Annotated in this window: 41 protein-coding genes and 2 pseudogenes (2 of these 43 cut by a window edge); 30 read left to right on the top strand and 13 right to left on the bottom strand. The window is 71.5% G+C overall.

The window, feature by feature from the left end; all coding sequences use genetic code 11:
• Positions 1-153 carry the 3' portion of a hypothetical protein gene (locus tag WMF27_RS16555; RefSeq protein ID WP_437767914.1) on the top strand. 1,368 nt of this gene lie to the left of the window's left edge, so 153 of the gene's 1,521 nt are visible here — the last part of the coding sequence; its start codon lies beyond the left edge, outside the window; its stop codon occupies positions 151-153.
• 85 nt (positions 154-238) lie between these two features.
• Here the strand turns inward: WMF27_RS16555 and WMF27_RS16550 are convergent, their stop codons facing one another.
• From WMF27_RS16550 to WMF27_RS16540, 3 genes and pseudogenes are all read right to left on the bottom strand, one after another.
• Positions 239-1,102 (bottom strand): hypothetical protein, encoded by an 864-nt coding sequence (locus WMF27_RS16550; RefSeq protein ID WP_437767915.1) that lies wholly within the window; start codon positions 1,100-1,102, stop codon positions 239-241.
• Positions 1,103-1,251: 149 nt separating this feature from the next.
• Positions 1,252-1,883, bottom strand: a pseudogene (locus WMF27_RS16545) (flavin-containing monooxygenase); the annotation flags it as partial.
• Positions 1,884-2,041: 158 nt separating this feature from the next.
• The gene (locus tag WMF27_RS16540; protein ID WP_437767916.1) at positions 2,042-4,360 is read right to left on the bottom strand and encodes a nitric-oxide reductase large subunit; all 2,319 of its coding nucleotides are present in this window, start codon (positions 4,358-4,360) and stop codon (positions 2,042-2,044) included.
• Positions 4,361-4,566: 206 nt separating this feature from the next.
• Between WMF27_RS16540 and norR the strand changes: the two genes are divergently transcribed.
• The 3 genes and pseudogenes from norR to WMF27_RS16525 all read left to right on the top strand — a co-directional run bounded on the left by norR (position 4,567) and on the right by WMF27_RS16525 (position 7,779).
• The gene (gene norR, locus WMF27_RS16535; protein WP_437767917.1) at positions 4,567-6,123 is read left to right on the top strand and encodes a nitric oxide reductase transcriptional regulator NorR; all 1,557 of its coding nucleotides are present in this window, start codon (positions 4,567-4,569) and stop codon (positions 6,121-6,123) included.
• Between the two features lie 108 nt (positions 6,124-6,231).
• The gene (locus tag WMF27_RS16530; RefSeq protein ID WP_437553290.1) at positions 6,232-6,642 is read left to right on the top strand and encodes a VOC family protein; all 411 of its coding nucleotides are present in this window, start codon (positions 6,232-6,234) and stop codon (positions 6,640-6,642) included.
• A 190-nt stretch (positions 6,643-6,832) separates the two neighbouring features.
• Positions 6,833-7,779 (top strand): annotated as a pseudogene (locus WMF27_RS16525) (PQQ-dependent sugar dehydrogenase).
• 21 nt (positions 7,780-7,800) lie between these two features.
• Here the strand turns inward: WMF27_RS16525 and WMF27_RS16520 are convergent.
• From WMF27_RS16520 to WMF27_RS16505, 4 genes are all read right to left on the bottom strand, one after another.
• Positions 7,801-9,165, bottom strand: coding sequence for an extracellular catalytic domain type 1 short-chain-length polyhydroxyalkanoate depolymerase (locus WMF27_RS16520; RefSeq protein ID WP_437767918.1), 1,365 nt, complete (start codon positions 9,163-9,165; stop codon positions 7,801-7,803).
• 65 nt (positions 9,166-9,230) lie between these two features.
• On the bottom strand, positions 9,231-10,286 hold the full coding sequence (locus WMF27_RS16515) for an alpha/beta hydrolase family esterase (protein WP_437767919.1): 1,056 nt from the start codon (positions 10,284-10,286) through the stop codon (positions 9,231-9,233).
• Positions 10,287-10,711: 425 nt separating this feature from the next.
• On the bottom strand, positions 10,712-11,767 hold the full coding sequence (locus WMF27_RS16510) for a glycoside hydrolase family protein (RefSeq protein ID WP_437767920.1): 1,056 nt from the start codon (positions 11,765-11,767) through the stop codon (positions 10,712-10,714).
• Between the two features lie 23 nt (positions 11,768-11,790).
• Entirely contained in the window at positions 11,791-13,119 is a 1,329-nt protein-coding gene (locus WMF27_RS16505; RefSeq protein ID WP_437767921.1) for a DUF2403 domain-containing lipoprotein, read from the bottom strand.
• Positions 13,120-13,428: 309 nt separating this feature from the next.
• Between WMF27_RS16505 and nhaA the strand changes: the two genes are divergently transcribed.
• Positions 13,429-14,838, top strand: coding sequence for a Na+/H+ antiporter NhaA (gene nhaA, locus WMF27_RS16500; protein ID WP_437767922.1), 1,410 nt, complete (start codon positions 13,429-13,431; stop codon positions 14,836-14,838).
• Between the two features lie 58 nt (positions 14,839-14,896).
• On the opposite strand, the gene WMF27_RS16495 is transcribed toward nhaA, so the two are convergent.
• On the bottom strand, positions 14,897-17,086 hold the full coding sequence (locus WMF27_RS16495) for a bifunctional alpha,alpha-trehalose-phosphate synthase (UDP-forming)/trehalose-phosphatase (protein ID WP_437767923.1): 2,190 nt from the start codon (positions 17,084-17,086) through the stop codon (positions 14,897-14,899).
• 549 nt (positions 17,087-17,635) lie between these two features.
• Here WMF27_RS16495 and WMF27_RS16490 point away from each other — a divergent pair.
• The 14 genes from WMF27_RS16490 (at position 17,636) to mnhG (ending at position 33,591) form a co-directional block, all read left to right on the top strand.
• Entirely contained in the window at positions 17,636-19,021 is a 1,386-nt protein-coding gene (locus WMF27_RS16490) for an NfeD family protein (RefSeq protein WP_437767924.1), read from the top strand.
• Positions 19,022-19,026: 5 nt separating this feature from the next.
• On the top strand, positions 19,027-20,019 hold the full coding sequence (floA, locus tag WMF27_RS16485; protein ID WP_437767925.1) for a flotillin-like protein FloA: 993 nt from the start codon (positions 19,027-19,029) through the stop codon (positions 20,017-20,019).
• Positions 20,016-20,411 (top strand): hypothetical protein, encoded by a 396-nt coding sequence (locus WMF27_RS16480; protein WP_437767926.1) that lies wholly within the window; start codon positions 20,016-20,018, stop codon positions 20,409-20,411. The genes floA and WMF27_RS16480 overlap by 4 nt, the downstream gene beginning before the upstream one ends.
• 375 nt (positions 20,412-20,786) lie before the next feature.
• Positions 20,787-23,588 carry a cation-translocating P-type ATPase gene (locus tag WMF27_RS16475; protein WP_437767927.1) on the top strand — a complete coding sequence of 934 codons (2,802 nt, stop codon included), beginning with the start codon at positions 20,787-20,789 and terminating at the stop codon, positions 23,586-23,588.
• Between the two features lie 506 nt (positions 23,589-24,094).
• A complete protein-coding gene (locus WMF27_RS16470; protein WP_437767928.1) occupies positions 24,095-25,567 on the top strand; it encodes an ATP-binding protein in 1,473 nt (490 codons plus the stop codon).
• 416 nt (positions 25,568-25,983) lie between these two features.
• Positions 25,984-26,580 carry a hypothetical protein gene (locus WMF27_RS16465; RefSeq protein ID WP_437767929.1) on the top strand — a complete coding sequence of 199 codons (597 nt, stop codon included), beginning with the start codon at positions 25,984-25,986 and terminating at the stop codon, positions 26,578-26,580.
• 244 nt (positions 26,581-26,824) lie between these two features.
• On the top strand, positions 26,825-27,838 hold the full coding sequence (locus tag WMF27_RS16460) for a universal stress protein (protein ID WP_437767930.1): 1,014 nt from the start codon (positions 26,825-26,827) through the stop codon (positions 27,836-27,838).
• Positions 27,839-27,885: 47 nt separating this feature from the next.
• Complete coding sequence (mbhE, locus tag WMF27_RS16455; protein WP_437767931.1) at positions 27,886-30,204, top strand: hydrogen gas-evolving membrane-bound hydrogenase subunit E; 2,319 nt, start codon at positions 27,886-27,888, stop codon at positions 30,202-30,204.
• Positions 30,186-30,608: an MnhB domain-containing protein gene (locus tag WMF27_RS16450; protein ID WP_437767932.1), complete on the top strand. Its 423-nt coding sequence runs from the start codon at positions 30,186-30,188 to the stop codon at positions 30,606-30,608. Before mbhE ends, WMF27_RS16450 begins: the two co-directional genes overlap by 19 nt.
• Positions 30,605-30,955 carry a sodium:proton antiporter gene (locus WMF27_RS16445; protein ID WP_437767933.1) on the top strand — a complete coding sequence of 117 codons (351 nt, stop codon included), beginning with the start codon at positions 30,605-30,607 and terminating at the stop codon, positions 30,953-30,955. Before WMF27_RS16450 ends, WMF27_RS16445 begins: the two co-directional genes overlap by 4 nt.
• Positions 30,952-32,442, top strand: a complete 1,491-nt coding sequence (locus tag WMF27_RS16440) for a proton-conducting transporter transmembrane domain-containing protein (RefSeq protein ID WP_437767934.1) — start codon at positions 30,952-30,954, stop codon at positions 32,440-32,442. The genes WMF27_RS16445 and WMF27_RS16440 overlap by 4 nt, the downstream gene beginning before the upstream one ends.
• 4 nt (positions 32,443-32,446) lie before the next feature.
• The gene (locus WMF27_RS16435) at positions 32,447-32,944 is read left to right on the top strand and encodes a Na+/H+ antiporter subunit E (RefSeq protein ID WP_437767935.1); all 498 of its coding nucleotides are present in this window, start codon (positions 32,447-32,449) and stop codon (positions 32,942-32,944) included.
• A gap of 1 nt (position 32,945) precedes the next feature.
• Complete coding sequence (locus tag WMF27_RS16430; RefSeq protein ID WP_437767936.1) at positions 32,946-33,227, top strand: monovalent cation/H+ antiporter complex subunit F; 282 nt, start codon at positions 32,946-32,948, stop codon at positions 33,225-33,227.
• Complete coding sequence (gene mnhG, locus WMF27_RS16425; protein WP_437767937.1) at positions 33,217-33,591, top strand: monovalent cation/H(+) antiporter subunit G; 375 nt, start codon at positions 33,217-33,219, stop codon at positions 33,589-33,591. The genes WMF27_RS16430 and mnhG overlap by 11 nt, the downstream gene beginning before the upstream one ends.
• An 11-nt stretch (positions 33,592-33,602) precedes the next feature.
• On the opposite strand, the gene WMF27_RS16420 is transcribed toward mnhG, so the two are convergent.
• Entirely contained in the window at positions 33,603-34,886 is a 1,284-nt protein-coding gene (locus WMF27_RS16420; RefSeq protein ID WP_437944275.1) for a hypothetical protein, read from the bottom strand.
• 250 nt (positions 34,887-35,136) lie between these two features.
• Here WMF27_RS16420 and WMF27_RS16415 point away from each other — a divergent pair, with 250 nt between their 5' ends.
• From WMF27_RS16415 to WMF27_RS16370, 10 genes are all read left to right on the top strand, one after another.
• Positions 35,137-36,717, top strand: a complete 1,581-nt coding sequence (locus WMF27_RS16415; RefSeq protein WP_437944274.1) for a CotH kinase family protein — start codon at positions 35,137-35,139, stop codon at positions 36,715-36,717.
• Between the two features lie 85 nt (positions 36,718-36,802).
• Positions 36,803-38,761 carry a TrkH family potassium uptake protein gene (locus tag WMF27_RS16410; RefSeq protein ID WP_437944273.1) on the top strand — a complete coding sequence of 653 codons (1,959 nt, stop codon included), beginning with the start codon at positions 36,803-36,805 and terminating at the stop codon, positions 38,759-38,761.
• Between the two features lie 117 nt (positions 38,762-38,878).
• Positions 38,879-39,562, top strand: coding sequence for a potassium channel family protein (locus tag WMF27_RS16405; protein ID WP_437767941.1), 684 nt, complete (start codon positions 38,879-38,881; stop codon positions 39,560-39,562).
• A gap of 109 nt (positions 39,563-39,671) precedes the next feature.
• On the top strand, positions 39,672-42,428 hold the full coding sequence (locus WMF27_RS16400; RefSeq protein WP_437944272.1) for a TonB-dependent receptor domain-containing protein: 2,757 nt from the start codon (positions 39,672-39,674) through the stop codon (positions 42,426-42,428).
• Positions 42,428-43,756 carry a hypothetical protein gene (locus tag WMF27_RS16395; RefSeq protein ID WP_437944271.1) on the top strand — a complete coding sequence of 443 codons (1,329 nt, stop codon included), beginning with the start codon at positions 42,428-42,430 and terminating at the stop codon, positions 43,754-43,756. The genes WMF27_RS16400 and WMF27_RS16395 overlap by 1 nt, the downstream gene beginning before the upstream one ends.
• Positions 43,757-43,758: 2 nt before the next feature.
• On the top strand, positions 43,759-44,847 hold the full coding sequence (locus WMF27_RS16390; RefSeq protein WP_437767944.1) for a hypothetical protein: 1,089 nt from the start codon (positions 43,759-43,761) through the stop codon (positions 44,845-44,847).
• Between the two features lie 7 nt (positions 44,848-44,854).
• The gene (locus WMF27_RS16385; protein ID WP_437767945.1) at positions 44,855-45,577 is read left to right on the top strand and encodes a hypothetical protein; all 723 of its coding nucleotides are present in this window, start codon (positions 44,855-44,857) and stop codon (positions 45,575-45,577) included.
• Between the two features lie 114 nt (positions 45,578-45,691).
• Positions 45,692-46,552 carry an SDR family NAD(P)-dependent oxidoreductase gene (locus tag WMF27_RS16380; RefSeq protein WP_437767946.1) on the top strand — a complete coding sequence of 287 codons (861 nt, stop codon included), beginning with the start codon at positions 45,692-45,694 and terminating at the stop codon, positions 46,550-46,552.
• Positions 46,553-46,819: 267 nt separating this feature from the next.
• Positions 46,820-47,248, top strand: coding sequence for a hypothetical protein (locus tag WMF27_RS16375; RefSeq protein WP_437767947.1), 429 nt, complete (start codon positions 46,820-46,822; stop codon positions 47,246-47,248).
• A 355-nt stretch (positions 47,249-47,603) separates the two neighbouring features.
• Complete coding sequence (locus WMF27_RS16370) at positions 47,604-48,938, top strand: hypothetical protein (protein WP_437767948.1); 1,335 nt, start codon at positions 47,604-47,606, stop codon at positions 48,936-48,938.
• A gap of 29 nt (positions 48,939-48,967) precedes the next feature.
• Here WMF27_RS16370 and WMF27_RS16365 read toward each other — a convergent pair whose 3' ends face one another.
• A complete protein-coding gene (locus tag WMF27_RS16365) occupies positions 48,968-49,903 on the bottom strand; it encodes a LysR family transcriptional regulator (RefSeq protein WP_437767949.1) in 936 nt (311 codons plus the stop codon).
• A 104-nt stretch (positions 49,904-50,007) separates the two neighbouring features.
• Here WMF27_RS16365 and WMF27_RS16360 point away from each other — a divergent pair, with 104 nt between their 5' ends.
• Positions 50,008-51,030, top strand: coding sequence for a zinc-dependent alcohol dehydrogenase family protein (locus WMF27_RS16360; RefSeq protein WP_437767950.1), 1,023 nt, complete (start codon positions 50,008-50,010; stop codon positions 51,028-51,030).
• Between the two features lie 113 nt (positions 51,031-51,143).
• Here the strand turns inward: WMF27_RS16360 and WMF27_RS16355 are convergent, their stop codons facing one another.
• The 3 genes in view from WMF27_RS16355 to WMF27_RS16345 are tightly spaced (at most 45 nt apart) and all read right to left on the bottom strand, a layout consistent with a single transcriptional unit that may run on beyond the window.
• The gene (locus WMF27_RS16355; RefSeq protein WP_437767951.1) at positions 51,144-52,121 is read right to left on the bottom strand and encodes a methyltransferase family protein; all 978 of its coding nucleotides are present in this window, start codon (positions 52,119-52,121) and stop codon (positions 51,144-51,146) included.
• Positions 52,118-54,466: a glycosyltransferase gene (locus tag WMF27_RS16350; RefSeq protein ID WP_437767952.1), complete on the bottom strand. Its 2,349-nt coding sequence runs from the start codon at positions 54,464-54,466 to the stop codon at positions 52,118-52,120. The genes WMF27_RS16355 and WMF27_RS16350 overlap by 4 nt, the downstream gene beginning before the upstream one ends.
• A gap of 45 nt (positions 54,467-54,511) precedes the next feature.
• On the bottom strand, positions 54,512-57,671 hold the 3' portion of the coding sequence (locus tag WMF27_RS16345) for a helicase-related protein (RefSeq protein WP_437767953.1). It continues 197 nt past the right edge of the window; the window shows 3,160 of its 3,357 coding nt (coding positions 198-3,357); the start codon falls outside the window, past its right edge — the gene reads right to left on this strand; its stop codon occupies positions 54,512-54,514.

The raw sequence follows: 57,671 nt of genomic DNA, 5'->3' as shown, positions 1-57,671 counted from the left end.
ATCGATGAGGTCCCAGACAACCTTGTCGACATCGTGAGCGGCGAGCCGCTCGACGGCGTCGAGGGGCTGCAGACGAACAACCCAGGTTATCCCGGCTTCTCCAGCGGCGGCTGGCTGGCCGGCGCCGGCTTCGTCCTGCGGCTGCCTGAGTGAGCAGCGCAGCGAAGCCGGCGTCCTCTCGATCGGATGCCCGGAGGCGCTCGGTCACGCGGGGCGCCGCGACCGCCGGGAGGTGGCTTTACTGGAAGAGCGTGTCGGCCCTCTCCTTGATCCAGGCGCAGTCCGCGCCGTCAGGGGTACGGACCATCACGAAGGTGCTGCTGCACTCCTCCGGATCGGGGTACGTCCTCGAGGCGGCCATGGTCGCCTTGAGGCTCGAAGGGTCCGTTTCGAGCACGCTCTGCTCCGACACGAACCCGAGCCGACCCTCGATGCGATCGGTCGCGACCGCCACGCCGTCGAGCTCGGTCCGCGCCCGCTCGGCCACGTACACCGACCCGTCGATGAGCCCCTGGAGCTGAACCGTCATCCCCGGGTGTCCATCCTCGTCCTGATCGACGACGCGAGCGTCCGCCGGATCCGTGGGCAGCTCGTCCTGCGCCGGGTCGTCGAGCGCCGCGCCGATCACCTCGTGGAGGGGCCCGAGCTTGTAGCGGAGCCCCCCTTCGCTCGCCGCAAACGTGCCCTCGCGGCTCACCGGCGCGAGCGCCTCGCGGAAGCTGTCCGGGATGACGGCGTGCACGATCGCGTCCGGGTCCTCGGTGTAATGGTCGCAATACGTGCCCTGCAGCGAGATGGCGTCACCATTCTGCTGCTGCGTGATGAGCATCACGCTGACGATGCGCGTCTGGAACGGCGGGAGACCCTGCGCCTGGGTGAGCTGCGACCCGATGGCGCGGTACGCCCACGTGCCGGAGACATCGGTGACCTCCGGCGCAGCGGCCGGAGAGCAGCCCGGCGATTCCCCGCCCGCGCCTCCCGTCCCCCCGGATCCCGTGCTCGTCGTCGCGCCCGTCGTCGTCGCGCCCGCGTCGTCAGCAGGATCCGATCCGCAACCCAGGAGGGGCAAGGCAAGCAATCCAACGAACAGGTTGTACCTCATTCAAAGCTCCATGCATCGCCGGCCCGGGCGTCGAGGCGGCCATGAGGAGGGCCGCTTGCGGTCGTCCATGGCCAGCTCGTCTGCGTTCGGGCGACCGGCGCGGTTGTTAGCATGAGCGCGCGCGATGGACGCGCCTGTTGCTAATTTTTTGGTGAGCGCTGGAGCATCGTCACATGCGCTGCGTCGGCGGCCATCGCGGGCACAAGCGTCACGGCCGTGGCGCCGCTGCCAATGACGACGACGCGCTTGCCCCGGTAGTCGAGATCCTCCGGCCACCGCTGGGGGTGCACGAGCTGCCCCTGGAAGTCGTCGCGGCCAGGGAAGCTCGGCGTATACCCGCTCTCGTAGCGGGTGTAGCCGCTGCAGATATACAGGAAGCTGCAGGAGGTGCGGACGCGCTCCTCGCCTGGACCGACGTCCACCTCGACGGTCCAGCGCGCCTGCTCCGAGGACCACGACGCGGCTCGAACCCGGTGATTGAACCGGATGTGCCGGTCGATGCCGAGCTCCCGGGCCGTGTCGCGCACGTGGTCGCGGATGACCGCCCGTCCGCGATCGCCTTGGCCTCCTTCCAGGGGCGGAAGGAATAGCCGAGCGTGAACATGTCCGAGTCCGAGCGGACGCCAGGGTAGCGGAACAGGTCCCAGGTACCGCCGATCGCGCTGCGCCCCTCGAGGATCGCATACCGCTTGCCGGGGCAGCGCGTCTGGAGGTGGTAGGCGGCCCCGATGCCGGAGAGGCCGGCGCCTACGATCAGGACGTCGAAGTGTTCGGTGGACATGCTGGGTTCCCGGGGGCGAGCGCCGCGGCGCTCCAGGACCCGAGCATAGCGTGGCGGATCACGGCTGTGCTCGACGCCACGCGCACATTTCGGGGCGCCGCGCGGCGCGACAGGGAGGAGGCGCGCCAGCGGACTGCCGTGCGCTGGCGCGCGGGGGATCAGGCCGCAGGCGCGCCGCTCGCCGCCGGCGCGGGCATCCCTGCCGCCTCACCTTCGAGCGCGGGCTTCGCCGAGGCAGCGCCCGCCGGCCGGCGGGTGAAGAGCCCCGCGACGAACCCCACGAAGGCCAGGACGCCGACGATGAACAGGGTGTCTCCGACGAGCCGCATCCAGCGCAGCGCCTCGAGGACCGGCTGCTGCAGGAACTCCGCGCTCCGCGCGTACCACAGCCCGCGCTCGACGCTGGCCCACGCCTGCGCCAGCCCGATCGGCAGCAGGCTCAGGAGGATCATGAGGCCGAGGCCGCCGTTCATCCCCCAGAACGCCACCCGGAGCCGCGCCTCGTTCCACACCGCGTCGGGGCGCAGGCGGCGGAGCATCACCAGCACGAGGCCGAGCGACAGGAGCCCGTAGACGCCGAAGAGGGCGGCGTGCGCGTGCACGGGGGTCGTGTTGAGGCCCTGCATGTAATAGAGGGCGAGCGGCGGGTTGATGAGGAAGCCGAACACGCCAGCGCCCACGAAGTTCCAGAACGCGACGGCGACGAAGAACTGGATGGGCCAGCGATAGGCCTGCATCCACCCGCTCCGGTGCTGCATCTGCCACGTCTCGTGCGCCTCCATCCCCACGAGGACGAGCGGCACGACCTCCAGGGCGCTGAAGCTCGCGCCGACGGCCATCACCGAGACCGGCGTGCCGCTGAAGTACAGGTGGTGGAACGTGCCGGGGATGCCCGAGATGAGGAAGATGCAGGTGGACAGGATCGCGGCCCGCGCCGCGCTGTCGGGCCGCACGAGCCCGAACCGGGTGAACAGGAACGCGATGGCCGCGGTGGCGAACACCTCCATGAACCCCTCGACCCAGAGGTGCACGACCCACCAGCGCCAGTACTCCATGACCGAGAGGTGGGTCTTCGCGCCGTAGAACAGGCCCACGCCGTAGAACAGCCCGATCGCGACGGTCGCGCCGGTGAAGAGGATCACGATGTGCCGGCTCAGGTCGCGCCGCGCGAGGGCGGGCCAGAGCGCGCGCAGCATCAGGAAGAGCCAGAGGATGAGGCCGCCGAAGAGGGCGATCTGGAAGGCGCGGCCGAGGTCGACGTACTCGTACCCCTGGTGGCCGAACCAGAACGACGTCTCGAGGGCAAACCACTGCTTGACCGCCAGCCACTCTCCGGCGAGCGAGCCGAAGACGACGAAGACGAGCGCCCCGAAGAGGACGTTGACGCCGAGCCGCTGCCCCCTCGGCTCGCGCCCGCCCACCGCCGGCGCGAGGAACAGCCCCGCGGCGAGGAACGCGGTCGCGATCCAGAAGACGCCGAGCTGGACGTGCCAGGTGCGCGTCACCGCGTACGGCAGGTAGTCCGCGACCGGCAGGCCGAAGACCTCGTGTCCTTCCACCGTGTAGTGCGCGGTCAGGGCCCCGAGCGCGACCTGGAGCACGAGCAGCGCGACCACGACGACGCAGTACTTCCCGATGGCCCGCATCGACGGGGTGAGCACCCACCCCGAGAGCGGGTCGCGCTCCGGCGCAGCGACGGGCGGCTCCTCGGCGCGGCGGAACGCGTGGTACCAGACGAGCGCGCCGATCCCGGCGAGCAGCAGCACGACGCTCACGATCGACCAGACCACGTTGGCGGCCGTGGGGACGTTTCCGACGAGCGGCTCATGGGGCCAGTTGTTGGTGTAGCTGGCGCCGGTGCCAGGGCGCTCCGCGGCCGCGGCCCACGAGGTCCAGAAGAAGAACGCCGTCAGCTTGTCGCGCCGCCCGGCGTCGGGGACCGCGCCCGTGTGCAGCGCGTAGCTCTCGCGCAGGTCGGTGAGGCTCGGCTCGTCGCCGAAGAGCGCGCGGTAGTGCGCCGCGGTCTGCTCGATCGCCAGCGCGCGATCCTCGGAGACCGTGAGCGCGCCGGTCGCGGCGTCGTAGCCGTTGTGGCGCATCGTCTTCTGGAGCCGCGCCTTGAGCGCGGCCTGCGCCTCGTCCGGGAGCGCCGCGAACGCCGCGCCGTGCTCTCGCTGGCTCCAGAGCGCGAGCTGCGCCTCGGCCTCGCGATGGAGCCAGTCGGCCGACCAGTCCGGCGCCTGGTAAGCGCCGTGCCCCCAGACGCTGCCGACCTGCTGTCCGCCGATGCTCTGATAGACCAGCTGCCCGTCCAGGATGTCGTCCTTCGTGAGCAGCACCCGGCCGGACGGCGTCTCGACCCGCTCGGGGATCGGCGGGGCCTTGCGGTACACCTCCCGACCCATGAAGCCGAGTATCAAGAAGCCAGCGGTGATGACGGCGGCGAGCGCCAGCCAGAGTCGTCGCAGGTTATGCATAGCAACCTCGTTGTTCGCGTGAGCCCCGGCGCGCCCGCGCCTCCGCGGCGCGACCTCGGGAGCTCCGATCGTGACGCCCGGCCATGAAGCAGGCGGCGTGCCGCTGCCGCGCGCCCCTTCGTCTCGTGCCTCCTGGCGGGTGATGTTGCGATTTCCGCAACATCCGTGCGTTGTCAAATCAACAACTACGTTGTACAATCGACAACATGGTGAAGCCGAACCTGGAGGCGCTTCTGTCGGTCGCGCTCGATCTCACGACGTCGCTGGGCGCCGAGGATCGGTACCGGCGCCTGCTCGAGGCGGTGCGGCACGTGGTGCCGTGTGATGCGGCGTGCCTGATGCGGTACCAGGACGGCGTGCTGGTGCCGCTCGCGGCGCACGGGCTCGCGCCGGAGGCGCTGGGGCGCACGTTTTGCACGAAGGCGCACCCTCGGCTCGACATCCTCTGCCACGCCGAGGCGCCGGTGCGCTTCGCGCCGGACACCGAGCTGCCGGATCCGTTCGACGGGCTGCTCGCGTCGGACGCGACCGCGCTGGCGCACGTGCACGCGTGCCTCGGCTGGCCGCTGCGGGTCGAGGGCACGCTCATCGGGCTGCTGACGGCCGACGCGCGCGACCCGCGCGCCTTCGAGGGGGTCGACGCGGCGACGCTCTCCTGGCTGGGCGCGCTGGCCGGCGCGGCGGTGCACACGAGCCAGCTCATCGACGCGCTCGAGCACAGCGCCGAGCGGCTCGGCCTGGTCGCCGACGATCTCCGGCGGGCGGCGGAGCGGGAGCGGGGCGCGAGCCTGCTCGGGACGAGCCCGGCGATGCAGCGGCTGCGCGACGAGATCGCGCTCGTGGGGCCGTCGGATCTCACGGTGTTGATCACGGGCGAGACGGGCGTGGGGAAAGAGCTCGTGGCGCGCGCCGTCCACGCGGCGTCGGGGCGGCGGGGCGAGCCGCTGCTCCACGTGAACTGCGCGGCGCTGCCCGAGTCGGTGGCGGAGAGCGAGCTGTTCGGGCACGTGCGCGGCGCGTTCACCGGGGCGGAGCAGAGCCGGCCGGGGAAGCTCGAGGTGGCGGACAAGGGCACGCTGCTCCTCGACGAGATCGGCGAGCTGCCGCTGTCGATCCAGCCGAAGCTGCTGCGGGCGCTGCAGGAGGGCGAGGTGCAGCGGGTCGGCGCCGATCGGTCGCTGCGCGTCGACGTGCGCGTCGTGGCGGCCACGAACCGCGATATCGAGCGAGAGGTGGCCGAGGGGCGCTTCCGGGCCGACCTGTTCCACCGGCTCAACGTCTACCGCCTCGCGGTGCCGCCGCTGCGCGAGCGGAGGAGCGATATCCCGCTGCTCGCCGGCCACTTCTGCGACGAGGCGCGCGCGCGGCTCGGCGTCGGGCCGGTGCGGCTGACGAAGGCGGCGCGCGAGCTGCTCGCGGGCGGCGCCTGGCCGGGGAACGTGCGCGAGCTGGAGAACACGGTGTTCCGGATGGTGCTGCAGGCGTCGCGGGGCGTGCCCCGCGGGGCGCCCGTGGTCGTCAAGCCGGCCCACCTCGGGGTCGACGTCGCCGCGACGGCGGAGCCCGCGCCGCGCGAGGACGACGCGGAGAAGGCGCCCGCCGCGGCGGCGGCGCCGCTGAACGAGCAGGTCGACGCGTTCCAGCGCGGGCTCATCGAGCGGGCCGTGGCGCGCCACGACGGCAACTGGGCCGCCGCGGCGCGATCGCTCGGGATGCACCGCAGCAACCTGCACCACCTCGCGAAGCGGCTCGGGCTGCGCTGAGGCGAACGGGGACGGCGAAGGGCCGCCGTCGCGCCAGGGCATCCGGGTGGGGTATCCTCGTCCGCGCGCGCCGCTCCCCTACCCCGGCGCCGTCGCGGAGGCTGTCCCATGTTCAAACGCATCGCGCACGTCTGTCTCAACGTGAGGGATCTGCAGCGCTCGGTCGACTTCTACGGCAAGCTCGGGTTCGCCACCAAGTTCAGCTTCACCCGCGAAGGCGCGCCGTTCGGCGCTTACCTCGAGATCGCCGACGGCAACTATATGGAGATGTTCGAGGACCGGAACCTCGGCGAGGTGGTCAATACCGGGATCGCCCACTTCTGCCTGGAGACCGACGACATGGACGCCGTGATGGCGACGCTGAAGAGCCGCGGCGTCCCGTTCACCGAGAAGAAGCTCGGCTGCGACAATACCTACCAGATCTGGCTGGCGGACCCCGACGGCAACAAGTTCGAGGTGCACCAGTACACGCCGACCAGCACGCAGTACACCGGAGGGGTGATCGAGGCGGACTGGTAGGCGGCACAGGAGCGGCAGCAGGGGTTGGATGGAGGGGGGCGCTCCCGCGTCTGCGCGTGGCGAGAGGCGAGGAGATTGGCGGGCTCATCGGTCGAAAGGAGCGGTGGACAGAGGAGCGGCCGAATGGCAACCAGAGTCCATAGACAGCCGAAGATCAGGCCGCCCCTGGGCCCGGCGTGGGGTGGCTCAGGTGCTCTTGGTTGGCGCCGGCGCGGGCGCGCTGGCCTCCTGCTCGCCCAAGCGCGCCGAGGTCACACCGCAGCCAGCGCCCACCGACAGGATCCTCACCGGCGCCGACGCGCTGGGCGACTGGACCACGGACGCGCCCGGCGTGAAGCGCAAGATCACCGTCGCCGATCTCCCCGCACCCAACGAGGGCGAGTCGGTGACCAACCGCCCGAGCAAGGCAGATCGTCCAGCCGGTGTGTTCCCCAAAGTCCCGTCGGGATTCACCGTCGCCGAGCTCGCCACGGGTCTGGAGAAGCCGCGCGTCGTGCAGGTGGCGCCGAACGGCGACGTGTTCGTGGCCGAGAGCGCGGCGGACCGGGTGCAGGTGCTCAGGGACACGGACGGCGACGGCAAGGCCGACCTCCGCAGCGTCTACGCCGAGGGCCTCAACCGCCCCTTCGGCATCGCCTTCTATCCGAGCGGGACCGAGGCGCCGACGCACGTCTACATCGCGAATACGGACAGCGTGGTGCGGTTCCCTTACAAGGCGGGCGACACCAGGGCCAGCGGCCCGGCCGAGGCGCTGGTCACCAACATCCCCTCGGGCAAGGAGGCCGTGGGCGGCGGCGGCCACTGGACCCGCGATATCGCCTTCAGCAAGGACAACCAGCGGATGTTCGTGTCCGTGGGCTCCCGCTCCAACGTCGATGACGACGAGGACGAGATCCGGCGCGCCCGGCGGAGCACGGCTCGTGGAACCGCTCGCGGCGCACCGGATACAAGGTGATCCGCATCCCGGTCAAGGACGGCGAGGCGGCGGGATATTACGAAGACTTCATGACCGGCTTCGTCACGAGCACCGGCGACGTGTGGGGTCGTCCGGTCGGCGTCGCCGTGGCCAGGGACGGCGCGCTGCTGGTGACCGACGACCAGAGCAACACCGTGTGGCGGGTGGCCTACGGCAAGTGAGACCCTGGTCTTCCCGCGCGCTCAGCGCGGGCGGCGCTTCTGGCGACCGAGCAGCAATCCCAGCGCCGCGAGGAGGAGACCCGCCTGGGCGCCGGAGTCTCCCGCGTCGTTGCCCACGGCGCAGCTGCAGCCGGAGCTGGAGCTTTCTCCTTCTGTCGGGTCGCCGGCTCCCGCGCTGGCGTCCTGTCCGTTCGCCCCGCCGGACGCGGTGTCCATCGCGCCGCCGCTGCCTGCGCCGCCGCCTGAGCCACTTACCATGGCCCCGCCCGCGCCTCCGGTCCCGGGCTCGCCCCCCGCGCCTCCGGTTCCGGCCTCGCCTCCCGCGCCTCCGGTTCCGGCCTCGCCACCCGCACCTCCGGCTCCGGCCGCGCCGCCCGCGCCTCCGGTGTCGCTGCCGCCGGGGACGGCGCCGGGACAAGCTGCCGTCTCCGGATCCTGACCACCGGCCGTGTCGAGGCCGAAATAGGCGGCGACGGCGGGTCCGTCGAACGGCACAGCGTGCCCGACCCCGTCCATCGAGAAGGCCTCATAGACCGTGTAGCCGCAGGAGCTCTTCCAGAACTGGCGCGTGGTTCCGCGCTCTGGCGTGTCGGTCCCACTCGGGGCTTCGCTCAACCCCAGGACGTTCGTCCACTCTTTGACGTCCTCAGCCATGTTCTTGTAGCTGAGGATCGTGTCGGCGGTGCCATGCCAGTGCTGCAGGCGCGGGCGATGGCCGGTGTAACCGGGATAGTACGAACGAACGAGGTCTCCCCACTGCTGCCCGGTCTTCGTGACGTTGCCGCCCCCGCAGGGCCCGCTCCACTGGGCCGAGCTCCCCGTCCCGGTGACGTCGTTGTAGCCCTCGGCCCAGCAGCCGCACGGGACGCCCATGAGCGACACGCCGGCCATGAACACGTCGGGGTACACCCCGAGCAGCGCCTCGGTCATGATGCCGCCCGATGACCCGCCGACCGAGTACACGCGGCCCGCATCGCCGCTGTACTTCGCGAGCGTGTATTTCACCATCTGGACGATGGCCCCCGTGTCGCCGCCGCCGCCGTGGTTGAGCGATCTCGTCGATCCCGCGTCCCAGCAGTTCTGCCCGGTGGCCTCCGGGAAGATCATGATGAAGCCGCTGGTGTTCGCTATGGAAACCAGGCTCGACATCTCGCTGAACGTCCCCTGGCCATTTCCCTGGCAATGATGGGGAGCGACGACGATGGGAGGTCTGGTCGCCAGCTTGTCAGGCACGTAAATGTACATGTTGACGTAGCTGGGCAGGCCGTCCGCCCCCCATTCGCTCTGGTTGACTTTCTGCAGCGATGCCCCGCGCGCAGGCAGCGCAACGAGCAGCGCCAACGAGAGCGACGCGAGCCCGAGGACGTGACTTTTGAATTGGTCCATCGAACAGAGACTCCCTATCAACGACAACCTGGCACGCGAGCCAGCACCGCCTTGTTTCGCGCACGCTAGAACTGACTCAGGAACGTCCACACTTCCTGGGGCATCCACGACATCTGCTTCCCGGAGTCGTTCGGCGACGGGGTATGACCGCCGTCGTAATCACACCAGCGGGTGGGATGACCCGCGGAGCAGCCCTTGTAGTCCGAGCAGGCGTGGCCACCTCTGGGCGCCTTGGCCAGGGCCTCCACCGTGCATCCATTTTGCTTGGCGAAGAAATCGCTGTTGGAGGTCTGTCCGGCTCCGCCGCTCTCCTGCTGGCCGAGCGAAGACATGAAGGCGACCGGCTGACAGCTCGCCGGCCGGGGGAGACCGCCGCCGGAGTGGACCACCGCGGCGCGGTAGACGTCCGGACGCGCGCAGGCCAGCGTCCACGCCATGGCGCCCCCCTGGCTGAAGCCTTCGAGCTCGATGCGCGAGGTGTCGATGCAGAGATCGCCCGTGACCTGCTCGAGGATGTCGTCGACGAAGGTCACATCGTCGGCCGACCAGATCCCGCCGACAGCGTCGGGCGCGATGAAGATGGTGCTCCCTTCGGAGAGCGACCAGAGCCCGAAATACGAGGGCGCAACCTGGCCGCTGTTGCCCGTGGCCCCGTGGAAGGAGAGAATGAGCCGGTACGGATGGCCGTTGTCGTAATCGTCGGGGACGCGCAGGGTGTACTTGCGGCTCGTCCCGCCGCTCTGCACGGTGCCAGCGCCGTTCTGGAGCGTGCGCGGTTTGCCGCAGCCGGCGGACCTCATCGCATCACCGCCACCCCCGCCGCCGCCGGCCTCGCCTGTCCCGGCGCCGCCCGCGCCGCCCGTTCCACCCGAGCCCGCTCCACCGGCGCCGGCGGTCGCTCCGCCGCTGCCGGCGGCTTCGCCGCTGCTCGCGCCACCGGAAGCGCTGCTCGACCCAGCGGTCACGCCGGTCGACGCCCCGCTGGCGGCCGACACGCTCGAGCTGCTCGCGCCCGCGGCCTGTGCTGCGTCGCCGCTCTCGTCGCCGCACGCCAGCATCGCGACGCTCGAGAGCAAACAGAAGACATGGAAGCGACTGACGGTTTTCTTTTCGTAGTGCACGATGCCCCTCTGGTTGCGTTACGCCTGCGCGAAGCGCTCACGTGAGACCGACGACGGCGAACGGCGAGACTGGCCGACAGGTGGTTGCCAGATGTTCCGCGCTTGGAGCGCGCCCTGATGTCATCCCAGCCGAGCCCAACGGCTGCTCCTTCTTTCCCCCAGCATGCGCCTCGTCCGGCGCCATGGCGCGACCGTCGAGGTAAACGCGCAGGGCGCAGGACCCGGTGCGCCTGGCGGCCCAATCCAGGGGAAGGTAAAAGAAGTTTCGGAGCGCCGAATGTGAACGCTCACACAGTCGGCGTCAATCACAAACTGGCGCGGCGAGCGTCGACGATCGTCGGCGAGCGCCGCGGCCCGCGCGCGCCGCGGCGCTGTGGCCACGGCGGGAGAGCGCGCAGGCGACCGGCCTGCACGCCGCGTCACGCTCACTCCGTCGAGGCTCCGCACGCGTGCTGCGGCGCGCTGACATAGGCCTGACCGAGATCGTTGAGCTCGCCGTCGTCGCCGAGCAAGCTCGCGTGCCGGACGTTGTCGGCGCGGCCCGAGAACCACGCGTACCTCGCGATCCGGGGCTCGTTCTCGAGGTACGCCAGCGCGTCGACCAGGAACTCCTTCTGCTCGCCGAGGGAGCCCGCGCTGTCGCACGCGAGCTCCGTGAGCCAGAGGGGCTTGTCGAACCGTGACTTGTACGTCTCGACGTGGTTGATGAGCCACTGGGCCTGGTTGTCGCCTTCTCCCTTGCAGCCGGTATAGATGTGGATGCCGATGTAATCGACCCGGCACCCGCTGCACGCGGCGAAGAAGTCGTCCAGGTACTTGAATGGATCCGTCTCCTGGCAATCGCCGCCGCAGAAGTTCACGGCCGGCGACACGAGCGCGAGGCCGCGCGCGTCGGCCACCGCCTCGACGTGCGGCCAGAGCGCCGCGGCTTCGGCCGCGGAAAGGTCGGCCTGCGCCCCGAAGTTCGGCTCGTTGAACCCGAGCAGGAACCTCGCCCCCTCGGGGATCTCGGCGGCGATGCGGCCGGCGGCGGCGCCGTCGAGGTCGCTCCCGCCCCACACCATCGGTACGTACTCGACGCCGAGCGTCCTGTAATAATCGGGCCGGACACCCTCGTCTGGCACATGGGTCCAGTTGTACCACCAGGACACCGCCGGTGAGAGGGCATCCATGTCGGCCTTCGAGTGATAGCCATACGCGAGGCCGCGCTTGCAGCCCGTCGGCTGAGAGCCGCCGCTGCCGCTCGAGCTCGCCGCGCCGCTGCAGCTCGAGCTCGCCGCGCCGCTGCTGCTCGAGCTGCCCGCGCCGGCGCCGCTCGAGCTTGCTGCGCCGCTGCTGCTCGAGCTGCCCGCGCCGGCGCCGCTCGACCCCGACGACGCCTGTGCCTCGTCGTCGCTGCTCGAGCACGCCGGCACGCCGGCGAAGGACGCGATCGCGGCGATGAAGACCCACCGCACCGGAAGCTGACGGAGATTGTGCATGGTGTTCCTCGGTTTCATGGGGCTCACTCCGGCAGGCGCATCGAGAGCATGGCGTCGATCGAGCCGCGCGAGAGCCCGCCCGGCAGATCGGGGAGCATCTCGGCCGCGGCGGAGGGGATCCTCTCGGGGTGGATGACCGCGACCTGGATCGTGCGCTGCGCCTCATCGAGCAGGATCATGAAGTAGCGATCGCCGCTGGGCCGGCGCCACGTCGGGCAGCCGTCCGAGCGCCCTCCGGCCTCGATGACGGGCCCCGTGTCGTAGGCCTTTTGCGCGCACGCATCCACGACCTCGACATCCTCGGCGAACGCGTCGCGATCACAGCCGGTCCCGCAGACGCTGCCGCCGATGTGCCCCTCCTGGTACGAGCGGACACCGGTGCTCATGAACTCGCGATTGCTGTACTCGTTGTTGTCCATCACGACCTCGAACACGTTGATCTCGCCGCAGCCGTCGCCGACGGTGCCCGTCTTCGAGTAGCAGTTGCAGAGCCCGTTCCACTTGCGGCCGCCGTCGCGAATGAGCTCGGACGCGACGAACGCGACCCACGGGCCGGGGTGGCCCTGCCCGTCGCCGTCGCATTTCTCGACGCCCGCGTCGTCGAACGTCATCGACGCCAGGAAGACGACGAGCTTCGAGCCCGCCCAGCCGAGGTGCATGACGCCCGGATCGTCGGGACAGTAATAATCCTTGCCGTCACCGCACGCGAAGGGCTTGTCCTGCGTGAAGTACGTGACGCAGTCCTTCTTCGTGAGGTCGCCCGTGAAGTCGGCGGAGGTGGTCTGCCCTTCCGTGACGAGCAGGTTGGAGCCCGCGCCGACCTTCGCGTCCCACGACGAGACCATCTGCCATGCGGCAGGGTCGCTGCCAGGCTGGTAGACGGCGAGCTGCTTCACGCGGATCGCCTTCATGATGAGGGTCATCTCTTCATCGAACGGGGCGAGCTTGTCGCTCGTCGTGGGATGCTCCGTCATGCAGCAGTGCCCGCCCCAGGTGTCGTCGCCGTCCTTGTAGTCGCACGCCGGGTCGCCCGGCTCGCGGTCGATGCGGCGGGGCCACCAGCCGGGCGCGCCGATGTTCGTGAACGTCATCGTCCCGCCGCGCGTCGGCGTGCTCGGCTCAGGGACGTGGGGGCCGAGACCTCCTCCGGCGCCCGCGGTGCTGGCGGACGGGCCTGCGCCGGCGCCTGCCGTGCTGGTGGACGAGCCTGCGCCGGCGCCTGTCGCGCCGGTGGACGGACCTGCGCTCGCCTGGCCGCCCTGGCCGCCCTGACCGCCGACATCACCTCCGTCACCGCAGGCGCACGCGAGGAGGACGAGAGCCGCGTGCACGATCAACGAGGAGCGCTTCATGCCCGTGACTGTCTCCGGAGCGCGCGCGTTCCGTGATGGAAAACAGAGGGTCGGAGCCGATAGGTCATCGAGAGGCCCACATGGGCGCGGCTCGGGGCGCGCCGGAGGGGCGGCCCGGAGCAGCAGAGCGCGAGCGCGCCGGCGCGGCGCGCCTGGCCCAGGGAGCCCGTTCTCACTGGCTTCGTTTGCCCGGATGAGTATTCTCTCGCGCGGGTGTCGCGGCGGCGGAGCGCCGCGACAGGTCTTCATGGGACGGTCGGGCCGCCTTCCCCCCCTCGCGCGACGTCGCTCGCGCCCTCGCGGTCCCCCTTGCGCCGATCCCCCTCTCACGAGCTTGCCCCCGGAACCTGGGCCCCCGCGCGCCGCATCGCCGAGCGCGTCCTCGGCCCGATCGAACGCTTCCTGCACGTCGAGGCCGCGAGCGGGATCGTCCTGCTCATCGCGTCCGTCGCCGCCCTCGCATGGGCGAACTCGCCGTGGGGCGACGCCTACGAGCACCTCTGGCACGTCCCGATCACGATCGGCGCCGGCTCGCTGGTGTTCACGCAGCCCCTGCACTTCTGGATCAACGAAGGGCTCATGACGATCTTCTTCTTCGTCGTCGGCCTGGAGATCCGGCGGGAGATCCACGAAGGGGAGCTCTCGGATCTCAAGCGCGCGGCGCTCCCGGTCGCCGCGGCGTTGGGCGGCATGATCGCGCCTGCGCTCCTTTACCTGTCGCTCAACGCTTCGCCGGCCTCACGGCACGGCTGGGGCGTCCCCACGGCGACCGACATCGCGTTCGCGGTGGGCGTCCTCGCCTTGCTCGGCAGGCGCGTGCCCCCTGCCCTGCGCGTGCTCCTGCTCGCGCTCGCGATCATCGACGACATCGGCGCCATCATCGTCATCGCGCTCTTCTACTCGTCGGGCGTCGCGTGGAGCGGGCTGCTCATCGCCGGCGGCGGGGCGCTGGGCGTGCTGGTGCTCCAGCGCTTCGGCGTCCGCCGTCCCGCGGCCTACGTGGTCCCCGGCGCCGTCGTCTGGTGGGGCATGCTCCGCGCCGGCGTCCACCCCACGATCGCCGGCGTCGCCATCGGCCTCCTGACGCCGGTGCGCTCCTGGTTCGGCAGCCACGGGTTCCTCGCCGCGGCGCGCGACGTGGTGGACAGGGTCGCCGCGCTCACCCAGCGCGACGGCCACCGCGCGGACGACCTGCTGACCCCCCTCGGGCGGATCCGGCAGGCCCAGCGCGAGGCGCTGCCGCCCGTGGTCCGGCTCCAGGCGGCGCTCCACCCGTGGGTCGCGTACGGCATCATGCCGCTGTTCGCCTTCGCCAACGCCGGCGTCCGCGTCGATGGCTCCTCGCTCGGCCACACGGCCTCGGGGACGATCCTGCTCGGCGTCATGCTGGGCCTGGTCGCCGGCAAGCCGATCGGCGTCTTCCTCGCGAGCTTCGCGATGGTCCGGCTCGGCGTCTGCGCCCTGCCGCGCGGCGTCGGCTGGCGCGGAATCGCGGTCGTGGGGTGCGTCGCGGGCATCGGCTTCACCATGGCGATCTTCATCGCGGGCCTCGCGTTCGGCGACGCCGCGATGCTCGCCGCGGCGAAGTTGGGCGTCCTGCTCGCCTCGGCCGTGGCGGCCGTGGTGGGCCTCCTCGCCGGCAGGCTCGCGCTGCCCGGGACCCCCACGCCCGACGCGGCGCTGACGCTCGAGGAAGCCGAGACGTCAACGGAGCGATAGCCGCCGCGCCGCGAGCAGCGGCCGCGTCCGGCGTGCCTCCGGCGTGGCTCCGGCGTGATCAGGCGTCGCCCCCGTGGACCGAGCGCAGCAGGCGCCGCACCGCGCGCGCGTCGGGCAGCCGGTAGGCGGCGCAGCTGCTCTCGTTGCCGACGTGAATGGTGCACGCGGACGGCGGGAGCGCCGCGAAGATGTCCTCGTCGGTGCGGTCGTCCCCGATGGCGATCACCACCGCCCTCGCGGGGACGTCGTCCAGGATGCGCGGCACGACCCTGCCCTTGTGCACCCCGCGCGGCCGGACCTCGAGCACCTTCGCGCCGGCGAGCAGCTCCAGGGCGTCCGCAGGGATGCGCTCCGCGAGCCGCGCGCGCAGCTCGCGCAGGTGCCCGCCCGCCAGCTCGGGCTCCGCGGTGCGGTAGTGCCACGCCAGGGTCACCGTCTTCTCCTCGATGAAGCTGCCCGGGGTGCGCCGGGTGAAGTCCTCCAGGATCGCCCGCACCTCGCCCTTCCAGGCGGCCGCGTCGGACTCGAGCGCGACCCAGCCGTCGCTCGCGTTGGGCCGGGACCAGAAGCCGTGCTCGGCGTGCAGGTGGAGCGGCATCGCGCCGAGCCAGCGCTCGATGTCGGCGCGCGGGCGGCCGCTCACGATGTGGACGCGGTCGCGCTCGGACAGCGCCCTCAGCAGCGCGAGGAGCTCCTCGTCCGGCGCGGCGAGGTCGGGCACCGGCGCGAAGGGGACCAGCGTGCCGTCGTAGTCGAGGATCCACACGCGCTCCGGCGCGACGCGCACGCGCTCGACGACGCTCTCGGGCATCCCTCGGCGCGACGGCGCGGCGGCCCCCGCGGGCTCCGGCGTCGCCGCGCGGTCGAGCTCGTCGAGGAACGTCTGCGCCCAGGCGTGGACGTCGTGCGTCGCCACGCGGCGGCGCAGCGCCGCCATCCGGCGCCGCTGCTCGGCGGGCGGCATGGCGATCGCCTGCTTCACGGCGGCGGCGACCGAGCCGATGTCGTACGGGTTGACGGAGATCGCCTCCGCGAGCTCGGAGGACGCGCCCGCGAACTCGCTCAGGATCAGGGCGCCGTCGTCGTCGACCCGCGCGGCGACGTACTCCTTCGCGACGAGGTTCATGCCGTCGCGCAGCGGGGTCACGAGCATCACGTCGGCGGCGAGGTAGAGGGCGACCACCTGCTCGAACGGCAGCGAGCGGTGCATGTAGTGGATCGGCGTCGCGTACGTCGTGCCGTACTGCCCGTTGATGCGGCCGACCATCTCGTTCACGAGCCGCCGGAAGTCGGCGTACGCGCCGGCCATCTCCCGCGTGGGCACGGCGAGCTGGAGGAAGCGGACCTGGTCGCGCAGGTCCGGCTCGCGCTCGAGGAACCGCTGGATCGCGAGCAGCCGGCGCGGGATCCCCTTCGTGTAATCGAGCCGGTCGATCCCGAGCACGATCTTGCGGCCGCGCGCCTCGGCGCGGATGCGCGCCGCCTCCTCCCGGACGCCGGGGTGGCCCGCGAGCCGCTCGATCTCGGCGGCGTCGAGGCTGATGGGGTGGACCCCCAGCGCGATCCTGCGCCCGTCGTGCTCGAGCACCGCCTCGCCAGGATCGACGCCGAGCACGTGCGCCGCCGATGCCGCGAAGTTCCTGCGGTAGGCGGCCGTGTGGAAGCCGATCAGGTCCGCGCCGAGCAGGCCCCGGACGATCTGCTCCCGCCACGGGAGGATGCGGAAGACCTCGGCGGACGGGAACGGGACGTGGAGGAAGAAGCCGATCCGCGCGCCGGGGAGGCGCCGCCGGAGGAGCGCCGGGAGGAGCAGGAGCTGGTAGTCGTGCACCCAGATCGCGTCGCCCGGCGTGTACTGCGCGGCGACCACGTCGGCGAAGTGCTGGTTGACGCGCTGGTAGGCTTCCCAGTCGAGCTCGGCGTCGAGGTTCACCTTGTCGAGCAGGTAGTGGAGCAGGGGCCAGAGGACGCCGTTCGAGAAGCCGTCGTAGAAGCGGTGCTGCTCCGCGGCGCCGAGGTGCACGGGCACGGCGCGCATCCCGGCGAGCGCCACGTCGGCGTCCCTTCGCTGCTCCGGGGAGAGGCTCGCGACGCTGCCCGGCCAGCCTATCCAGATCGCGCAGTGCCGCTCGTGGGGGCCGCGCATGGCGGCGGCGAGGCCGCCCGAGGAGCGCGTGAGGCAGAGCGCGCCGCGGTCGACGCGCACGCTGATCGGGAGACGGTTGGAGACGATGAGCAGTCGGGCCATGGAACTCCCCTCCTTGGCGGCGTCGAGGCCCCGCCCGCCGGGCGCGAGGCGCGGCACCTCCCTCACCCCGCCGGGCGCGCGCCGCGAGGCGCGGCGCCGCGAGCCGTCGGAAACCAACAGGGCGCGACGCCCCCCCGGGATCGCCGCGGACGAACGGCGGAACGAATCCTTTGAACTCAAAACATATCGCGCGGCGTCGCGCAAGCTGATCCGGCACGCCGGAGCGCGTCGCGCGTCGATCGGCCTCCGGCGCCCGTGCGGTCCTGGTGGTCGCGGCTCATCGGGGGCGCGCTCGGAGCGCGCTGCGTCTGGGCAGGAGCCACGGCGGCGCCTGTCGCGGCCTACCCAGTGAGCGCAGGCGTCATGATCGGCCAGGCGAGAGATTGCCCGCCAGATCGCCCCCACACCCGACGGATGGGCACGAACGCTGCGGGGCTGAAGAGTCTGCGCATGGTGGAGATGCCCGAAAGGCTGGGGATCTCGCCGCGCACGCCGACGCCTTTCACCATGGCGATCACCGCTCTAGGTGTCCGCCCGAGGGTGAGACGCGTGTCGCTGACAGGAAGGCGCCTGCGCGCGCAGCTGCTGCGCTGGATTCCGTGCGTGCTCGCGCTCGTCGCCACGCTCCTCGCGTCGTCGGCGCGCGCCGCGGCCGCGCCGGTGGTCCACGTCGCGCCGATCCAGGGCGAGATCGACGCCGGGCTGGCGGCCTTCGTGAAGCGCGCGATCGCCGGGGCCGAGGCGGCAGGGGCGAGCGCGCTGATCCTGCCGATGAACACGCTCGGCGGGCGCGTCGACGCGGCGATCGTCATCCGGGACGCGCTGCTCGCGACCCCGCTCCGCACTGTCGTCTTCGTCGACCCGCGGGCGATCTCGGCGGGCGCGCTCATCGCGCTCGCGGCAGAGCAGATCGTCATGGCGGACGGCGCGACCCTGGGCGCCGCGGCGCCGGTGCGCGCCGGGCCGGAGGGCGCGGAGCCGGCCGGGGAGAAGGCGACCTCGTACGTCAGGAAGGAGTTCCGCTCGACCGCCGAGCGCCGCGGGCGGCCCCCGGAGCTCGCCGAGGCGATGGTGGACGAGGACGTCGCCGTCGAGGGGGTCGTGGGTCCGGGGAAGCTGCTCACGCTCACGACCGCCGAGGCGCTCTCGCTCGGCGTCGCGGACGCCCAGGCCGACGGCATCGACGCCGTGCTCGCCCGGCTCGGCCTGGAGGGCGCGGAGATCCACGCCGTGTCGCCGAGCTGGGCAGAGCGCGCGCTCCGGTTCTTGACCATGCCCGTCGTGAGCTCGCTCCTCCTGAGCCTCGGGATGATGGGCCTGCTGATCGAGCTGCGCACGCCGGGGTTCGGGATCCCGGGCCTCGTGGGCGCCGCCTGCCTGGTGCTGTTCTTCTGGGCGCAATGGCTGCTGGCCCTGGTCGGCTGGGAGGAGATCGCGCTCGCCGCGGCCGGCCTGCTGCTCATCGGCCTCGAGGTCTTCGTGATCCCCGGCTTCGGGATCGCCGGCGTCCTCGGCGCGATCGCGCTGATCGCCGGCCTGAGCATGAGCCTGGTCGGCGCCGGCGTGACGCTCGAGCGCGCCCTCGCGGCCGTCGGCCAGGTCGCGCTGGCCATTGCGCTCGCGCTGGCCGGCGCGCTCGTCGCGCTGCGCTTCGTGCCGCGGCTCCCGTTCGGGCGGCGGCTGATCCTGGCGACGAGCCTCGGCGCGGACGTCGCCGCCGGCCAGGAGGCCCCGGCGAGCGTGCCGCGTCCGGGCGAGCGCGGTATCGCCACCTCGACGCTCCGGCCGGCCGGGATCGCGCACATCGGCGAGGCGCGGGTCGATGTGGTGTCCGAGGCCGAGTTCATCGAGGCCGGCGAGGCGATCGAGGTGATCCGCGTCGAAGGCAACCGCGTGGTCGTGCGCCGGATAGCGGCGGAAGGGAAAGGGGGGTGACGGATATGGGGATCGATCTGGGCCTGTTCGGGCTCGTCCTGCTGCTGTTCGCGGCGCTGTTCGTCGGGCTCTACATGATCCCGATTCCGCTCTGGATCGCGGCCTGGGCCTCGGGCGCGTACGTCGGGCTGCTCACGCTCGTCGGGATGCGCTTCCGGCGCGTCCCGCCGGGCACGGTGGTCACGGCGCGCATCAGCGCCGTCAAGGCGGGGCTCGATATCTCCGTCAACGACCTCGAGGCGCACTACCTCGCCGGGGGCAACGTGGTGCGCGTGGTCAACGCCCTCATCTCGGCGGACAAGGCGAACATCCCGATGCCGTTCAAGCGCGCGGCGGCCATCGACCTCGCCGGCCGCGACGTGCTCGAGGCGGTGAAGATGTCGGTGATCCCGAAGGTCATCGAGACCGCCCGCGTCGCGGCGGTCGCGAAGGACGGGATCCAGCTCATCGCGATCTCCCGCGTGACGGTCCGGACCAACATCGAGCGGCTCGTGGGCGGGGCCGGGGAGCAGACCATCATCGCCCGGGTCGGGGAGGGGATGGTGAGCACCATCGGCTCGGCGGCCACCCACAAGCAGGTGCTCGAGAACCCCGATCACATCTCGAAGAACATCCTCTCGCGGGGGCTCGACGCCGGGACGGCCTACGAGATCCTCTCCATCGACATCGCGGACGTCGACGTCGGCGCCAATATCGGCGCCAAGCTGCAGATCGATCAGGCCAACGCGGACAAGCAGATCGCCCAGGCCAAGGCGGAGGAGCGGCGCGCGATGGCGGTCGCGCTGGAGCAGGAGATGCGGGCGCGGGTCGTCGAGGCCGAGGCCGAGGTGCCGCGCGCCATGGCCGACGCGTTCCGCCGGGGCAACCTCGGCATCATGGATTATTACCGGATGAAGAACGTCCAGGCGGACACCAACATGCGCGGCGCCATCGCGTCGGACATGGCCGGCGCCGACGGGACCACGGAGGCGCTCCAGCAGCGGAGCGGACACCCGTGAGCCTGGCCGATCTGCTGCTGATCGCGCTCTTCCTGCTCTTTGCGCTGATGTCATGGTTCGGCGCGGCGCTCGGCCGGGCGCGCGAGCGGCGAGAGGACGGCGAGGCGCTCCCGCGCGCGCCGCCCGACACGGGACCGGCCGGCCGGCCCGCGCGCGCCGCGCCGCGGTCCGCGGGGCGGCTCCGGGGTTCACCGGCCGCGCCGCGGCCCGAGGAGCAGACCTGGGCATCGCCGGGGGACGGCCCCGGCGCGGGCGCCGGGCCCCGCCCCGCCGCGCGCCGCCACGCGACGCGGCGCGCGGCGCTGGCGAGCGCGCTGCGCCGCCGGGACAGCCTGCGCAGGACCTTCGCGCTGGTGGCGATCCTGGACCGCAGGGTGGACCGCCACGGCTGAGTGGACGCGCGGGGCGAGGGCCTCGCCCCCGGCGCCTCGGGGGTGGCCCCAGGCGCGCGCCGAGGCATCTGGGAGGTCCGCAGCGCGGGGCGCCCGTTCACGTACTCCGCGGCGCGGTGTCAGGTCGCGCTGGATCGGGGTCGGGCTCATCGCCAGCGGCGTGAGCCTCGCGCGCGCGCTCGGTGAGCGCGGGCGAGAACAGGAGGGCGGATGACGCGCACCGGGGACCCGCCCGCGGGCGAAGCGCCACGCGGCGGCGTGCTGCGGCTGCTCGCGCTGCCGGTCTCCGGGCGGTCGCTGCGCGCGGGATCGCCCTAGCCGCGCTCGCGACAGGCGGCCTTCCCGCGGCACGGAACGCGCTTGCGCGCCTGCGCCATGCTGGAGCGTACCGAGGGGGAGCGGCGCCCGGAGGGCCCCGTCGGAGCGGATCGAGACCGGCCGCCCGCCGGAGCGGCGGCGCCGCCGGACGGGACCGGGCGGCCGGTCCACGCGGTGCCCGTCGAGGCGCTGCTCGCGGAGCTCGACGTCGACCCGGGCGCGGGCCTCGCGGACTACCAGGCCCGGGAGCGCCTCGCGCGCTTCGGGCCGAACGCCCTGCCGGAGGCGAGGCGGACCTCGCTCCTCGCGGTCCTCCTGCGCCAGCTCCGGAGCCCGCTCATCTACCTGCTGCTCGCCGCCGCGGCGCTCGCCTTCTCGCTGGGCGAGCGCAGCGACGCCGCCGTCATCCTCGCCGTCGTCACGCTCAACAGCGTGATCGGGGCCGTCCAGGAGGGGCGCGCCGAGCGATCGCTGGCGTCGCTCCGGCGGCTGTCGGCGCTCACGGCGCACGTCGTCCGCGGCGGGCGCGAGCTGCTCCTCGAGGCGCGGGCGCTCGTCCCCGGCGACGTCGTGCTGTTCGCGGCCGGCGACGCGATCGTCGCCGACGCACGGCTGATCGAGGCCGCCTCGCTCGAGGTCGCCGAGGCCGCGCTGACCGGCGAGTCCGTCCCCGTGCCCAAGGCCCCGGGCGCTACCGCGCCCGACACCCCGCTCGCCGATCGCGCCAACATGGTCTGGTCGGGCACGCACGTGACGGCGGGGCGCGGGCGAGCGCTGGTCGTCGCGACGGGGACGGGCACCGAGGTGGGCAAGATCGCGACGCTCACCGCGACGGGCGAGGAGCCGGAGACGACGCTCGAGCAGCGCATCGCGCAGCTCGGGCGCCACGTGATCGCGGCGGGCATCGTGATGTGCGGCGCCGTGGTCGCCCTGGGCACGCTGCGGGGGCTGCCGCTCGTCGAGATCTCGATGATCGCCGTGAGCCAGCTCGTCTCGCTGATCCCGGAGGGCCTGCCCGTGGCCGTCACGGTCGCGCTCGCGCTCGGCGTGCGGCGGATGGCCGCGCGCCGCGCGATCGTGAGGCGCCTCTCCGCGGTGGAGTCGCTCGGCTCGCTGAACGTCATCTGCAGCGACAAGACGGGGACGCTCACCAGGAACGAGATGACGGTGACGGTGCTCTACCTCCCGGGCGGCCGGCGCGTCGAGGTGGAGGGCACGGGGTACGAGCCCTCCGGGCGCCTCACCGAAGACGGCCGCGCGATCGACGCGGGGGCGGACGCGGACGCGCGCGAGCTGCTCCTCGCCGGCCTGCTCTGCAACGACGCCGAGCTCGTCCCGCCCGACGACGACGAGCCCCGATGGCGCGCCCTCGGCGACCCGACCGAGGCGTCGCTGCTGGCGGTCGCCGCGAAGGGAGGGCTCGACGTCCGCGCCGAGCGGGGCCGGTCCCCGAGGCAGGGCGAGATCCCCTTCTACGCCGCCGCGCGCATGATGGCGACGCAGCACGGCCGGGGCGGCGCGCCGCGCGTGCTCATCAAGGGCGCGCCGGAGTCGGTGCTCGATCTGTGCGCCAGCGTCCGGCGGGGCGGGCGCGCCGAGCCCCTCGGCGACGGCGAGGCGCGCGAGGCGCGCCGCGCGTGGGAGGACATGGCCGATCGCGCGCTCCGCGTCCTCGCGATCGCGCTGGTGGACGAGGCCACGATCGAGCCGCAGCGCGGGTACGCGGCGTTCGCGGGCCGGGCCCAGCTCCTCGGCCTCGTGGGGCAGCTCGATCCGCCCCGCCCGGAGGCGCGCGGCGCCGTGCTCACGGCCCAGGAGGCGGGGATCCGCCCGGTCATGGTCACCGGCGATCACAAGGCGACGGGCCTCGCGGTGGCGCGCGCGCTGGCGATCGCGCGCGAGGGCGACGTGGCCGTCGACGGGCGGGAGCTCGACGCGCTGGGGGACGAGGAGCTCGCCGGCAAGCTCGATCGGATCTCGGTGTTCGCCCGCGTGCATCCCGAGCAGAAGCTCCGGATCGTCGAGGCGTTCCAGGCCCGCGGGGACATCGTGGCCATGACCGGCGACGGTGTGAACGACGCTCCGGCGCTCGCCCGCGCCGACGTGGGCGTCGCCATGGGGATCACGGGGACCGAGGTGGCGAAGGGCGCGTCGAAGATCGTCCTCACCGACGACGACTTCGCGACGCTCGTCGATGCCGTCGCCGAGGGACGGCACGTCCACCGGAACCTGAAGCGGCTCATCCTGTACCTGGGATCGAGCTCCCTCGCCGAGGTCGTCGCCCTGGTCACCGCGCTCGTGATCGGCCTCCCGGTCCCGCTCGTCGCCGTGCAGATCCTCTGGGTCAACCTGGTGACGAGCGGGCTCGTGACCGTGCCGCTCATCATGGGCCCGCCCGAGGGGGACGAGATGCGGCTCGCGCCCGTGCCCAGGGGCGAGCCGCTGCTCTCGTCCCAGGTCCTCCGGCGGATGGTGTTCATCGTCCCGGCCATCGCGGCCTCGACGCTCGGCTACTTCGCCTACCGCCTGTCGCTGGGCGTCCCGCTCGTCCAGGCGCGCACGGAGGCGTTCACGGTGCTCGTCGTCGCCCAGTGGTTCAACGTGCTCAACTGCCGCTCCGACCGGGCCTCGGGGCTGAGCCTCGACCTGGCGAAGAGCCGCTGGCTCATCGCGGGGCTCCTCCTCGGCAACGCGCTCCACGCCGCCGTGATCTTCGCCCCCCCGCTCAACGACGTGTTCCACACCGTGCCGCTGCCGATCCAGGAGGTCGCCGCCATCGGCGCCGTCGGGAGCCTGGTGCTCTGGGTCGAGGAGCTCCGCAAGGCCCACGCGCGCCGGCGCGAGCGGCGCGCGCCGTGACGGCGGGCGCGGGTCACTCGGCCCGCTCGCACCACGCCTCCCGATAGAAGATGTCGAGCGCCGTCCTCGCCAGGCCCGCGACCGGCACCGCGAGCAGCATGCCGGGGATCCCGGCGCAGGTAGTAGACGGCGCCGCCGACGAGCAGCGACAGCACAGCGGGCCAGAGATGATGGACGGCCAGGCACAGGGCGACCACGCCGCCGGCGACCGCGAGCACGCTGGTGCGCGCCGACGGCACGCTTCCGACCTGGGAGCTCCGCATCTTCCTACCGCCGCCGCGGGCTTGCGAGCGGCGCTCCTACGACGTCAGGGCACGTGAAGAGCGGCGCCTGCGCCGTGGCCTGGAAGGGCGCGCGGGCGCCGGGCCGACCGGCGTTCGAAGCCGCCGACGCGATGCGCGGCCGCTGTCATAATGCCTCCCATGTCCGCGAATCATCAGCGCCCGCCCGACGATGGACAGCCGAGGTCGTGCGCGGAGGCGGGCCGAGCGAGCCTGCGATCCATCGTGAAAGGAGTGATCGCGGTGCTGGCCGTGCTCCTGCTGCTATCGACGGCGGCGATGTGGCTGCTGACCACGTTTCTTCACCGGACGGCGCTCCTCATCGACGATAGCGTCGATGGCGTACGGCTGGCGATGGAGCTGCAACAGCAGATGACGCAGTACAACCGCCTCAGCAACCTCGCGCTGGCGTCGGCGGAGGGCTCGCTGGCCTCCGCCGAGGACACCGGCCCTGCGCTGGAGGCGATCGTCGCCGGCGCGGACCGGCGCCTCGTCGAGGTCCGCAAATACGTCGGCAGCCCGGAGGAGGAATCGCTGCTGCGCGAGGTGGAGCAGGGCATGCACGACTACTTCGCCTCCCGGAGAGCCCTCCTCGAGGGCCGCGCGACGCCGGGCGAGGCCATCCGGACCTCCTCTCCGCTGCTCGACGCCGCGATGACGAGCCTCCAGGACTTCGTCGACAAGAACAGCCAGCAGACCCGGGCCGCGATGCGCCAGGCCGTCGCCTGGGACTCGACGGCGAACGTGCTGAGTATCGGGGTCGCCCTGCTCGCCGCGATCGCGATCGTGGCGTCGCTCGTCGCCCTGGAGCGCTTCGTCCATTCCCCGCTGTCGGAGCTCGAGCGGGCCATCGAGCGCTTCGCGCGCGGCGACAAGACCGCGCGCGCCCGGGCCACGGGGCCCGCGGAGCTGCGCTCGATCGCGGGCGTGTTCAACCGCATGGCGGACACGCTGGTCTGCCAGGAGGAGAATCAGCTCACCTTCATCGCCGGCGTCGCCCACGACCTCCGCAACCCGCTGACGGCGCTCCAGATGAAGGTCGGCAGGTTCGACCCGACCGGCCCGGCGCCGACCGCGGAGCATGCCCGGCGGGCGAACGATCTCGTCGCACGGCAGGTCGCTCGGATGGATCGGCTCGTCGGCGACCTCCTGGACGCCACCCGGATCCACGCCGGCCGGATCGAGCTCAAGCTGGAGGCCTGCGATCTGCGCGAGCTCGCGCGCGAGGCGGCGGAGCTCTTCCAACCTCTGTCATCGGCTCATGAGATCATCGTCTCGAGCGCCGCGGGACCGGTGGTCGCCCGCTGTGATCCGTCGCGCATCGCGCAGGTGCTCAACAACCTCATCAGCAATGCCATCAAGTATTCTCCTCAGCGAGGAGGGATCACCGTCTCCGTGGGAGAGGACCGCGATCGTGCCTTCGTCACGGTCGCCGATCAGGGCATCGGCATCGAGCCGGAGGACGTCGAGCGGATCTTCGAGCCGTTCCGCCGCGTCGGCGCGTGCCGCGAGCTGGTGCCCGGCGTGGGGCTCGGGCTGTGGCTCGCGCGGCGGATCGCCGAGGCGCACGGCGGGTCACTCGGCGTGAGCAGCGCGCCCGGCCAGGGATCGGTCTTCCTCCTCGAGCTGCCCCTCGCGGAGGGCGAAACGGGCCCGATGTCGCCGAGCGCTCGGGCGGCATCGGCGCGGCGGAGCTGAGCGCGTTGGTGAGAGAGCCGCAGCGACGACCACGACGATACGTTCGACGTCTCGGTTACCCCTGGACATCCCCGGCCTGACCATCATGTCAATGGACATGGCTGACCCGAGCTCGTCGCACCGGCAGCTGATGGCATCGAGGATGCCGCTCGGGCGAGGTGCGCCTCGTCGAGCAGAGCGCCCGCGCGCGCGCGAACGCGCTCCACCACAGGTGTCGTCGAGCGCTTCGGCGCGCTTGGCCCCGAGCGCCGGGCTCCGTCGCTCGCACGCGGCGATCGGGGCGCGAATTTGCATGCGAACGTCGCGTGCCCCGACCAGCCGAGGGCACTACAGCCTCTCACGTGCGGGTGGCTGCGCTCGTTCACGCACCGGCTCGACCGTGCGTGAAGCAACTCTGAATCAGGGGAGCAGGACGCATGATGTTCTACAGGAACGCATCGTTGGTCTCGGCGATGGCCGCCGCGGCGCTCGTGGTCGCCTGTGACCGCAACCCGGGAGAGGACCTCGCTCAGGCCCGCAAAGAGGCGCAGGAGGAGATCGCGCGCATCCAGCGCGAGGCGGATCAGAAGATCGCCGAAGCTCGGCGCGAGGCCCAGAAAGAGATCGCCGAGGCCAAGAGAGAAGCGAGGCAGGAGCGGGCCGACGTGCGCAAGGACGTGGCCGAGGAGCGCCGGGAGCTCCAGGAGGCGCTCAAGGACGCGCGCCACGACACGAAAGAGGACTACATCGAGTACGCGCGCAAGCGGGCTCGGCTCCTGGAGCTGCGGGCGGCGGAGCTCAAGGCGCAGGCGCCCACCGTGCCTGCAGTCGACCGGGGCCCCGTCGACCATGCGCTGCAAGAGATCGAGGCGAAGCACCGCGAGGTGATCGGGGCTCTGAACGAGCTAGGCAAGGACACGAAGCAGCCCTGGAGCTCGGCGAGGGCGGAGATCGACAGGAAGCTGAGCGAGCTCGAGCAGCGCATCGACGCGGCCGGGGTCGCCGCGAAGGCGGCGACGAAGCCCGCCCGGTGAGCGTTTCGCGGCAACGACGCCCGCCGCGCGCCAGGTGGTGGCCACGATGACGGTCGCAGCGCTGTGTCGCCCTCCGTGGTCGTGGCCAGCATCACTCGGCCGTGCTCGACGAGCGGTAGCGGGACGCCGCGCGCGACCGGTCGGGACGGGCGAGGCGGCTGCGCGGTCGCTCGACCAGCAACCGAGCGCGCAATCGCCGCACGCCGCACAGGCAGGCACACCTTTCGCTGCTCCACGGTAGTCCATGCCGATCGTCTGCGACACCGACTTCTCTCCAGCCGCACAGCAAGCTGGGCGGGCCGCCGCGTCGCTCGCCCAGCGGCTCGGCGAGGAGCTCCATCTCGTCCACGTCGTCGACGAGCTCGGCTCCGAATTCCTGATCGGCCACGAAGAGAACGCGCTGCTCGATCCGGAGCGCGAGATGCTCGATCGCCAGACTGCAGCGCTGCGGCAGCTTGGAGCGCGGGTCGAGGCGCGGCTCGTCGCCGGGTTCCGGCACGTCTGGCTCGCCGAGATCGCGAGCGCCTGCCGAGCCCGCCTGATGGTGATCTCGCGCCGCCCCGCGAACCGGCTCGAGCGGCTGTTCGGGGGCGGCGTCGAAAGAATACTCCGGAGCTCGCCCGTCCCGGTGCTGGTCACCGAGCGCTGCGATCGCCTGGTCGATTGGCTGCAAGGCGAGCGCTGCTTGCGCGTCCTGGTAGCGCTCGATCCCTCTGACGCTTCTCGAGCCGCTCTGGGCTGGCTCACCGAGCTCGACGGCGCGGGGCCGCTCGAAGCGCTCGTCGCGACCTTTCACCGGGAGCTCGGCCCCGTGAGCTCCTGGACGCGGTTCGTGTCGGCCGCGGCGACCCGAGGCGTCGTGCATCCCTACCGCGACAGGCCCCTGGGCGGGGCTCGCAGCCCGGTCGAACCGCGCGCGCTCGACGGGGCGACATCACAGATCGAGATTGTCACCCGTCATCCGGCCGCCGAGCTGCTCCGCCTGGCCTGGCGAGAGCAGGTCGATCTCCTGATCCTCGCTCGCGATCCGTCGCAAGGTCCCCCGTGGCGCGCGCCCGTCTGGCGCGCCATCCTTCAGCCGAGCCTGCCGTGCAGCGCCGTGTGTGTGCCCGCGACCTACGCGCCGGCAGAAGCCTCGAGCTCGCGCGGCGAGCCCGCGGCGCAACCCATGCGGCGCCGACGCCCACGGGCGCGATGGTCTACGCGGAGCGCGCGCGCAGATCGGAGAGCCCATGGCGGCATGCAGGGCAGAGCGTAGCCGCATGCCAGGCGGGGCCTACCCCGTTCGGCAACAGGGGTTCTCGCATGCTACCGACCCTCGCATGGACCATCGCCATTCCCTTCCTGGGCGCGGCGCTCGCGCTGTTTCTCTCGCCGCGGTGGGCTGGACGCGTCGCGCTCCTCCCCCCTGTGCTCGTGCTCTTCCTCATGCTTCCGCGCTGGTCCGAGGTGTCCGGGGGTGCGTCGACGACGATCCCGATCGAGTGGCTCCCCTCCGTCGGGATCACCGCGAATTTGCGCCTGGACCGCCTCGGCGCCTTCTTCGTGCTGCTCGTCGCGGGCGTGGGCCTCGGCGTCGTCCAGTACAGCCGCGCCTACCTGGGACCGAAGGGCAAATCCGCCTACTGGGCGACGCTCCTCGCGTTCATGGGGGCCATGATCGGGGTCGTCCTCTCGGACTCGCTCGTGCTCCTCTACGTCTTCTGGGAGCTGACCACCATCACGTCCGCTCTGCTCATCGGGATGGACTTCACCGATCCGGAGGCGCGGAGCGGCGCGGTCCGCGCCTTCCTGGTCACGGGCGCAGGGGGCCTCGCGATGCTCGCCGGCGTGGTGCTGCTCGGGCAGATGGCCGGCACCTACAACCTGTCCGATCTCGCCCCGCGCGCGGGCGAGATCGTGGCGAACCCGGTCCATGTCACCGCGCTCCTCCTCCTGCTCGCCGGGGCGTTCACCAAATCGGCGCAGTTCCCGTTTCACTTCTGGCTCCCGGGCGCCATGGCCGCGCCCGCGCCCGTCAGCGCGTATCTCCACTCCGCCACGATGGTGAAGGGCGGCATCTTCTTGATAGGCCGCCTGTTCCCGGTGTTTCACGCGTCCCCCGCCTGGCAACCCGTCCTCGTCACGGTGGGGCTCACCACCTTCGTCGTGGCCGGATGGGACGCCGTCCGGGCCTGGGACCTGAAGAAGCTCCTCGCTTACAGCACGGTGGCGTACCTCGGCGTGCTGACCGCGCTCTACGGCCTGTATGCGAGGGCAGGGACGCGCGGTGAGCTGCTCAATATAGCGAACCACGCGCTGTACAAGTCCTCTCTGTTCTTGCTCGTCGGCTGGATGGAGAAGGTGACGGGGACACGCGATCTCTCGGTGCTGAAGAGGGAGCACTGGTTCCGGCGCGAGCCGGTCGCCGGGGTCTTGATCGGGTTCGGCGCCGCCGCCATGGCGGGCTTTCCCTTCGTGTTCGGCTTCATCAGCAAGGAGGTCCTCTTCGAGGCGCTGCTCACCGATCGCTCCCCGGCCGGCGTGATCGCGGTCGTGGCGGCCGTCGTGGGCGGGGCCCTCGCGGTCGCCTATGCGCTCAAGCTCTTCGTCGGCTCGTTCTGGGGCCCCGACATTCCGCCCGAAGATCGCGGCCATCCGAGACACCAGCTCTCGCCATGGCTGCTGGTCGTCCCCCTCCTCCTGCTCGCCCCGCAGGTGATCGGCGGCGTGGCTCCCGGGCGGCTGGGTTCTCTGCTCGAGCCCGGAGCCGAGCGGCTGGGGTGGCTGGCCGTGTGGCACCACGTGGACGCCCTCTTCGCCCTCAGCTTGATCACGATCGCGCTGGGGGCGGGCGGTTATCTCCTCTGGAGGCGGCACGCGAAGCCCCCCAGCGAGCCGGAGACACAGATCCTCTCCGACCGCATCTCCGGGGTCGTCCTCCGCCTCTCGGGCTGGGCCGGTCGAGCCGTACAGGCCGGCGGACTGCCACGTTACCTGGCGGTGATGCTCCTCTTCGCCGCCGCGGCGTCGTGCGCCGCCGCCGCCCTGGGGGATGGGCTCGGCGCCACGGGGACGTGGGGCCCCGATCTCGGGGTCGCCTGCCTCCCGGCGTTCATGATCGTCGCCGGCGCCGCGCTGACGCCCTTCGGGACGAGCCGTGTCGCCAAGATCGTGACCATGGCGGTCGCGGGGTACGGCGTCGCGGTCTTCTACATCCTCTTCCGCGCGCCCGACCTCGTGCTCACGCAGATCCTGGTCGAGACGGTCTCTCTCATCCTGCTCCTGCTCGTCTTTCGCAGGCTCCCCAGGCTCGCTCCCGACGCGCGGCCTCGCGGGGTGCGCATCACCCACGCCGCTGTGGCCGGCACCGTGGCGGCCCTCGCGGCGAGCCTCGCGTGGAACACCGGTGTCCATCCTCCGAGCGCCCCTGCCGGAGCGGAACAGCGCGCGCTGTCGCTCCCCGAGGCCCACGGAAGGAACGTCGTCAACGTCATCCTCGTGGATTTCCGGGGCGCCGATACGCTCGGCGAGATCACGGTGCTCGCCGTCGCCGCGCTCGGCGTGGCGGCGCTGCGCCCGCGGCGCGAGCCGGCGCCGGCGTCCAGGCCAGGGGGGTCCGGATCATGCGATCGCCCTTCCTGAGCTACGTCGCCACCGGGGCGCTCCCGTTGATCGTCGTCTTCGCGCTCTTCCTGCTGCTCCGCGGGCACGACGCGCCGGGCGGCGGCTTCATCGCCGGGCTCGTCACGACCATCGCGTTCGTCCTGGCGGCCCTGGCCTTCGGCGCGGGCGCGGTGCGGGCCGCGCTCTCCCCGCTCGCTTGCCGGATGCCGTGGGTCGGCCTGCTCGTCGCCGCGGCGTCGGGGCTGCCAGCCGTCGCGCGCGGCCAGAGCTTCTTGACCCATTACCACGTGCCGATCGGCGCCGCCGAGGCTCCCGCGCTCCGCCTCTCGACGACGCTGCTCTTCGACGTCGGGGTCTATCTCACGGTGGTAGGCGCTGCGATCCAGGTGCTCGACGCCTTCGCCGCGGAGGCGCCGCCGTGATCGGAGCCGCCGCGATCGCCGCCGGGGTGCTCCTCGCTGCGGGTCTGTATCTCATGCTGTCCCGCGACGTGCAGCTCGTGGCGATCGGCTTCTTCCTGCTGTCCAACGGCGTGAACCTCTTCGTGCTGACCGCCTCGGGGATGCCCGCGGGCGCGGCGCCGCCGCTGATCCCGGAGGACGAGCCGGCCGCCGCCCTCGCCCGCCCCACGGCCGATCCGCTCGCGCAGGCGTTCATCCTCACGGCGATCGTGATCGGCTTCGGGATGGCCGCCTTCCTGCTCGCGATGGCCGTCGAAATCCACCGGAGGAAGGGGGGCGATGAGCCGTCCGGGAGGGACGACGCATGAACGCCGCGATCGTGGTGGTCCCGGTGCTGCTGCCCCTGTTCACCGCCGTGCTCCTGGCGCTGTTCTCCGGGCGGCCTCGGCTGGAGCGGTGGCTGTCGCTCGCCGGCGGCGCCCTCCTCTTCACGACCGCTCTCTCGATCACCGCCCGGACGACCCGCGGCGCGATCCTCGTGCTCGCCATCGGGAGCTGGAGCCCGCGCGTCGGCATCGTGTGGGTGACGGACTCGCTCTCCGCCCTCATGCTGCTGTTCGCGTCGATCGTCGCCCTGGCCGCGCTCGCCTACGCGCCCGGATCGCTGCGCGGCGCGCGCGAGCGGCGGTGTTTCTACCCGCTCCAGCAGCTCATGATGGCGGGGGTCAACGGCTCCCTCGTGACCGGGGATCTCTTCAATCTGTTCGTCTTCTTCGAGCTCATGCTCCTCTCGTCCTTCGCGCTGCTCGCGCTCGGCACCCGGGCGGAAGCGCAGCGGCATGCGCTCGCGTATGTGGTGATCAACCTCGTCGCCAGCGCGGTGCTCCTCGGCGGCGTCGGCGCGGTCTACGGCACGGCCGGCACCGTGAACATGGCCGAGCTCGCGGTGCGCGTCCGCGAGGGGGGCCTGCCCTCCGCCTTCTGGAGCGCGGGAGCGCTGGTGATCGCCGTCTTCATGGTCAAGGCGGCCCTGGCGCCGGTGTTCTTCTGGCTGCCCGACGCGTACCCGGAGGCGTCGGCCGTGGTGAACGGCCTCTTCGCCGGGCTCCTCACCAAGGTGGGCGTCTACACGCTGTTCCGCGCCGTCCCGCTCCTGGGCGACGCCGCGCCCGGCGCGCTCCGCCCAGCGCTCCTGGTCATCGCCGCCGTCACGATGGTCATCGGGGTCGTGGGGGCGCTCGGACGAAGCACGGTGCGCGGCATCCTGTCGTTCCACATCGTGAGCCAGGTCGGCTACATGATCTTCGGGCTAGCGCTGTTCAGCCCCATCGCGATCGCGGCGGGGCTGTTCCACACGCTCCACAACATGGTCGCGAAGACAGCGCTCGTCTTCGCAGGAGGCGTCGTGGAGAGCATCGGAGTGCCCGGGGCGCTCGGCCACGCCCGCGGGCTCGCGCGCACCCACCCGTGGGTGGCCGCGGGCTTCCTCGTCCCTGCCATGTCGCTGGCCGGACTGCCCCCGCTCAGCGGGTTCTGGGGCAAGCTGCTCCTCGTCATCGCCGGCTTCCGGGCCGGAGCCGTCGTCGCCACCACGGTATCCCTCGTCGTCGGTCTCCTCACGCTCGCGTCGATGCTCAAGATATGGGCGGCCGTCTTCTGGGGAGAGCCCACCTGCCTGCGCATGCCTCGCACCGGCCGCGACCGGGGCATGCTGGGCGCGACGCTCGGCCTCGGCGCGCTGACCGTGATCCTGGGCCTCGCGGCGGCGCCGCTCTTCGCGCACCTCGAGCAGACAGCGACCGCGCTCCTGGAGGTGACGCCGTACGTGGACGCGGTCCTCCTGGAGCGACGATGAGCCGATGAACCACCTCGCGTTGAACCTGCTCCTCGCGATCGTCTGGGTCCTGCTCCAGGTGGAGTTCTCCCTGGGGCGCCTGGTCGTGGGCTTCCTCGTCGGCTTCGGCGCGATCGCGCTCACCGAGCGAGCGCTCGGCAGGAGCTTCTACGCGCGCGCCGCGGCGGGCGTGCTCGCCCTGGCCTGGAGCTTCGTCACGGAGCTCGTCCTGTCGAACCTCACGCTCGCGCGCGACATCCTCCGCCCGCGGCCCGTGTTCCATCCGGCGTTCGTCCGCCTGGATGTACGCGCCCTGAGCCCCGTGCAGACGATCCTCCTCGCCTGCCTCATCTCCCTGACCCCGGGCACGCTGACGGTCGACGTGGGCCTGGAGGAGCAGGCGCTCTACGTCCACTCGCTCTACGCGGGCGATCCCGCGGAGCTGCGCGGCCGGCTGCGCCGATTCGTCCGTCTGATCCAGCGCGCCGCAGGCCGCGGGCTGCCGCCGTCGCTGGAGGAATGACATGGAAAGCGTCGATCCGCGGTCCGCCGTCCTCTTCGCCTCGCTCTTCGTGCTCGGCGTCGGCATCGGGCTCTGCACGATCCGCATCGCGCGCGGGCCGACGAACTTCGATCGATTGCTCGCGTTCGATTGCCTGTTGATGAATGTCGTCGGCGTGGCGCTCGTGGCATCGATGCTGCTCGCCACGGACGCGTTCATCGACATGGTGCTGGTGACCGCGCTGTTCGGGTTCATCGGCACCATCTCGCTGGCCGCCTACCTGGAGGGCTCCCTTGCTCGCTAGCGCGCTCGAGATCGCCGCCGCCGTGGCGGGGACGTTCTTCATGTTCGTGGCGTCGCTCGGCGTCCTGCGCCTGCCGGACTTCTATGCGCGCATCCACGCGCCGACCAAGGCCGCGACGCTGGGGCTCGCGTTCCTGCTCGCCGCGCTCGCGCTGCACTTCAAGGAGCTCTCGAGCGTGACCAAGGCGGCGCTGGCGCTGCTCTTCGTGGCCGTGACCGCGCCCCTCGGCGCGCACATCCTCGCGCGAGCGGCGTACCGCAGCGGCGTGCGGGCGCCCGGAACGCGGGTCGACGAGTACGGGCCTTCCGAGCAGCGCCCGCGCGGCGAACCCGAGCGCGCAAAGGAGTTCAAGGAGGACGGGTGAGCCGATGGAGCTCACTCCTTCGACAGATACGCGATCATGAAGCACATCTCCTGATTCGTCCCTTCCCCCCAGGGCACGTCCTGCGGCGGCAGGGAGAACTGCCCCTCGCTGTCCACCGTGTTGTCCCATGTGCACTCGGTGACGAAGCGATCGCCCGACCCCCAGCGCATCGGCTCATCGAACATGTAGAGCGCCTGGTGGTGGAACTCGAACTCACCGCGCGCGGCGCACTCGCTCGCTCCCCCGTCGCGCTCGATCCAGGCCCGGTAGGAGCGGCCGAGCACGTGCATGTGCGGCATGACGCCGTACACGAGCAGCGGCGGGCCCTCGTTCGGCGCGGCGCTCCGCTCGGTGTGCGCCTCGGCGCCCGCGGGGATCGTGAAGGGGACCGGGCCGAACACATCCATGTAGACCTCGGCGCGAGGCGCCTCGCGCGAGAGCTCCAGGCGGTAGCCGGACCGATCGCGCGCGTCCGAGTTTCTGCGCCCGAAATAGTGCATCTGCATCACGAGCTGCTCGCCGGGCTCGACGCGGACCCCGGCGCCCTCCGGCAGCCGCGTCACCCCGACGCCGGGCGCCCAGCTGTGGAGCAGCTGCCAGTCGAGCTCGATGACCGGATCGCGGCACGGAAATGCGCGCGTCCCCGGCGCGACGCCGTAACCGATGCCCGCGTCGCCGCCGAGATCCCGGTACACGGCCATGTGGTGCACCACGGCCGGATTGCCGACCTCCGCCTCGAACGCCGTGATCCAGGTCGGCTCGGAGAAGGGGTTGTCGACGATCGTGCAGAAGTACTCGTTGCCGTCGTCGTCGAGGGAGACGTCGTGCTCCTCGGGCATCTCGAGCGTGGCGTCGGGCGACGCGATCGTGTCCGCCCGGCCCCGCGGCGGCGGCGAATCGACCGGATCGCCGAGCGGAGCGCCGTCGCGCGCCCATGCGTCGAAGAGGAGGCGCTCCTCTTGACTGAGGCTCATCCTCTCCGCGCCTTCGTAGCTGCGGCAGCTCGGGTCCAGCACCGGCGGCGGCATGTCCCCCGCGCTCACCCGCAGCGACATGAGCGCGGCCAGCCGCTGCGCCGTCGCCGCGTCCGTCAGCGCCACCCCGCCGACGCCCGCGCCGTCGTGGCATGAGGCGCACGAGCGCTCCACGAGCGGCTGGATGTCCCGGTACCACGTCACCTCCGGCCCCGGCGGCGCGGGCGCCTCCCCGTCGCCCCCACACCCCATCGTCCCCACCGCCCCCAGCACGAACACCGCCGCGCTCCGCGCCCTGCGCACAGCTTCGCCCCTCGTCATCACACGCCTCCTGTCGTCGCGGTCGGCTCAGGAGCCGCATCCCCGCGAGCGCTCCTGTCAATCTACCGTTTGAAACGATTGTTTAATAGCGAGTCATCGGTGTGTCAAGGGCCGGGCTCGACGAGGGCGGCGGCGGTCCTCGAGCGTCGACGACGTGAGAGCGGAGAGGCGCGTGTCGGCGCGCGTGCGGATGCCAGCGCACATCCGGCGCGGGGGGCCGAGCCGCGCGCGCTCGGCTAGGATCGCCAGCATGCGCAACCTCCGCCTTCTCCTGCCGCTGGCGACGGCCCTGGTCCTGGGATCCTTGCAAGGTGCCGGCTGCTCCGGCGAGTCGACCGCTGGCGCGGGCGCGACCGCTGGCGGGACGTCGAGCCCCGAGGGGTCGCGCTGCGAGCCGTCGGGCGGCGGACCGCACTGGCTTCTCGAGGGCGAGACCGTGACGTTCCCCGTGACGTGCGCGACCGGCCTCGCGCTCCCCGACGGCGCGATCGAGGTCGGTCCGCTCCCCGACGGCGCCACCTACGACCCGGTCGCGCGCGAGGTGACGTTCTCACCCGGGCTCGACCAGGCCGCCGTCTACGAGATCGAGATCCGCGTCGCGCAGACGTCCGAGGTCGGGCGCGTCAAGATCGGCGTCGCCGACGACTGGGCCGATCCTTCGAACGTGCCTGTCGTCGATCCGGCCCGTTATCCCGAGGAGTACGGCCTGCCGGTCCTCTTCCTCTCACCGACGCCAGAAGCGAAGGAGTACGCGCCGGCCACGGTGGTCTACCGCGGCCGCACGTACAACGCCGAGGCGGAGCTCCGCGGCGAGAGCTCGCTCGGGTATCCGAAGAACAGCTTCACCCTCAAGTTCCCCAAGGAAGACAAGTTCAACGAGCCCGACGAGGCCGGCGGGTTCACCGATCGCCGCAAGGTCGTGCTCATCACGACGTTCGACGACAACTCCTATGTCCGGCAGCGCCTCGCGTACGACCTCTGGAACCGCCTGGATCCGGAGCACATCCAGATCAAGACGTACAGCGCCGTGGTGTACCTCGACGGGCAGTACGCGGGGCTCTACACCGTGGCCGATCACGTCGACGGCTACCTCATGGAGGACCACGGGTACTCGCAGGACGGCAACCTCTACAAGGCGGTCAGCCACGACGCGAACTTCGCGCTGACCGCGCACAACGGCGAGCCGAAGGAGACGCTGCACGACGGCTTCGAGAAGAAAGAGGGGACGCCGCCGGAGGGCGAGCCGGAGGCGTTCGCGGACCTGGAGGACCTCGTGAGCTTCGTCGCCACGTCCAAAGAGGCCGTGTTCGCCGCGGAGATCGGGTCGAGGATCGATCTGCGCGATTACGAGGATTGGTGGATCTTCGCCACGTTCATCATGGCCGACGACTCGGCCGGAAAGAACAGCTACCACTACCGCGATCCGGTCGCAGGCGGCGTGTTCCGCTACGCGCCGTGGGACTTCAACGCGAGCTTCGGCCAGACGTGGCAGACGGAGCGCCAGCCGGCCTCCGATCGCGTCGAGTACCTCGGCGTGAACCTCCTCTTCCAGCGCCTCCTGGAGGAGCCCTCGATCGGCGATCCGCTGCGCGCCCGCTACGGAGAGGTCCTGCGCGGCGCGCTCGGCGACGCCGAGATCCAGGCGATCGTGGACGGCTACGTGGCGCGCATCGACGCGAGCGCGCGCCGGGACGAGGCGAGGTGGGGAGAGGCGTACCGGAGCTACGAGGGCTGGAGCGGGCGCGGCGACTTCACGACGTACGAGGAGGAGATCGCGTACCTGAAGGCGTGGATCTCGGAGCGGTGGCGGCACCAGGACGCGCTCTACTGATCGGCGCGCCCGCCCGGCGCGGGGCCGCTGGCCGATCGTCGCGCGGCCGGAGCGGACATTGACACCGCCCGACATGGCGGCGTGAATGCTGCGTGTGGATCCCTCGCCTCCCCCCTCGTCCTGGTCGGGAGCGCCGCGCGCGCACCGGCCCGGCGGCCGCGGCGATCGCGCGGAGCCGGCGCTGACGGTCGCCTCGCCGGGCGCGCCGTCCGTGCCGCCGCCCTCCGCCGCCGCCGCCGCCGCCGCCGCCGCCGCCGCCGTCGCGCCCCGGCCGCGCGCCGCGTGGATGCGACCGACCTCCCTCCTGGCCGGCAGCGCCGTCCTCCTGGGGGTCGACCTCGCGTTCGCGATCACCCCGCGCGCCTCGATGGCGCTGACCGCGCTGGAGACGCTGCTCGTGCCCGCCTGGGTCGTGGCCGTCGTCTCGCTGGAGCGCGCGCACCGGACGCTCACCGGCGCGCAGGCCGAGGCCAGCCGGCCCCGGCTCGCGCTGTTCCTGCTGGCGCTCGGCCTGCTGCTCGCGTGCATCGGCGAGAAGTGGCTCCTCGTCTGGCAGCCGGCCGGCGACACGGGGCACCGCGGCGTCGTGCTCTACCGCTCGTACACCGTGCTCGCGTTCTCCCTGGCCCTCGGCGGCCTGCTCGGGCGCCGGCCGCTCGAGCGGCTCATGGCCACCGCCGCGGAGCAGCCGGCGCGGCTCATGGCCGTGTCGTTCGGGGTCGCCACGCTGATCGGCAGCTTCCTGCTCACGCTGCCGCAGTCGCTCCGGCACATCGAGGACGCCTCGTTCATCGACGGCCTGTTCATGTCCGCGAGCGCGGTGTGCGTGACCGGGCTCGCCGTCCACGGCATCGCCGAGACGTACACGCCGTTCGGCCAGGCGGTCCTGCTCCTGCTGGTCCAGATCGGCGGGCTCGGGATCATGGTGCTGTCGACGTTCTTCGCCATCCTCGCCGGCAGGCGGCTCAGGCTGCGCGACGCCGCCGTGATGGCCGAGATGATCGACGCCGAGTCGTTCGCCCGCCTCCGCCGCAACGTGGCCGCGATCGTCCTGTTCACGCTCGGCGTCGAGCTCGTGGGGGCGATCGCGCTCCTGTTCAGCTTCCTGCCGTACCATCAGATCGCCTCCGGGCCCGTGCCCGGCGAGCCCCTGTCCGGCGCCGGCGATCACCTCTGGGCGGCCGTCTTCCACGCGGTCAGCGCCTACTGCAACGCGGGCTTCTCGCTGTTCGGCGGGGGGCTGGTCCCGCTGGTCGGCTCGCCCGCGGTCTCCGTCGTGCTGGGGGGGCTCGTGATCTTCGGCAGCCTGGGCTTCCCGGTCCACGACGAGCTCGTGCGCCGGCTCCGGCTGCGGCTCCGCGGCGAGCGGCCGCCGCGGATGTCGCTGCACAGCCGGGTCGTGCTGCTCACGACCGCGGTGCTGTTCGTGGCCGGCGCGGCGGGCTTCCTGCTGCTCGAGTGGCGCCGGTCGATGGCCGGCCTGTCGTGGCCCGTCAAGGTGATGGCGAGCTTCTTCCAGTCGGCGATGACGCGCTCGGCGGGCCTGACCACGGTCGACTTCGGCCTCATGGGCCCGGCGGCGTTGATGCTCACCTCCATGATGATGTTCATCGGCGGCGCGCCGGGCTCGACCTCGGGCGGGGTCAAGGTCACGACCGTCGCGGCGCTGTTCGCGGCGCTGCGCGCCGAGCTGCGCGGCGACGAGGCGCCGCACCTGCTCGGGCGGACGCTCCCCGCGGCCACCGTGCGCCGCGCCCTCGGGGTCGCGTTCCTCAGCATGGTGCTCGTCTCGGTGTTCGTGCTGATCCTGCTCGCCCTGGAGCCGCACGACCCGATGGGCCTCGCGATGGAGGCGGTCAGCGCGTTCGCCACGGCCGGGCTGTCGGCGAACGTCACGCCGTCGCTGAGCGCGCCGGGCAAGGTGGTCGTCACGCTCGCGATGTTCATCGGCCGCATCGGGCCGCTGACCATGGCCCTGGCGCTCGCCAACCAGGCGAGGGCGCGGAGCTACCGGCTGCCCGAGGAGCGCGTCGGCATCGGCTGAGCGCGCGGCCGGCCGGCGGCCCGGCCCCGGCGCCCCGCCCGGCCCGCGGATCAGTGGCGCTTGCCGCGGATCCGTGAGACGTTCGCGGCGCGCGCCGCCGGGCGGCGCCGCGAGACCATGAGATCGAAGAGCGTCCTTGTCATCGGGCTCGGCCGGTTCGGCACGTCGATCGTCGAAACCCTCTGGAAGAACGGCGCGGAGGTGATCGCGATCGACAACAACCCCGAGGCGGTCGACGCGGTGAAGGACAAGACCTCGGCCGCCTTCGTCGGCGACGCGACGGTGCACAAGGTGCTCGAGGGGATCGGCGCTCAGTACGCGGACACCGCGATCGTGACGTTCGGCGAGCACTTCGAGCCGTCGGTGCTCTGCGTGGCCTCCCTGGTCCGGATGCGGGTGCGCGAGGTGATCGCCCGCGCCGCCACCGATCGCCAGGCCGACATCCTGCGCGCCGTGGGCGCGGCCCGGGTGATCCAGATCGAGACCGAGATGGGCCGCCGCATCGGCGCCGACATCACCATGCCGCTCGCCCAGGACCTGCTCGATCTGGCCAGCCACTACCGCGTGGTCCCCTGGAACGCGCACGGGCCGCTCGTCGGGCAGACGCTCGCCGGCTCGAAGATCCGCCAGCGGTACCGTATCAACGTGCTCGGCGTGCGGCCGCACACGAGCAAGCTGCCCGGCGACAAGCCGCGGCTCGAGGCGCCCACGCCGGACTACGTGATCCGGGACGGCGACACGCTGCTGCTCGTGGGCGACGGCGACGACGTGAGCCGGTTCGTGGCCGAGGTCGGGGGCTGATCGGCCTCCGTGTCCCGCGTCGAGGCGCCCCGAACAGGCCCCCCGAGCACATCCCGGCCGCGTGTTCCGGCTTTTCCCCTCGTCCTCGATGTGCGAGAGCACCACGCACATGCGTTCTTTCAAAGCGCCCTCTGCGATGCGCCTCGCTGTCTCGGAAGCGCTGCTGCTCGCGGTCGCGATGACCGCCAGCGCGGCGCGCGCGCAGCCCGCCGACGAGCCTCCGCTCGAGGGAGACGTGGGCGGGGCCTCCGTTCCTCGCGGCGGAGCCGGCGCGGTCGTCGTCCCCCAGCCGGGCACGGCCCAGCCGGCGCAGCCCGCCGCCGTCAGCCCGCCGAAGCTCATCACGTACGCCCCGCCCGTGTATCCGGAAGAGGCCCAGCGCGCGGGCGTCGAGGGGAGCGTCATCCTCAAGCTCGACATCGACAAGACCGGGCGCGTCACCAAGGCCGAGGTCGCGACGCCGGGCGGGCACGGCTTCGACGAGGCCGCGCTCGCGGCCGCGCCCGGCCTCGTGTTCGAGCCGGCGCGGCGCCCGGACGGCACGCCGGCGCCGGCGCGCATCCTCTACCGGTACGCGTTCACGCTCACCCCCAAGCCCGCCGACACGGCGGCTCCGGCGCCGCCCGCCGACGTCGAGACGGTCGTCGGGACCGTCCTGTCCGCGAGCACCGGCGAGGGGCTCCCGGACATCGCGGTCAGCCTCCTCCGGCCCGACGGCGGCCGCGAGGACGTGAAGACCGACCAGCGCGGCAAGTTCCGCTTCAAGAACCTCCCGCCCGGCAAGTACCGCGTCGAGGTCGCCGCCGCGGGGTTCGAGCCGTTCACGGCCGACGAGGACATCGCGGAGGGCGAGGCGATCGAGGTGCGCTACCGCATCTCGCTCGCGGCGCCCAAGGACGGCACGGCGCCGGGCATCGAGGTGACCGTGCAGGGCGAGCGCCCGCCGCGCGAGGTGACCCGGAGGACGCTCGAGCGCCGCGAGATCGACCGCATCCCGGGGACCGGCGGCGACGCGCTGCGCTCGCTGCAGAGCCTGCCCGGCGTCGCGCGCAGCGGGTTCGGGCTGCTCATCGTGCGCGGGTCCGCGCCGCAGGACACGCTCACGTTCATCGATCGCACCCCGGTGCCGATCATCTACCACTTCGGCGGCCTCTCCTCGGTCGTGCCGACCGAGATGCTCGAGAAGATCGACTTCTACCCGGGCAATTTCAGCGCCGTGTACGGCCGCGCCATGGGCGGCATCGTCGACGTCGGGCTCCGCTCGCCGAAGCAGGACGGCAAGTACCACGGCGTCGTCCAGCTCGATCTCATCGACGGGCGCGTGCTCCTCGAGGGGCCCGTCCCGTACCTCAAGGACTGGAAGTTCATCGCGGCGGGCCGGCGGAGCTGGGTCGACGCGTGGCTCGGGCCCGTGCTCAAGGAGGCGGGCTCCAGCGTGACGCAGGCGCCCGTCTACTACGACTACCAGTTCGTCCTCGAGGGCCGCCCCTCCGCCAGCGAGCGCGTGCGCGCGAGCTTCTACGGATCGGACGACGCCTTCAAGATCACCCTGGACAAGCCGCCGGAGGACGAGCCGGCGCTGACGGGCGACTTCGGGCTGCACACCGCCTTCCAGCGCCTCCAGCTCAGCTACGAGAACCGCCTGGGGAACCGGGACAGGATCCTCTGGTCGCTGGCCCTCGGCAGGGACGTCTTCGACTTCGGGGTCGCTCCCCTCTCCTTCAACATCACCTCGGCCTCGCTCGACCTGCGGCTGGAGTACTCGCACCGGTTCGCCAGGTTCCTCACGATGAACGTCGGGACCGACCTAACGAGCGGCATCGCGACGGTCAACCTCCACGCGCCGACGAGGCAGCCTGCAGGTCACCCGTCGAACCAGCCGTTCTCGACGCTCCCCGCGCAGGACCAGTCGTTCGACGGCCCGTACGCCCGGCCGGCCGCCTACGCCGAGTTCGAGGTGGTCCCCTCGCCGCGCGCGCGGATCGTCCCCGGGGTGCGCGTCGACTACGCGCTCGACACGCACACGCTCGACGTGAGCCCGAGGGTCAACGCGCGCTACGACATCCGGAGCGGCTTCCCGCGGACGACGGCGAAGGGCGGCGTGGGCCTCTACTACCAGGCGCCCCAGTTCGAGGAGAGCGTCGAGCCGTTCGGAACGGCGGATATCAAGTCGAACCGATCCATCCACTACGGCCTCGGGGTGGAGCAGGAGATCACGCCGCAGATCGACGTGACGGTGGACGGGTTCTACAAGCAGCTCGATCGGCAGGTCGTCTTCTCGGCCGAGAAGGACGGATATGCCAACAACGGCACCGGGTACGCGGTGGGCGGCGAGGTGCTCTTGAAGTACAAGCCGGACGATCGCTTCTTCGGCTGGGCGGCGTACACCCTCTCGCGGTCGGTGCGCACGGACGGCCCCGGCGAGGAGGAGCACCCCACGCCGTGGGACCAGACGCACGTGCTGACCGTGCTCGGGAACCTGCAGCTCGGCCGGGGCTGGGAGGTCGGCGCGCGCTTCCGCCTCGTGTCGGGCAACCTGCAGACACCCTATGTCTGCGATCCGGAGCAGAAGGGGTGTAATCCGAACCGGGTGAACGCGATCTACCATGCTTCCTCGGGCAAGTACTCGCCCTTCCCGCTCGGGGGCGACTACAGCGAGAGGATGCCGCTGTTCCATCAGCTCGACGTCCGCGTCGACAAGACGTGGCGATTCAAGACGTGGCAGCTCGGGCTCTACCTGGACGTGCAGAACGTCTACAACTACGAGGCTGCGGAGGGCATCAGCTACAACTTCAACTACACGAAGCGGGAGTACGTGACGGGGCTCCCCTTCCTGCCCACGCTCGGGCTGCGAGGAGACTTCTGATGAAACGGACCCGACTGCCCTCTCGCCGCGCGCTGCTCGCCGCGCTCTCGACCCTGGCCCTCGGCATCCCCTGCTGCTCGGGGAGCGACCTGGCTCCGTCGTCCGAGGTGGAGGGGCTCCGCGTCCTGGCCGTGACGGCGGACAGGCCGTACCCGGCGCGGGGCACGCCCGTGACGTTCCAGATGACGTACGCCGACGGGCTGGGCGACGCCGACGGCAACCCGCGGAAGGTCGAGGTCGCGTGGATCGGGGGCTGCGTGAACCCGCCTGTCGGAATAGACGCGCAGATCGGGTGCCTCCCGCAGTGGATAGGCACCTCCATTGCGGCAATGATCCCGCCGCAGGGAGGCGGAGGTGGCGGCAGCTCCAACGACGGCGGCGGCGGTGCCAACGATGGCGGCGGCGGCAGCGCCGACGGCGGCGGCGGTGCCAGCGACGGCGGCGGCGGCGCCAGCGACGGCGGCGATGGCGGCAGCGCCGGCGGCGATGGCGGCCAGGAGGAGCAGACCGCTCTCTTCAAGCGACAGGAGCTCGAGCCGGCGCTGAGCGGCAAGCCCAACGCAGCGTCGTTCACGTGGACGCTGTCCGGCGACATCCTCAGGCGCCCGGACGCAGGACACACCGCGACCGGAACGAAGTACTCGTCGGCCTACGTGTTGTTCGCCGTGTGCGCCGGCAAGGTGCGGCCGACGCCGGCGCTGTCAGCAGCGCTGACGGCGGTTCTGACAGGCGCTGACCCGTCCGCGGCGCTGGGAGACATCACGGGGATTCCACTGGAGTGCGTCGATGAAGACGGGAAGGTGCTCGGTCCAGACAGCTTCGTCGTGGGCTACACGCAGGTGTTCGTCTTCCAGGACTCGGATCAGCGAGCCAACACGAACCCGCCCATCGACGAATTCACGCTGAAGCTGGACGACAAGGAGGTCGCGCTCGGCGAGAGCGGCCTGCCCGTCGTGGAGCCGTGCATCCGGCCGGAAACGAAGGCCCAGGGATGCGGCCCGGCAGAGCCGGACGCCGACGACTGCACGACCTACGACATCGACGTGATCGTGCCGTCCGACGCCGCCGACGTGGACGTGGAGGCCACGGGGCTCGGGGGGCCGCCCGCGCACGAGGCGCTCTGGGTCGACTACTACACGGACGGGGGCGGATTCGACGGGGCGAGGCGCCTCGTGAGCGACGCGGTGACGGGCCTCGGCGAGCGCCACGGGACCACCTGGACGCCGCCCTCGAAGCCGGGGCGCGTGTCGCTGTGGGCGGTCGTCCACGACACGCGGGGCGGCTCGAGCGTGAGGCAGATGGAGGTCGAGGTGCGGGAGCAGGAGTAGTCATGCCGCCGCTCGATCTGCACGTCGCCCTGTTCGGCGCCTCCGGCGCAGGCAAGACGGTCCTCCTGGCGGCCTTCTACCGGGCGCAGACGCAGCCGTCGTTTCAGATCGAGCACGCCTACAAGATCCAGGCGGTCAACAAGGCGCAGGGCAACCAGCTCCTCGGGCGCTTCTACCGCCTCGAAGAGGGCAGGTTCCCGGACGGCAGCACGCGCTTCGACGCGTACGAGTTCGACTTCTTCCCGAGGGACCTGCCCGAGGCGGCGCTCCGCATCCACTGGTACGACTACCCCGGGCGCTGGTGGGAGGACGAGCCGATCGACGCGGAAGAGCGGGAGGCGATGCGCCAGGGCCTGCTCAAGCTCGGCATGAGCCACGTCGGGATCCTCCTTGCGGACGGCGCGAAGTACCGGAGCGAGGGGACCGGCTACATCCGGTGGCTCTTCGAGCACTTCGCCGACGAGTGCGACCGGCTGCGCCGGACCAGCGCCGCCACGGGCGACGAGGTGAGCTTCCCGCGCGAGTGGATCCTCGCCCTCAGCAAGGCCGACCTGTTCCCGCCGGAGTACAGCGCGAGCGACTTCGAGCGCGAGGTGTGCCGCGACGCCGACGATCAGCTCGCCAAGCTCTGCGCCGTGCTCCGCGCCGAGCGCGCGTTCGGCCACCGCTTCATGCTGCTCTCGTCGGTCGCCGCGCCGGTCGACGCCGACGCGCAGGTCGACCCGGGCACCTCGCTCGGCGTGCGCACGCTCGCGCCCGCGGTCCTGGTGAGCACCGTCGAGGGCGCGGTCCGCGAGGCGCAGGCCACGCGGAAGGAGAGATCGGCCGGTGAGACGTTCTTCCAGGGCCTGCGCGATCTGGTCACGTTCGTCGACTCCCTCGACGACTTCCTCCCGAAGCGATACCAGATCGTGAGCAAGATCCTGCGGTTCGTCTCGATCAAGGACTTCGCGACCACGCGGCTCGACAGGCTCCAGAAGACCCGCGAGGGCGCGATCCGGAGGGGCGACGCGTTCACGGCGGTCCTGAGCGCGATGGCCGCGGCCCTGCGCAACGACGAGGGGGCGCGGGCCTACCACCAGAACCAGTAGGACAGCCATGCTCGCGCCCGCGCCAGCGCCCGTCGTCGAGACCTCGCGCCTCCTCTGGAGGACGCGCGGCGAGCACTGGGACTACGAGTTCATCTGCGTGCCCGAGATCCCGGCCCTCCCCGCCTGGCTCACGGCGCTCGAGGCCATGATCGGCGACGCCGACGCGAGCGCCGGAGAGCTCCGTTATGGCCTGCTCGAGATCGACGAGCCCGGGCCGAGAGGCCCTCTCGTGTTTCCCTACGTGGCGACGCGGTTCCTCGATCCGGCGCGGAAGGACTGGACCGGAAGGCAGGTCCAGCACTTCGCCGTGTGGTTCCCGCCGATCCCGGAGGAGGCGATCGAGGCGCTGCCCGGGGCGATCCCCGCCGACTGGCACCTTCGCGTGCTCGAGGGCCTCGCGGGGACGTACGGCTCCGGCGAGGTGTTCGGGCTGCCCGAGGCGGCGGTCCGCGCGTCGAGGCGAGGTGTCCCGGAGAGCCGGGCGGCGCGCGCGATGGCGATCGTGAAGCGCACGCCCCCGGTGGCGCTGCTCGAAGGCGACGCCGCGCCCGCGCGGTGGAAGCGGGCGCCGACGCTAAAAAAAAAGTGCCTTGATCCTCCGGACGCGGTGAGCCTGCAGGCGGCGGGAGCAGGCGATGGCGGCAAGCGCCCGGGACTCGGCTGCTTCGCGGTCGGTCTGCTGGTGATCCTCGCCGTCGGTCGGCTGATGATCGGATGGGTGGCGGGCTGAGGCGGCCTCGCGGCGCGCGCCCTGGGTGGTGGCCAGACCCGCCGGCGCCCACTATGCTCGCCCCGATCGCCGCGCCAGAGGCGGCGCGCCATCAACACATGACGGAGATCTGCTGTGAATGACCATCCCGCATTGACACCTGGCCGCGCCGCCGTGGTGACCGGCGCCGCCAGCGGCATCGGCCTCGCGGCCGCCGAGCGCTTCGCGCGCATGGGCCTGAAGGTCTGTCTCGCCGATCTGGACGGACCGGCGCTGCACGAGGCCGCCGCGCGCGTCGCCGCCGCCGCGCCCGGCGGCCAGGCCGGCGTGCGCGCGGTGCCGACCGACGTCGCCAGGCTCGAGGACGTGCATCGGTTGAAGCAGGCCGCCTACGACGCGTTCGGCGAGGTGGCGGTCCTGATGAACAACGCCGGAGTCGGCGGCGGCGGCAAGCCGTGGAGGGACATCGAGCGCTGGCGGCGGCTCATCGAGGTCAATCTGTGGGGCGTGATCCACGGCGTGCAGGCCTTCACCGAGGCGATGATCGCGCAGGGCACCGCCTGCGCCATCGTGAACACGGGCTCGAAGCAGGGCATCACCACCCCGCCCGGCGACGCTGCCTACAACGTCTCGAAGGCCGGCGTGAAGGTGCTGACAGAGCAGCTCGCCCACGAGCTGCGCAACGTGGCGGGCTGCAAGATCTCCGCCCACCTGCTGATCCCGGGCTACACGTTCACCGGGATGACCGCGCGAGGCCCGGAGAAGCCCGCGGAGGCATGGACCGCCGATCAGGTGGTGGATCGGATGATCGAAGGCATGGCCCGTGGCGACTTCTACCTGCTCTGTCCCGACAACGCGGTGACGCGCGAGATGGACGAGCGCCGCGTGCAGTGGGCGGCCGACGACCTGATCCGGAACCGACCTGCGCTGTCGCGCTGGCATCCAGAGTACGCCGACGCGTTCGCCGCGTTCATGGCGGGCGCGGCGAAGCCCTGACGGGGCAGGCTGCCCGGAGCGCGCGCCGCGCGCAGGCGAGGCGGGTCGGCCCCGGGCAGCATAAAGATCCGTCGCTGTAACAGGAGAACTGCACAGGTTGTTTTCAGCCGCCCGAATTGAATGTTTCACTTCGCGTGAGGGTCGGGCCCCTCACAGCACAACAGCGCGGAGATCGTGGCCCGTCGCGCTGCTTCTCACTCGGATGCAGATCGTGCGTCGAGGTCCTCGACGAAGGGTCGCCCGCGGCCCAGTCTACCCGCCAGCCGTATGGTCTCGCTCCCTGCCCGCCCGCTTCAGACCCACTGGTGCAACGAGGGCACGGTAAAGATCTGGTGCCCCGCGCCGGCGCTGATGGTCACGTGTGTCACCGGGGTGCTGGTGGAGGCGGGCGCCGCGGCGATCGAGGAGGTGTTGTTGCGGCGGGTCGCCGCGGAGGGCCGAGTGCTGGTCTTCAATGACTGGGAGGCGATGACCGATTACGAGCACGTCACGCGCACGCGGCTGACCGCGGCGACGATTTCCGTCCTCCATGCGGTCGAGGGAGCTCACTTCCTGCTCCAATCCAGGGTGGTCATCTTCGGGGTTCAGATCGCGAATACCGCCATCCGGAAGCTGACCGTCCATCCGTCGCGCGCGGTGTTCGAGCGCGCGCTGGAGGACGCGCTCCGCCAGCGCGCGCCGGAGGGCACGGTCTAGTCCCTGGGTCGGCCCGCACGGCTGGCGGGGAGCTACGATCCGGATTGATCTTTATCTGTCGGCGTCCGCGCGCTCCGGCTCGCGCCACCGCGCCGAGCGCTCGCCGCGGGGATCCCCGTTGATTTGGGGCGTATTTTTTGGTAGCCCGACGGATCGATAGTAGGGTGTCCCGCCATTCACAGCCCACGATAAGATTGTCGGCGTATTGAAATCGCTTCGCGCGAACCATGCCCTCGGGAGACCCACGTGAATACCGACATGACGGGTGGCATGGTCGACGGCGGCGCCGATGCAGCCCTCGTGGACGTCGGAGCGTGAACCCGCGTAGCCGATTCACCGCCGGAGGAGATTGTTCATGATCACTTGGAAGACGCCCAGCGCAGCCCTTGTCGTCTCTCTCTCGCTGGCCGGGGTCGCTGCGCCGGCCACGAGCAACGCGCAGCCGGCGGAGCCGGCTCAGCAGGCTGCGCCGGGTGCGGCCGCGCCGCCGCCCGTGGAGGAGCCCCGCCCTGCGCCTCCTCCGCCGGTCGAGCAGAAGAAGGCCGACGACAAGCCTCTCGTGCGTGTCTACGGGATCGTCAAGCCCACGGTCGTGGTGGGGAACGGCCTCGAGTCCTTCGGCAACCCGAACTACACCGCCCCGACGGCCGCGGTGAACCCGCTGTTCCTCACCGATCCGGACGCCGTCGGCCTCACCTTTCAGGCGCAGCAGACGCGCCTTGGCGTGGCCGTCGGGGAGGGCACGCCCGTGAAGGGGCAGGTCGAGGTCGACTTCATCGATTTCGGCAAGTCCTCTCCGGCCCAGGGGACGAGCCTTCGCCTGCGTCAGGCGTTCCTGGACTGGACTCCCGCCGAAGGGCACAAGCTCACGCTCGGCCAGACCTGGGATCTGTTCTCGCCGCTGAACACGCACACGTACAACCTCGTGGGTGGGATGTTTCAGTCCGGAAACTCGGGCTTCGTGCGCCACCAGTTCATCTACCTGGCGAACGTCGGCAGCGTCGAGGTGGGCGCCGCGCTCGGTCTGGTCAGCCAGAACGTCACGGCCATCCTCAACAACGTCGAGTACTCGCGCACGCCGACCGTCTCGCTGCGCGCGAGCTATCGCGCCGAGAAGACCGCATGGGTGGGCGCCTCGGTGATCGGCACGCGGCTCGCTTTCGACGCGAACCTGCCGACCGAAGAGGGGCGGCTGGCGCTCGGCGGCAACCTGTTCGGCGAGATCACGGCCGGTTCGCTGAACGTGCGGGCCGAAGCGTACGGCGGGAAGAACCTCGCCAACCTGGGTCTCCTGACGCTCGGGCAGGGCTCTCGCACGGACGACGTCGCCGAGGTAGGCGGCTGGGTGTCGGGGAAGGTCACGTTCGACAAGCACTCTTTGCACCTCGTCGCCGGGACCGCGATGGTGCTCAGCACCGACGAGATGCAGCTCGGCTACACGCCCGGAACCCCCGCGGCGGGCGGCGCGCCGGCCACCGCTGCCGCGCGCGTGGGCACCAATGGTCCCGGCATCGAGCGCAACGTGACCCTGCGCGCGGGGTATGCCTTCGCGCCCCTGAAGGGGCTCTCGATCGTGCTCGAGCCTTCCCTGTTGCTCACGCGCCACAAGCTCGATCCGGCGGCCGCACTGCAGCATGACGCCGACCGCACGGGCTGGGGCGTCGAGGCGGGCGGGCTCTACCAGTTCTGACAGCGCTGACGGCCCCCGCGAGGGGGCGCTCAACGTCGCCCGCTCCGCCGGCGCTCGCCCCGGCGCTGGGGCGAGGGTGGAGCGAAGATCCCCGCGAGAAAATCGACGAACACGCGCACCTTCGGCAAGAGGTGCCGGTTCTTCGGGTACAGCGCGTGAATCGGCCAGGTCGTCGTCGGGAACTCGTCGAGCACGGTCACGAGCGTCCCCTCGGCCAGCGCGTCCTTCGCGAGGAAGTCGAACATCGCGATGACCCCGCTCCCGGCGATCGCGAGGTGCCTCAGGACATCCACGTCGTTCGCGTGGAACGGCCCGGAGATGGGCACCTCGAGCACGGCATCGCCGTCTCCGGTCAGGAAGCGGAACCCTGTGGGCCGCCCGTCGCGCAGGTACCCGACGCAGTCGTGGCGCGCGAGATCGGCCGGCGTCGCGGGCGCGCCGCGCCGCGCGACGTAGGACGGCGCCGCGCAGTGGACGAGGCGGCTCGCGCCGAGGCGGCGCGCGACGAGGCTCGAGTCGCCGAGCGGGCCGATGCGCACGAGCAGGTCGAGCCCCTCGGCCACGGGGTCGACGTGCTGATCGCGCAGCGTCAGGTTGATCCGGACGTCGGGGTAGCGCGCCGCGAAGCGCGGCAGGCTCGGCGCGATCACGTCCCGTCCGAGCGCCACCGGCGCGTCGACGCGCAGGAGCCCCACCGGCTGCTTGCTCGCGCGCGCGATCGCCTCGGTCGCCTCCCCGAGCTCCTCGACGATGCGGACGCAGCGCGCGTAGAAGGCCTGCCCGTCGTCCGTCAGGCGGAGCGACCGCGTCGTGCGCGCCAGCAGCGCCACGCCGAGCTCCTGCTCGAGGCGCATCACGCGCCGGCTCACCGCGGACGGCGTGACGCCGAGCCGGCGCGCGGCGCCCGAGAAGCTCCCGGTCTCGACGGTGGCGACGAGCAGCTCGATCGCGGCGAGCGAGATCATGATCTGTGCTGAAATAGCACAGGTGACGTTCCCTCGCGCGGACTACCGCGCCCGGAGGAATGGATCTACGGATGGGGTGTCCAGGGAAGATTGGAGGACACGCCATGAAGACTGTCATCATTCGGAAGAACGCTTCGGAGTCGGACGCATGGACGCTCGCCGAGCGCCCCGCGCCCAGGCCCGGTCCGGGGCAGGTGCTGGTGCGCGTCCGCGCCGCGTCGATCAACTACCGTGACCTCATGGTCGTGCGCGGCCGGTACGGCGGGGAGCGCAAGGACGAGCTTGTCCCGCTCAGCGACGCGGCGGGCGAGGTGGTTGCGATCGGAGCGGGCGTGCGCCGCTGGAAGGAGGGAGATCGCGTGATCTCGACGTTCTTCCCGGCGTGGGCCTCGGGGCCGTTCCGCGGGGAGTACCGTGCGACGACGCTCGGTGCGGGCGGGAACGACGGCGTGCTCGCGGAGCTCGTGGTGTTCGGGGAGGACGCGATCGTCCGCGCGCCGGCGCACCTCGGGTTCAACGAGGCGGCGACGCTGACGTGCGCCGGGGTGACGGCGTGGACGGCGCTGTTCGAGTCGGGGCCGCGGCCGGCGCCTGGGGCGACGGTGCTTGTCCAGGGGACCGGCGGCGTGTCGCTGTTCGCCGCGCAGCTGGCGCGCGCGGCGGGGCTGCGCGTGATCGCCACGTCGTCCAGCCCGGCGAAGATCGAGCGGCTGCGCGCGCTCGGCGTGACCGAGGCGATCGACTACCGGAAGCAGCCGGAGTGGCACGAGGAGGTGCTGCGGCTGACGGGCGGCGAAGGGGTGGACCGGGTGATCGAGGTGGGCGGCGCGGGGACGCTGCCGCGATCGATGCAGGCGGTGAAGACGGGGGGCGTGGTGAGCTTGATCGGGCTGCTGAGCGGGGTTGGGAGCCAGATCGATCCGATGCCGATCCTGTTCCGGGCGATCCGCGTCGAGGGGGCGGTGGTCGGGTCGCGGCAGTCGACCGTGGAGCTCGGGGCGGCGCTCGAGCTGCACGGGATCAGGCCGGTGGTCGATGAGGTCTTTCCGATCGAGCGGGCGAACGAGGCGCTCGCGAAGCTCGCGGCGGGGAAGCACTTCGGGAAGGTGGTGATCGGGATCGACTGAGGCGAAGCGGCGGCGAGGAGGGAGTGGCAGCGATGGCCGAGCCACCTCACCCTGGAAACGCCACCAGCAGATGCGCAGCGGTCCAGCGCGCTCGAGCGCCGCGCTCGAGCGCGTCAGGGGACGGTCGGCTCGCAGCGCAGGTGTTCCCCGCGGCTCGTGGTGCACCACCTGCCGTCCGCTGCCCCTTCGAGGATGCCGAGCTCGCCCAGCGCACGCAGAAGGCGGCGCGCCCGCTCCTCTGGCAGGCCACAACGCGCTGCCACTTCCGCCTCCGTCGCAGGCAACACCTCGATGACGCCGAGCTCCACCGCTGCCGCCAGGGCTTCGGTCTTCCAGAAACCCACCAGGTCCGCGGAGAGCGCCGCGAGCGCGCTTGGCAAAGGGGCCCGCAGCACGTTCACCGTGCGCCCGGCCTCATCGATGATCTCCAGCGATCCATCGAAGCGCTCGACCCGCGCCTGGCCATTGTAGAACGGCTCCACCATCGCGAACCGCTGACCATACGCAGGCTGCCCGCGGCCATCCACGTGCATCCACCCCCGCTCGTCGCGGGCGCGCGCAAAGCCCTTGTGGAACACGTCCAGGTCGAGATAACGGCGACCGTGGACGAGCTCGCCGCGCGCATCGATATGCGTGGAGCGGCCATCCTCGCCCTGTGCGACAGCGGCGCCGTCGCGGTAATCGCCCGCGTAGCGCCACCGCCCCGCATACAGGGGACGCCCGGCCTGATCGATGTGGCTGTAGAGTCCCTCGCTGTCGCGGACCACGCACCGACCGTCCTGGTAGTTGCCGCACCAGGAGTACCGCTCTGGATAGAGCTCGGCGCCATCCGGCAGGATGTGATGCCAGCCCTCGGGAGCCGAGACGGCAGCGCGCCCTTCATAGAAACCGAAGGTCCTCTCGAACCTCCGCGCGTAGGCGGGCTCCCCGCGCGCATCGATGTGCCAGGCCGTGCTGCCACACCGCACGGGCGAGAGGCCCGGGGCGTGGAACGCGAGCACCTCCTCGAAGCGTGCGGAGTACAGCGGCTCGCCGTCCACGAGGTGGTGCGTCCTCTCCGGGGCGACCCGGGCACATCGCCAGTCGTTCATGGCTCACCGGCCGGCCGCCGCATGTTGCACCCAAGACAGAGCGCACGGCTCCGGTAGGTCTTGAGCATCCGCAGGTAAGGCTCACCGTTCCATATCTCCATCAGCCCCGCCTCGTGGAGATTGCCGAAATCGCCGAGCGTCCTGCGCTCCGCGTCGGGTGCGCAGCACGGGTCGAAGCGTCCCTCGGCGCTGATCCACACCTCCTGGCCAAGAAACGGGCAGCGACCTCCCGGGGCCAGGTCTTCGGGAGCCGACTCGTCGAGCAGGAAGATGTTCTCCAGCAGCACGTGCTTGCCGTTCGGCAATGCGCGCTCCGACGCCGCCTCTCGCGCGGCCAGCACGGCCTCGTTCCAGCGCCGGATCGCCGCGGCATCGCGGCGCATCGAGAGCGGCTTGATCTCCTCGAAGTGCGCCCACAGGTGATGTCCCTTGACGCGGTCCACGCCGAGGCCGATCGCGAGCCGCACGATGTCGGCGAGCTCGGCGACGTTCGCCTCCAGGAACGTGAGCTGGAACGTGACCCTGCAGCGGTTCCCGCCGTCGGCGGCGTGCGCGTCGCGGACGGCGATGAACGCCTGCACGTTCTCGAGCACGGCTTCCCAGCGCGCTCCAAGCATGATCAGCTCGTGCGTCTGCCGCGTGGCCCCGTTCCAGGAGATCTTCACGTCGGAGGTGATCGGCACGAGCCGTACGGCCCATTCCCGGGCCCCCCGCCGCGGGAAGGTCCCATTCGTGGTCAGGTTGAGCTTGACCCCGTGCTCCCGGCAGATGTCGACGATCTCGTCGAAATGGTCGTACAGGAGCGGCTCGCCCATGGTGGAAGGGATCACCTCGCGGAGGCCGCGGCCGGCCGACTGGGCGATCACGCGACGCACGAGCTCGATCGGCATCGACCGGCGCGGCTTTCCAGCGGCCTTCCGCGCCTCCTGCAGAGGGCTGTAGGGCGAGTGCTCCTCGCACATGATGCAGCGGAGGTTGCAGGTGTCCGGGTTCGTGTCGAACGTGATGCGCCACGGCCCCTGGCCGGGCTCGATCCGAGCGGCGTCGCGGCGGGCGATGACCTCGGCGTAGATGCGCTCCATCGCCTCGACGTGGCCTGCGAGGTCGGGCACGTGTCCGGACTCGGACTGCGCGTACCCGCGCTGGCCGAAGCGGCGGGCGAGCGCCGGATCGTCTGCGAGGCGCTGCATCTGGCGCGACATCGAGGAAGGGTCGCGGTGCTCGAAGAGGAGGCCGTTGACCTCGTGGTGCACGTACTCGGCCATGCCGCCGGCGTTCGCGGTGATCACCGGCACGCGCGCCTCCAGGGCCTCGTGGATGACGAGCGGCGAGTTCTCGACCCAGATCGATGGCACGACGATGCAATCGACCCTGTCGAAGACGTCGCGCACGATATCCTCGTTGCGGTACTCGGGCAGCCACTCCACGCGAGCGGCCGCGTCGCCCGGCAGCCTCTGCGCGATCGCGCGGAGCGCCTCGGTGTCCTGCCCGCGCGGCCGACCCCAGATGCGGAGCCGAGCGTCTCCCCTCACCTGGCCAAAGGCCTCGAGGAGCTGGTGGATGCCCTTCGCCGGGATGTGCGTCCCGATGTACCCGAAGGTGAACGGCTCCCCCGGGGTTCGGGCGCGCCCGACGAGGCGGGAGAGATCGAAGCCATAGTCCAGGTAGACCAGCTTGCGCTCGGGCAGACCGAACGCCTCCCGGTACCGGCGCTCCAGGTAGCGCGCGGGCGCGATGAACAGGTCGACGAGATCGGCCATCTCGCGCACGTGGCGCATCCGGCGCGCGACCCAGCCTGTCCAGTACGCGACGTCTTCCTCGCGCTCGTCCGGCGCGCCCGAGAAGAAGCGCGCGTAGCAGCGCTCAGCGCATTTTCGGTCCTCCTGGCCGTCGCACGCCGCCCACAGATCGTCCGGGTCCGCCGGGTGCGTCTGCATGAACTGCCCGCGCGGGCACATCACCCAGTAGTCGTGCAGCGTGTACACGACGGGGATCCCTCGCCCGGCGGCCTCCGCGACGAGCGAGGTCGAGAGGTGATTGAGGTGGCCGATATGGACCACGTCGGGACGGAGTCGGTCGCAGAGCTCGGCGAAGCGCTGGTCGACGCCGGCGTGCCGGTAGCCGTCTCGAACGCGCGGCGTGTTGACGAGGTGGAGCGAGATGCGCGGATCGTCGGTGTCCTTCTCGTGGCGGAGCGCGAAATCCGGCGCGAACGGGTCCTCCTCGCGCGTGAAGACGTGGACCTCGTGGCGCCCGGCGAGCCCGCGACAGAGCGTCTGCGTGTAGACCTCCGAGCCCGCGTTGTAGCGCATGGGATAGCCGTGGATGACCTGTAGGATCTTCATGAGCTCTCCTCCATACCGCCGAGAGTGAAGAGCGCCACTCGCGCTTCAGGCTGACACGCTGCAGTCCGGGCTCAGATCGATGCGCAGCTCCGCCATCAACGCGTCCAGCTCCGACCGGGGTACCCGCTCGATCAGGTAGGCGACAAGGTCCTCCTGTCGCGGCTGGCCAAAGACCATACGATAGACGGCGAGGGAGCTGCGCAGTCGCTGGATGCGCTCTCGATCATGGCTGAGCGGCAGCGCAGGGACGTGCCGTTCAATGCGCGCGGCGCCCTCGAGGAAGATCCAGTACGGTACGATATGCGTCGCGTCTGCGGAGCGCCGCTCCAGGGCGCGGGCGAACATGGCCTCCCAGCGATCGCGGTCGCCGTCGTGAATCGCCGCTTCCCCGTGCGCCTCGGCGATGTTCTTGCGCACCGCGTGGCCCTTGTAGCGATGAACGCGGCCCTCACGCTGCTCGAAGTCGACCGGGTTCGACGGCACGTTCCAGTGAACGACGGCGTGACAATATGTATGGAAGTCGAGCCCTTCCTGGCCCACAGATGTCGTCGTCAGCACAAATGGCCAAAACGGCGAGTTGAACGCTTTGCGCACGTGGTCAGCGCGCGTCACCAGGGACCCGTCATCCGACCGCTCATCTCCATACCGGAGAGCGAAATGCGTCCGCAGATTGCGGCTCACGCGCCTCACCGTGCGGCCGGCCTCGCTGCGCACAAGATCGTCGATGGCGACACGCGACGTCCGGAGCTCAATCGCCTCCACGATCTCGTCCGCCACCTCGTGAACGCGCTCGCCGATCGTCCCGGCGAGCAGGCCCAGGTGATCGCGGAGCACGTGCACGTACTCGTCGAGCACCGCCTGGAGACAGCCGTTGACGCAGTAGTCGAGGACCTGCCGCCAGTACGGCGTCGTATCATCGTCCCGCCTCATGCCGCGCAGGAGCGCCACCACCTCGGGCTGGTTGAACCGCGCGCGGAACGCCCACGCGGTGGTCCCCGCGCCATTGCGCAGGGCCGTCCGCCCCGCCTCGTCGAGAGCGGATTCCCCGCCCACGACATGGAGCATCGCCCGGAACATGGTGACCGCAGGCCCGCCGATGGCGAGATGCGCCAGGACATCTACAAGGTCGTCGGGCATCCGCCCGAGCGCTTTCTGCCCTTCCGCCGACGTCGCCGCGGCCACGCCGCCGAGCGCGACGGTCCGCGCCTCCTCGACATGCTCCGCCCAGCGGCCCCGTCCGGCGCGCTCCTCGCCCTCGGCAGGCTCGTCAGCGTCCGCCGCGCCGGACCATGCCGCAGCGAGGTCCTCTTGCTGGAACCAGGCGACAGTCGTCGCCTCCCTGAGCTTGCGGTCGAGAAGCAACGGCGCGGCCCAGTACCAGCGCTCGTCCGCAGGGCCATCCGCCCGGGTGCGGGGCAGGTGCTTGTCCACGGCGAACTGGATCCGCTCCTTCGCCAGCTGAAGGATGTCTGTCGCGGGGATCGCGCCCAGGCTGCACGGCGCGTCGCCGCACGACCGATCCCGGGCGAGCTCGACCGAAAGCTTCGCAGGATCGCACGCTTCGGCGAGGTAGAGGCTCGGGTAGAGCAACGCGAGCACGGCCATGCCGGTCAGGCGGCCATCGGCCTCGGCACCGAAGCGCAGCGACCCGCGCCGCCCCGCCCGGTACTCCGGTGTGTACTCCGCGCCCGGATCCTCGCTGAACACCCGTCGTTCGACCTCGTAGCTCAGCATCGCCGCGATGGCCCGTGGGACTACCCGCCACGACGAAAAGACGAGCCGCTTCGTCAGCCGCGCCACGCCCGCATCCGCGAACGGCCCGCCGAGCGCGTAGTACGGCATCGCGGGCGGGATCCAGAGCAGGCGGTGGGCGCCGGTCCCGAGGAGCTCGTCCACCAGCGCCCGCATCCGCGGGTTGCCTGGCTCGACTTCCTTATAGCCGTGAACCTTGTCCCAGGGCAGCGTGGCCGTCGGAGAGACCGACAGGGCCCGGGCGACAGGCATCCTCTGGTCGCCCGCGTCGAGCGCCTTGCGCAGCTCGGTCTTGAGCTTGTAGCCCTCGTCCAGGAAGCTGAGCACATAAGGCGCGCTCTTCCAGTACTCGATGGCGTCCTGCTGCCCGACCACCCGCGACACGGCCTGCACGGCGAGGTAGTCGAGCACGTCGCTCGAACGAAGCTCCAGCGGCGCTCCGGTCACCTCGACGAGCATCCCGTTCCGGTCCGGCGTCGAGGCGAGCCGCTCGGTCCGGACCATCACCCGGCGGAGCCGCTCCGTGAGCCGCCCGGTCGCTCTGCGGAGGCGCTCGGGCCCATCGGCCTGCGTCAGCCCGAGGACGGCGGACTGGTACGCTTCCATCTCGTCCTCGATCAGGCGGGTGCCGCCCGTCTTCCCCTCGAGAAAACGGATGGTGCGCACGAAGTCGCGGTAGTGGTCGTCCTCGCCCTCCTCGTCGCTCAGCGTGTACATCTTGTAGGGAGTCGCCGACAGGAGCAGCACCCGGACCTTCGGGTACTCGAACACGGCGCGCGCGAGCACGCTCGCCTCATCCTCGTCGTCGTCGAACAGATGGCTGAAGCGCTGGAACTCGTCGAGGATCACGATATCTGGCTCGAGCGCCTCGACGCAACTCTCCGCCAGCACCGACCGGAGCGCGCCGACGAAGCGGCCGCGGGCGCGGCCGGTCTCCTGGTCGATCGTCCGGCTCGACGAGGAGAAGGCCTGGCACAGCGCGTCGAGCTGCGCGCGCAGATCGACTGCGCCTCCCTCCCTCTCCTGCGCCACGCGCTTGGAGAGCGCCTTTTCGAACGCCTCCTGGGCGGCAACGTCGATCAAGGATCGGTCGAAGCTGTCGATCCGTTCACAAAAACGGTCGGCGCCGACGTGACCACGAAACACGTTGATCATCGCCTTGCCAGCGCCGAGATCCCACGCCTTGCGGAGCATCCAGTAGAGCAGCACCCGCTCCTGCGCCTGGCCCAGCCCATCGCGTACGTCGAACGACGTCGCCGGCGTGAACGAGATGAAATTGACCCCGGTGCTCGTGCTCTTGAGCTTGCCCACCTCGAGGGGAAGCATGGTCAGGCGCGACGCCAGGGCCACGTGACCGTCTCCATCGAGCTTCAGCCGCTGGATGTTCTGCCTCGCGATGTCACCGTTCGAGCAGATGTACAGCACGTCGATGCGCGGCACCGTCGCGCGCAGG

Source organism: Sorangium sp. So ce281 (assembly GCF_051527395.1).
Lineage (GTDB): Bacteria > Myxococcota_A > Polyangia > Polyangiales > Polyangiaceae > Sorangium > Sorangium cellulosum_B.
This window is presented reverse-complemented; position numbering and strand designations above follow the sequence as displayed.

Bases quoted from the DNA above. Each gene is read 5' to 3' on its own strand.
- WMF27_RS16415 (WP_437944274.1), top strand. From the start codon at position 35,137: ATGCGCAACCTCCGCCTTCTCCTGCCGCTGGCGACGGCCCTGGTCCTG.
- WMF27_RS16465 (WP_437767929.1), top strand. From the start codon at position 25,984: ATGATGTTCTACAGGAACGCATCGTTGGTCTCGGCGATGGCCGCCGCG.
- WMF27_RS16355 (WP_437767951.1), bottom strand. From the start codon at position 52,121: ATGAACGACTGGCGATGTGCCCGGGTCGCCCCGGAGAGGACGCACCAC.
- WMF27_RS16370 (WP_437767948.1), top strand. From the start codon at position 47,604: ATGATCACTTGGAAGACGCCCAGCGCAGCCCTTGTCGTCTCTCTCTCG.
- WMF27_RS16495 (WP_437767923.1), bottom strand. From the start codon at position 17,086: ATGGCCCGACTGCTCATCGTCTCCAACCGTCTCCCGATCAGCGTGCGC.
- WMF27_RS16395 (WP_437944271.1), top strand. From the start codon at position 42,428: ATGAAACGGACCCGACTGCCCTCTCGCCGCGCGCTGCTCGCCGCGCTC.
- WMF27_RS16390 (WP_437767944.1), top strand. From the start codon at position 43,759: ATGCCGCCGCTCGATCTGCACGTCGCCCTGTTCGGCGCCTCCGGCGCA.
- WMF27_RS16410 (WP_437944273.1), top strand. From the start codon at position 36,803: ATGCTGCGTGTGGATCCCTCGCCTCCCCCCTCGTCCTGGTCGGGAGCG.
- WMF27_RS16420 (WP_437944275.1), bottom strand. From the start codon at position 34,886: ATGACGAGGGGCGAAGCTGTGCGCAGGGCGCGGAGCGCGGCGGTGTTC.
- mbhE (WP_437767931.1), top strand. From the start codon at position 27,886: ATGCTACCGACCCTCGCATGGACCATCGCCATTCCCTTCCTGGGCGCG.
- WMF27_RS16505 (WP_437767921.1), bottom strand. From the start codon at position 13,119: ATGAAGCGCTCCTCGTTGATCGTGCACGCGGCTCTCGTCCTCCTCGCG.
- WMF27_RS16400 (WP_437944272.1), top strand. From the start codon at position 39,672: ATGCGTTCTTTCAAAGCGCCCTCTGCGATGCGCCTCGCTGTCTCGGAA.
- WMF27_RS16510 (WP_437767920.1), bottom strand. From the start codon at position 11,767: ATGCACAATCTCCGTCAGCTTCCGGTGCGGTGGGTCTTCATCGCCGCG.
- WMF27_RS16475 (WP_437767927.1), top strand. From the start codon at position 20,787: ATGCTGGAGCGTACCGAGGGGGAGCGGCGCCCGGAGGGCCCCGTCGGA.
- floA (WP_437767925.1), top strand. From the start codon at position 19,027: ATGGGGATCGATCTGGGCCTGTTCGGGCTCGTCCTGCTGCTGTTCGCG.
- WMF27_RS16360 (WP_437767950.1), top strand. From the start codon at position 50,008: ATGAAGACTGTCATCATTCGGAAGAACGCTTCGGAGTCGGACGCATGG.
- WMF27_RS16430 (WP_437767936.1), top strand. From the start codon at position 32,946: ATGGAAAGCGTCGATCCGCGGTCCGCCGTCCTCTTCGCCTCGCTCTTC.
- WMF27_RS16385 (WP_437767945.1), top strand. From the start codon at position 44,855: ATGCTCGCGCCCGCGCCAGCGCCCGTCGTCGAGACCTCGCGCCTCCTC.
- WMF27_RS16540 (WP_437767916.1), bottom strand. From the start codon at position 4,360: ATGCATAACCTGCGACGACTCTGGCTGGCGCTCGCCGCCGTCATCACC.
- WMF27_RS16405 (WP_437767941.1), top strand. From the start codon at position 38,879: ATGAGATCGAAGAGCGTCCTTGTCATCGGGCTCGGCCGGTTCGGCACG.
- WMF27_RS16350 (WP_437767952.1), bottom strand. From the start codon at position 54,466: ATGAAGATCCTACAGGTCATCCACGGCTATCCCATGCGCTACAACGCG.
- WMF27_RS16365 (WP_437767949.1), bottom strand. From the start codon at position 49,903: ATGATCTCGCTCGCCGCGATCGAGCTGCTCGTCGCCACCGTCGAGACC.
- WMF27_RS16520 (WP_437767918.1), bottom strand. From the start codon at position 9,165: ATGGACCAATTCAAAAGTCACGTCCTCGGGCTCGCGTCGCTCTCGTTG.
- WMF27_RS16530 (WP_437553290.1), top strand. From the start codon at position 6,232: ATGTTCAAACGCATCGCGCACGTCTGTCTCAACGTGAGGGATCTGCAG.
- WMF27_RS16440 (WP_437767934.1), top strand. From the start codon at position 30,952: ATGAACGCCGCGATCGTGGTGGTCCCGGTGCTGCTGCCCCTGTTCACC.
- WMF27_RS16550 (WP_437767915.1), bottom strand. From the start codon at position 1,102: ATGAGGTACAACCTGTTCGTTGGATTGCTTGCCTTGCCCCTCCTGGGT.
- norR (WP_437767917.1), top strand. From the start codon at position 4,567: ATGGTGAAGCCGAACCTGGAGGCGCTTCTGTCGGTCGCGCTCGATCTC.
- WMF27_RS16450 (WP_437767932.1), top strand. From the start codon at position 30,186: ATGCGATCGCCCTTCCTGAGCTACGTCGCCACCGGGGCGCTCCCGTTG.
- WMF27_RS16375 (WP_437767947.1), top strand. From the start codon at position 46,820: ATGGTCTCGCTCCCTGCCCGCCCGCTTCAGACCCACTGGTGCAACGAG.
- WMF27_RS16460 (WP_437767930.1), top strand. From the start codon at position 26,825: ATGCCGATCGTCTGCGACACCGACTTCTCTCCAGCCGCACAGCAAGCT.
- WMF27_RS16435 (WP_437767935.1), top strand. From the start codon at position 32,447: ATGAACCACCTCGCGTTGAACCTGCTCCTCGCGATCGTCTGGGTCCTG.